Annotated in this window: 39 protein-coding genes; 21 read left to right on the top strand and 18 right to left on the bottom strand. The window is 68.0% G+C overall.

What is annotated here, in order from left to right; translation table 11 throughout:
- Both ubiB and CXY91_RS23630 read left to right on the top strand, forming a co-directional pair.
- On the top strand, positions 1-1,474 hold a 1,474-nt coding region (gene ubiB / locus CXY91_RS23635; protein ID WP_100963895.1), incomplete at its 5' end, for a 2-polyprenylphenol 6-hydroxylase.
- Positions 1,475-1,657: 183 nt separating this feature from the next.
- Positions 1,658-2,296 carry a L,D-transpeptidase gene (locus CXY91_RS23630; RefSeq protein ID WP_091835600.1) on the top strand — a complete coding sequence of 213 codons (639 nt, stop codon included), beginning with the start codon at positions 1,658-1,660 and terminating at the stop codon, positions 2,294-2,296.
- Between the two features lie 9 nt (positions 2,297-2,305).
- On the opposite strand, the gene CXY91_RS23625 is transcribed toward CXY91_RS23630, so the two are convergent.
- Positions 2,306-3,190, bottom strand: a complete 885-nt coding sequence (locus tag CXY91_RS23625) for an aldose epimerase family protein (protein WP_158673563.1) — start codon at positions 3,188-3,190, stop codon at positions 2,306-2,308.
- 190 nt (positions 3,191-3,380) lie between these two features.
- On the opposite strand from CXY91_RS23625, the gene CXY91_RS23620 reads away from it, so the two are divergent.
- The 4 genes from CXY91_RS23620 (at position 3,381) to CXY91_RS23605 (ending at position 7,524) form a co-directional block, all read left to right on the top strand.
- A complete protein-coding gene (locus CXY91_RS23620; RefSeq protein WP_158673562.1) occupies positions 3,381-4,277 on the top strand; it encodes a 2-dehydro-3-deoxygalactonokinase in 897 nt (298 codons plus the stop codon).
- Complete coding sequence (locus CXY91_RS23615; protein ID WP_100963884.1) at positions 4,274-5,182, top strand: ribokinase; 909 nt, start codon at positions 4,274-4,276, stop codon at positions 5,180-5,182. The genes CXY91_RS23620 and CXY91_RS23615 overlap by 4 nt, the downstream gene beginning before the upstream one ends.
- 172 nt (positions 5,183-5,354) lie before the next feature.
- Positions 5,355-5,876, top strand: coding sequence for a retropepsin-like aspartic protease family protein (locus CXY91_RS23610; RefSeq protein ID WP_100963882.1), 522 nt, complete (start codon positions 5,355-5,357; stop codon positions 5,874-5,876).
- 148 nt (positions 5,877-6,024) lie between these two features.
- The gene (locus tag CXY91_RS23605) at positions 6,025-7,524 is read left to right on the top strand and encodes a phosphomannomutase/phosphoglucomutase (RefSeq protein ID WP_100963880.1); all 1,500 of its coding nucleotides are present in this window, start codon (positions 6,025-6,027) and stop codon (positions 7,522-7,524) included.
- 23 nt (positions 7,525-7,547) lie between these two features.
- On the opposite strand, the gene CXY91_RS23600 is transcribed toward CXY91_RS23605, so the two are convergent.
- A complete protein-coding gene (locus CXY91_RS23600; RefSeq protein ID WP_244543860.1) occupies positions 7,548-7,982 on the bottom strand; it encodes a pilus assembly protein N-terminal domain-containing protein in 435 nt (144 codons plus the stop codon).
- 537 nt (positions 7,983-8,519) lie between these two features.
- Here CXY91_RS23600 and CXY91_RS23595 point away from each other — a divergent pair.
- The 9 genes from CXY91_RS23595 (at position 8,520) to CXY91_RS23555 (ending at position 17,187) form a co-directional block, all read left to right on the top strand.
- The gene (locus CXY91_RS23595) at positions 8,520-8,684 is read left to right on the top strand and encodes a Flp family type IVb pilin (RefSeq protein WP_100963876.1); all 165 of its coding nucleotides are present in this window, start codon (positions 8,520-8,522) and stop codon (positions 8,682-8,684) included.
- 131 nt (positions 8,685-8,815) lie between these two features.
- Entirely contained in the window at positions 8,816-9,343 is a 528-nt protein-coding gene (locus tag CXY91_RS23590) for an A24 family peptidase (protein ID WP_248307614.1), read from the top strand.
- Positions 9,344-9,478: 135 nt separating this feature from the next.
- Complete coding sequence (cpaB, locus tag CXY91_RS23585) at positions 9,479-10,255, top strand: Flp pilus assembly protein CpaB (RefSeq protein ID WP_091835573.1); 777 nt, start codon at positions 9,479-9,481, stop codon at positions 10,253-10,255.
- The gene (locus tag CXY91_RS23580) at positions 10,252-11,736 is read left to right on the top strand and encodes a type II and III secretion system protein family protein (protein WP_100963873.1); all 1,485 of its coding nucleotides are present in this window, start codon (positions 10,252-10,254) and stop codon (positions 11,734-11,736) included. The genes cpaB and CXY91_RS23580 overlap by 4 nt, the downstream gene beginning before the upstream one ends.
- 28 nt (positions 11,737-11,764) lie before the next feature.
- Positions 11,765-12,493 carry a CpaD family pilus assembly protein gene (locus CXY91_RS23575; RefSeq protein WP_248307613.1) on the top strand — a complete coding sequence of 243 codons (729 nt, stop codon included), beginning with the start codon at positions 11,765-11,767 and terminating at the stop codon, positions 12,491-12,493.
- A gap of 8 nt (positions 12,494-12,501) precedes the next feature.
- Positions 12,502-13,749, top strand: coding sequence for a CpaE/TadZ family protein (locus CXY91_RS23570; protein ID WP_091836080.1), 1,248 nt, complete (start codon positions 12,502-12,504; stop codon positions 13,747-13,749).
- A 3-nt stretch (positions 13,750-13,752) separates the two neighbouring features.
- A complete protein-coding gene (locus tag CXY91_RS23565) occupies positions 13,753-15,198 on the top strand; it encodes a CpaF family protein (RefSeq protein ID WP_091835564.1) in 1,446 nt (481 codons plus the stop codon).
- A gap of 18 nt (positions 15,199-15,216) precedes the next feature.
- The gene (locus tag CXY91_RS23560) at positions 15,217-16,197 is read left to right on the top strand and encodes a type II secretion system F family protein (RefSeq protein WP_100963869.1); all 981 of its coding nucleotides are present in this window, start codon (positions 15,217-15,219) and stop codon (positions 16,195-16,197) included.
- A 12-nt stretch (positions 16,198-16,209) separates the two neighbouring features.
- The gene (locus tag CXY91_RS23555) at positions 16,210-17,187 is read left to right on the top strand and encodes a type II secretion system F family protein (RefSeq protein ID WP_100963867.1); all 978 of its coding nucleotides are present in this window, start codon (positions 16,210-16,212) and stop codon (positions 17,185-17,187) included.
- Positions 17,188-17,394: 207 nt separating this feature from the next.
- On the opposite strand, the gene CXY91_RS23550 is transcribed toward CXY91_RS23555, so the two are convergent.
- Positions 17,395-18,234: a tetratricopeptide repeat protein gene (locus tag CXY91_RS23550; protein ID WP_100963865.1), complete on the bottom strand. Its 840-nt coding sequence runs from the start codon at positions 18,232-18,234 to the stop codon at positions 17,395-17,397.
- 141 nt (positions 18,235-18,375) lie between these two features.
- Between CXY91_RS23550 and CXY91_RS23545 the strand changes: the two genes are divergently transcribed.
- The 3 genes from CXY91_RS23545 (at position 18,376) to CXY91_RS23535 (ending at position 21,086) form a co-directional block, all read left to right on the top strand.
- Positions 18,376-19,761 carry a leucyl aminopeptidase family protein gene (locus CXY91_RS23545; protein WP_465246888.1) on the top strand — a complete coding sequence of 462 codons (1,386 nt, stop codon included), beginning with the start codon at positions 18,376-18,378 and terminating at the stop codon, positions 19,759-19,761.
- 74 nt (positions 19,762-19,835) lie between these two features.
- A complete protein-coding gene (locus tag CXY91_RS23540; protein ID WP_091835552.1) occupies positions 19,836-20,189 on the top strand; it encodes a MarR family winged helix-turn-helix transcriptional regulator in 354 nt (117 codons plus the stop codon).
- A gap of 39 nt (positions 20,190-20,228) precedes the next feature.
- Positions 20,229-21,086, top strand: coding sequence for a C40 family peptidase (locus CXY91_RS23535; protein WP_100963863.1), 858 nt, complete (start codon positions 20,229-20,231; stop codon positions 21,084-21,086).
- A gap of 45 nt (positions 21,087-21,131) precedes the next feature.
- Here CXY91_RS23535 and CXY91_RS23530 read toward each other — a convergent pair whose 3' ends face one another.
- The 10 genes from CXY91_RS23530 to CXY91_RS23485 all read right to left on the bottom strand — a co-directional run bounded on the left by CXY91_RS23530 (position 21,132) and on the right by CXY91_RS23485 (position 30,969).
- Positions 21,132-22,076, bottom strand: a complete 945-nt coding sequence (locus tag CXY91_RS23530; RefSeq protein WP_100963861.1) for a 2-hydroxyacid dehydrogenase — start codon at positions 22,074-22,076, stop codon at positions 21,132-21,134.
- A gap of 13 nt (positions 22,077-22,089) precedes the next feature.
- Entirely contained in the window at positions 22,090-23,397 is a 1,308-nt protein-coding gene (gene deoA / locus CXY91_RS23525; RefSeq protein ID WP_100963859.1) for a thymidine phosphorylase, read from the bottom strand.
- Entirely contained in the window at positions 23,397-24,158 is a 762-nt protein-coding gene (gene deoC, locus CXY91_RS23520; protein WP_100963857.1) for a deoxyribose-phosphate aldolase, read from the bottom strand. Before deoC ends, deoA begins: the two co-directional genes overlap by 1 nt.
- 2 nt (positions 24,159-24,160) lie before the next feature.
- Positions 24,161-24,973, bottom strand: coding sequence for a purine-nucleoside phosphorylase (locus CXY91_RS23515; RefSeq protein WP_091835537.1), 813 nt, complete (start codon positions 24,971-24,973; stop codon positions 24,161-24,163).
- A gap of 61 nt (positions 24,974-25,034) precedes the next feature.
- Positions 25,035-25,445 (bottom strand): cytidine deaminase, encoded by a 411-nt coding sequence (locus tag CXY91_RS23510; RefSeq protein ID WP_100963855.1) that lies wholly within the window; start codon positions 25,443-25,445, stop codon positions 25,035-25,037.
- Complete coding sequence (locus CXY91_RS23505) at positions 25,446-26,417, bottom strand: ABC transporter permease (protein ID WP_100963852.1); 972 nt, start codon at positions 26,415-26,417, stop codon at positions 25,446-25,448.
- A 4-nt stretch (positions 26,418-26,421) separates the two neighbouring features.
- Positions 26,422-27,522, bottom strand: coding sequence for an ABC transporter permease (locus tag CXY91_RS23500; protein ID WP_100963850.1), 1,101 nt, complete (start codon positions 27,520-27,522; stop codon positions 26,422-26,424).
- Positions 27,519-29,051, bottom strand: a complete 1,533-nt coding sequence (locus tag CXY91_RS23495; protein WP_100963848.1) for an ABC transporter ATP-binding protein — start codon at positions 29,049-29,051, stop codon at positions 27,519-27,521. Before CXY91_RS23495 ends, CXY91_RS23500 begins: the two co-directional genes overlap by 4 nt.
- A 13-nt stretch (positions 29,052-29,064) precedes the next feature.
- Positions 29,065-30,066, bottom strand: a complete 1,002-nt coding sequence (locus tag CXY91_RS23490) for a BMP family lipoprotein (RefSeq protein ID WP_100963846.1) — start codon at positions 30,064-30,066, stop codon at positions 29,065-29,067.
- A 132-nt stretch (positions 30,067-30,198) separates the two neighbouring features.
- Positions 30,199-30,969, bottom strand: a complete 771-nt coding sequence (locus CXY91_RS23485; RefSeq protein WP_100963844.1) for an SDR family oxidoreductase — start codon at positions 30,967-30,969, stop codon at positions 30,199-30,201.
- 128 nt (positions 30,970-31,097) lie between these two features.
- On the opposite strand from CXY91_RS23485, the gene CXY91_RS23480 reads away from it, so the two are divergent.
- Complete coding sequence (locus tag CXY91_RS23480) at positions 31,098-31,883, top strand: HesA/MoeB/ThiF family protein (protein WP_100963842.1); 786 nt, start codon at positions 31,098-31,100, stop codon at positions 31,881-31,883.
- 1 nt (position 31,884) lies between these two features.
- Here the strand turns inward: CXY91_RS23480 and gshB are convergent, their stop codons facing one another.
- The 3 genes from gshB to rsmI all read right to left on the bottom strand — a co-directional run bounded on the left by gshB (position 31,885) and on the right by rsmI (position 34,206).
- Positions 31,885-32,832 (bottom strand): glutathione synthase, encoded by a 948-nt coding sequence (gene gshB, locus CXY91_RS23475; protein ID WP_100963840.1) that lies wholly within the window; start codon positions 32,830-32,832, stop codon positions 31,885-31,887.
- Positions 32,833-32,902: 70 nt separating this feature from the next.
- Complete coding sequence (locus CXY91_RS23470; protein ID WP_100963838.1) at positions 32,903-33,283, bottom strand: YraN family protein; 381 nt, start codon at positions 33,281-33,283, stop codon at positions 32,903-32,905.
- Entirely contained in the window at positions 33,280-34,206 is a 927-nt protein-coding gene (gene rsmI / locus CXY91_RS23465; protein ID WP_100963837.1) for a 16S rRNA (cytidine(1402)-2'-O)-methyltransferase, read from the bottom strand. Before rsmI ends, CXY91_RS23470 begins: the two co-directional genes overlap by 4 nt.
- A gap of 171 nt (positions 34,207-34,377) precedes the next feature.
- On the opposite strand from rsmI, the gene CXY91_RS23460 reads away from it, so the two are divergent.
- A complete protein-coding gene (locus tag CXY91_RS23460) occupies positions 34,378-35,589 on the top strand; it encodes a penicillin-binding protein activator (protein WP_244543843.1) in 1,212 nt (403 codons plus the stop codon).
- A gap of 134 nt (positions 35,590-35,723) precedes the next feature.
- Here CXY91_RS23460 and CXY91_RS23455 read toward each other — a convergent pair whose 3' ends face one another.
- Entirely contained in the window at positions 35,724-38,009 is a 2,286-nt protein-coding gene (locus CXY91_RS23455) for an NADP-dependent malic enzyme (RefSeq protein WP_091835501.1), read from the bottom strand.
- A gap of 134 nt (positions 38,010-38,143) precedes the next feature.
- Positions 38,144-39,979, bottom strand: a complete 1,836-nt coding sequence (locus CXY91_RS23450) for a methyl-accepting chemotaxis protein (protein WP_100963833.1) — start codon at positions 39,977-39,979, stop codon at positions 38,144-38,146.
- Positions 39,980-40,081: 102 nt separating this feature from the next.
- Here CXY91_RS23450 and CXY91_RS23445 point away from each other — a divergent pair.
- Positions 40,082-41,307 (top strand): MutS N-terminal domain-containing protein (locus CXY91_RS23445; RefSeq protein WP_465246887.1); only part of this gene is annotated, 1,226 nt, incomplete at its 3' end.

The following is a 41,307-nucleotide window of genomic DNA, read 5'->3' as shown; positions in this document are numbered from 1 at the left end:
GTCCGTGCTGCCGCCGGCGGCGCGGGGCCTGATCGCGCTCGGCCGCCTGATCGAGCGGCGCGGCGCCGGCTCCTCCGCAACGAGGCTTGCCGCGGCGCTGACCCGCCTCGGCCCGTCCTATGTCAAGTTCGGCCAGTTCCTGGCGACGCGGCCCGATGTCGTCGGCATGAAGATCGCCGAGGATCTTTCGGCCCTGCAGGACCGGATGGCGCCCTTCCCGATGGCGCAGGCCCGCGCCGCGATCGAAGCCGCCCACGGTAAGCCGGCCGAGGCGATCTTCGCCGAATTCGGCGAGCCGGTCGCGGCGGCCTCGATCGCCCAGGTCCACCGCGCCCGCCGCAAGGACGGCAGCGAGGTTGCGGTCAAGATCCTCAGGCCCGGCATCCGCGACCGCTTCCACCGCGACCTCGCGGCGATGCGCTTTGGTGCGCAGCTCGCCGAAAGCCGCTCGCCCGAGGCGCGGCGCCTGCGTTTTGTCGCCATCGTCGAGACGCTGGCGCGCTCGGTCACCATGGAGATGGACCTGCGCCTGGAGGCGGCGGCGCTTTCCGAATTTGCGGAGAACACCAGGGAGGATGCCGATTTCCGCGTGCCGGTGCCGGATTGGCAGCTGACCGCTCGCGAAATCCTGGTCGACGAATGGATCGACGGCATCCGCCTCTCCGATGTCGAAGCGCTGCGTGCGGCGGGGCACGACACGGTCGCCCTCGGCCGCAACGTCATCCAGTCCTTCCTCAGGCACGCGATCCGTGACGGCTTCTTCCATGCCGACATGCATCCGGGGAACCTGTTCGTCGATGCGCAGGGGCGGCTCGTCGCGGTCGATGGCGGCATCATGGGCCGGCTCGGCCACAAGGAGCGGCGCTTCCTCGCCGAGATCCTGTTCGGCTTCATCACGCGCGACTATCGCCGCGTCGCCGAGGTGCATTTCGAGGCCGGCTATGTGCCGCCGCACCATTCGGTCGACGACTTCGCCCAGGCGATCCGGGCCGTCGGCGAGCCGATCCACGACAAGCGCGCCGACGAGATCTCGATGGCGAAGGTGCTGACGCTGCTGTTCGAGATCACCGGCCTGTTCGACATGGCGACGCGCACCGAGCTCGTCATGCTGCAGAAGACCATGGTCGTGGTCGAGGGCGTCGCCCGCACGCTCGATCCGCATCTGGACATGTGGACCACGGCCGAGCCGGTGGTGCGCGACTGGCTGACGCGCAATCTCGGCCCGATCGGGCGCATCGAGGATGCCGGCCGCAGCGTCCGCACCCTGGCGGTGAGCCTCGCCAACCTGCCGGAGACGGTCGGCCGGGCCGAGCGCGTGCTCGGTCAGCTGGAAGAGTCGTCGCGCCACGGCTTCTCGCTCGACGAGGCCAGCATCCAGGCGATCGGCCGGGCGGAAGCAGCGCGCAACCGCTGGGGCAACTGGGCGCTCTGGCTGATCGTAGCGCTGCTCGCCTGGATCGTGTTCTTCGACTAGCGCAGGACAGTCGCTTCAACAGGACGCGACTGGAAACCATTTTAGCGGTTTCAGCTTTACAAGCATCGGCCCCTCGGGATTCCTTTAAGGCAAGGCCGGGGCTGGCTTCGCATGGCGCACGCGCCCGAGCGACAGCGACCAAAGAGCCATTTTCTTCAGGTTGCGTCGTTCAGGAGTCGCGTCATGTCCCGCCTTCTCGGCATTCTCGCTTTCTTATGCGCCTCGCTCGCCGGCCTCGCCGCGGCGCAGGCCAAGGTCGATGTCCGCGTCGATATCGCCAACCAGCGCATGAGCGTCGCCACCAGCGATGGCGAAACTTACAACTGGGCGATCTCGTCCGGCCGCAAGGGCTTCCGCTCGCCCAACGGCGTCTATCGCCCGACCCGGCTCGAGCGCAGCTGGTACTCGCGCAAGTATGGCGGGGCGATGCCCTATGCCGTGTTCTTCCGCGGCGGCTATGCCATCCATGGCACGACAGCCGTCGGCGCGCTCGGCCGCCCGGCCTCGCATGGCTGCATCCGCCTGCATCCGGCCAACGCCGCCAAGCTCTTCGCGCTGGTCAAGAAGCACGGCGCTGGCGACACGCGCATCGCCTTGAACGGCGCCGCGCCCGACAATCTCTCGCGCTTCGCCAAGGCGTCCTCGGGCGGCAAGCACAAGATCGCCAAGGCCAAGATCAAGACGCAGAAGGCCGTGCTGACCGCCAAGCAGCAGCGCCAGGGTCCGGCCTGGGGCGAAGCACGCGAGCAGATGCTGCTCAGACCGGCGATCCCGGCCGGCGCGATCGGCTTCCAGCCGTTGTCGGGGCCTGGCTGGCGCTAGCTTCGAGGTTCAGATCGCCTCGGCGGCGATCCGCACCCAGCCTGCCAGCGTCTCGCCCGGTTGCAGCCGGGCGAGCGGCGAGGCCTCGCGCACGATCTTTTCGCTCGGCGCACCCGCGGCGTGGCTCTGCGGCTCGGCGCAGAGGAAATCGACGCCGGCCGGGGCCCAGACCACGGGATAGCGCAGGTTCTCGCTCGCGCTCAGCTTGATGGCGAGGCCGGTCGAGGGCGTCTCGATCCGGGCGGTACCGTCCCAGCCGAGGAAGCTCCAGGCGGTCTCGGCGCCGGTGGCGAAAATCGGGTTGCCGGCATAGGGTCCGCCATCGCCGAAGGCTTGCGTGCCGGTGGCGCGGAACTGGTCGCCGAAGATCAGCGCGCCGGTGGCCGTCATGCGCAGGCGGGTGTCGGCGGCGCAGGGAAACCAGGGATGCAGGCCCATGCCGAACGGTAGGGCCTGGTCGGCCTCGTTGGTCAACCCAAGCGTCACGGTCATACCGTCCTCGCCCAGCCGGATCTCTTGCCTGGCGAGGTAGCGATAGGGATCCGGGCCGTCCGTCCGGCGGTGCACCAGCACGGCATGACCGGCGGACTGTTCCTCGACCTGCCAGGCGGACTGCCAGCCGAATCCGTGGATCGTCCCGGCGGGATTGTTCGAGGGCACGCTGAAGCGGGTATGGCCGTCGTCGACCACACTGTCGAAGGCGCGGTTGGCGAAAGGCAGCATGGCCCAGGCCCCGAACTTGTTCGGCGTCTCCGTCTGCGGCGCGACACCTGCGGGCGCATGAAGAAGCGGCAGCGTGGTCCCGTCCGGCTTCTGCCAATCGAGCGCGGCGATCGTCCCGCCGGCGTCGGGGGCGATCCGGGCCTCATAGCGGCTTGACGAGAGCGTGAGCATGGCAGTGTCCTTCGGCAATCGGAGTGACGAACGCGGCATTCGCTCCCCTCGCCTCGATTGCGCCGGCACGAGGTATCGTCAAGGGCCGGCCGGGCTTGACCGGGCCGCGCTGGCCGGGGAGATTCCACGTCTCTTCGCTTCGCCTCGGCCGGAACGCCGGACAAGCCATGCAATTCCGCCGGAGCCTGCCATGCCCACACCCCTGATCGCGCTCGACTGGGGCACGACGCGAGCCCGCGCTTTCCTCGTCGGCGAGGATGGCGCGGTGCTGGGCAAGCGCGTCGCCGATCGCGGCATCCAGTCGGTGCCATCTGGCGGCTTTCCGGCCGCCTTCGCGCAGATCGCCGGCGAGTTCCGCCAGGCGCGGCCCGACGCGGCCGTGCTGCTCGCCGGCATGGTCGGCAGCCGCAATGGTTGGGTCGAGGCGCCCTATGTCGCCTGCCCGGCGAGCCCGGACGAGATCGCGGCAGCCGGCCTTGCCGTCACGCTCGACGACGGCACGCGCGCCACCATCCTGCCCGGGCTCTCCTGCGATGAGGGCGCCTTCGACGTGATGCGCGGCGAGGAAACGCTGATCGTCGGCCTTGGGCTCACCGACGGCGTCGCCTGCCTGCCCGGGACCCATTCGAAATGGGCTGAGGTCAAGGGCGGCCGCATCACCCGCTTCGCCAGCTTCATGACCGGCGAGATCTACGGCCTGCTGCGCGAGCATTCGATCCTGTCTCGCCTCGCCACTGAGCCGAGCGGCGACGACACGGCCGAGGGCATCAGGCGCGGGCTCGCCGCAGCGCAGCGGCCGGGCGGCCTGCTCAACGCCGCTTTCCACGCCCGCAGCGATGTCCTCGGCGGGCGCATGCAGGGCGGCGCTGTCGGTCCCTACCTCTCCGCCCTGCTGGTGGCGCAGGAGATCGAGGGTGCCCGCGCTTTGTTCGGCGACCTCGCCAATCTGCATCTGGTGGCGGACGGCGTGCTCGCCGGGAGCTATGGCCGGGCGCTGGCCGCCGCGGGGCTCGACCATGGCCTGACCACGCCCGAGGATGCCTTCGTCGCCGGTGTCACCCGCCTCTCGCGGGGCCTTGCGGCATGATCACCGTCTTCGGTTCGCTCAATGTCGATCTGGTCACGCCCGTCGAGCGCCTCCCCGGCGCCGGCGAGACCGTGCTTGGGCCGGGCTATGCGCTGCATCCCGGCGGCAAGGGCGCCAACCAGGCGCTGGCAGCCCGCCGCGCCGGCGCCGAGGTGACACTGGTCGGTGCCGTCGGGCGCGACGGCTTCGCCGAGATCGCGCTCTGCCTGCTGGCTGAAGATGGCGTCGACCTCGCCCATGTCGCGCGCGTCGAGGCGCCGACCGGCGCGGCCTTCATCGCCGTCGATGCGGCTGGCTCCAACCAGATCGTGGTCGCGGCCGGCGCCAACGCGCTGGCCAAAGCCGATGCAGTCGAGACGCTGCGGCCGGGCGAGGGTGACCTGCTGCTGCTCCAGCGCGAGGTGCGGGAGGGCGAGTGCCTGCGGGCGGCGCGGGCGATGCGCGCCGGCGGCGGCCGGGTCGTCCTCAACCTCGCCCCGGCCGGCGAGCCTGCGCCGGAACTACTGGCGCTGACCGACATCCTGATCGTCAACGAGCACGAGGCTCTGATCCTCGCCGGCTCGCTCGGCTGGAGCGAGACCGAGCCCGACGCGGTCGCCCGGCGTATCGACGGTGAGCGCGGCATCGCCTGCATCGTCACGCTAGGGAGCGCGGGCGCGGTCGGCTGGCATGGCGGGGTTCGGCGCCGGCTCGAGGCGCCGGTCGTCGATGCCGTCGATACGGTCGCGGCGGGGGACAGCTTCGTCGGCGCCTTCGCCGCGGCGCTGCAGGCCGGCTTCGGCTTTTCCGGCGCGCTCCAGCGCGGGCTTGCCGCCGGCTCGCTCGCCTGCACCGTTGCCGGCGCCCAGCCGAGCGTGCCCCGTCGCGAGGCGATCGAGGCCCTGGCCGGCAAGAGCGTCCTGTAGCGAGCGAGCTTTGTCTCGAATGCGACCGACTCCGGTGACGACCGATTAGGACTGAACGCGCTCGGCGAAGCGAGACCGCGCCGGCGACGCTGGTTTCGGCGCGTCGGTTTACTCTTGGTCAGCACCTTTTTCGGCAGCGTCGCCGGGACGAGGCGGGAAAGGGAAATCGATCATGGCCCAGCGGCCGGTCCTCTGGTCTTTGGGTATCGCCGGAATAGCCGGCTTGGCAGCCTTCACTGCTGCAGGAAAGCTCGACCGGATGACGAGCCAGGCGCCCACTCTCGTGAGCGTCGCTTCGAGCGAACCTGCGCCTGCCAAGACCGAGCGCGTGCTGACGGTGAATGCCGATTATCGCGGTCATTATCTCGTCCATCCGTCGATCGACAGCTATCGCGTCAGGATGATGGTGGACACCGGCGCGAGCCTGATCGTGCTGACTGATGCCGATGCCCGCGCGCTCGGGATCAGGCCCGACCGCTCCGCCTATTCGGTCGCCCTCGGCACCGCAAACGGTGTGGTGCGAGGCGCGAAGACGATGCTGCGCGAAGTCCGGCTCGGCGACATCTCGGTCCGCGATGTCGAGGCCGTGGTCATGCCGGCCGGCGCGCTCTCGATCAGCCTGCTCGGCACCTCCTTCCTGCGCCGGCTGCGCAGTTATCAGGTCGAGGGCGGCCGCATGGTCCTGCGCGGCTGAGCATCGGGTGTCGGTTCCCAACCTCGTGACGATCGGCTATGCCGGCCTTGCGTTCCGCCCTGTCATGCTCAGGCTGCATTCATGTAGCCTGTGGCCTGTCCGTTCCGCAGCTGCTCGCTGCATGATGTCCTCGAAACTGGATGGCCCGATGTTTCCGAAGCCCCTGCCCGAGCTCTTCCCCAACACCTTCGAGTACGAATCGCTGCCGATGGTGAAGCCGACCGGCTTCCGCGAATACGATGCACGCTGGTTCTTCGGGAAAGAGCTCAACCTGATGGGCGTGCAGGCCGTTGGCATGGGGCTGGGCACGCTGATCAGGCGCATGGGCGTCAAGCCCGAGATCGTCACCGCCCATGACTTCCGGAGCTATTCCTCCTCGATCAAAATGGCGCTTGTCACAGGCCTGATGGCGGCCGGCTGCAAGGTCCACGACATCGGCCTCGCCATGTCGCCCATGGCCTATTTCGCCCAGTTCGAGCTCGATGTGCCTTGCGTCGCGATGGTCACCGCCTCGCACAACGACAATGGCTGGACCGGCATCAAGATGGGCGCGCAGCGCCCGGTCACATTCGGCCCGGACGAGATGGGGCAGTTGCGCGACATCGTGCTCGCCGGCGATTTCGACCTGCCGGGCGGCGGCTCCTATCAGTTCGTGCCCGATTTCCCGGCGCGCTACATCGCCGACCTGACCAACCGCCCGAAGATCACGCGCAAGCTCAAGGTCATCGCCGCCTGCGGCAACGGCACGGCCGGCGCCTTCGCGCCGCAGATTCTGGAAGCGCTGGGCTGCGAGGTCATCCCGATGGATGCCGAGCTCGACCATACCTTCCCGCGCTACAATCCCAACCCCGAAGACATGAAGATGCTGCACGCCATGGCCGATGCCGTGAAGCAGCACGGCGCCGATGTCGCGCTCGGCTTCGATGGTGACGGCGATCGCTGCGGCGTCGTCGACAACCATGGCGAGGAGATCTTCGCCGACAAGATCGGCGTGATGCTGGCGCGCGACCTCGGCAAGCTCAATCCGGGCGCGCAGTTCGTCGTCGACGTCAAGTCGACCGGCCTGTTCTCGACCGATCCGGAATTGCAGAGGCTCGGCGTCAAGACCGACTACTGGAAGACCGGGCACTCCTACATCAAGCGCCGGGTCCGCGACCTCAATGCACTCGCCGGCTTCGAGAAGTCGGGCCACTTCTTCTTCAACGCCCCGGTCGGGCGCGGCTATGACGACGGTGTCGTCACCGCCATCGCCGTGATCGACATGCTCGATCGCAACCCGAACAAGTCGATGGCCGAGCTCTATGCTGCGGTACCGAAGACCTGGGGCACGCCGACTATGGCGGCCAAATGCGCCGACGAGATCAAGTACGGCGTCAGCGACAAGATCACCCAGCGCATTCAGGCGATGCAGGCGGCGGGCGACACGATCGCCGGCCAGAAGATCGTTGACGTCATCACCGTCAACGGCGTGCGCGTCGTCAACGAGGACGGCACCTGGGGCCTGATTCGGGCGTCCTCGAACAAGCCGGAGCTGGTCGTGGTCTGCGAGAGCCCGGTCTCTGAAGCGCGTATGCGCGAGATGTTCAAGGCGATCGACGGCGTTCTGCGCGAGAACCCTGAGGTCGGCGCCTACAACCAGACGATCTGATTGCTCTCGCGCGGGGCGGGGAGCTATTTCTTCTCCGCCCCGGTCGCCGCGGCGTTGCGAGCCCCACTCTGGCCGCTGGTGCCGTCGAAGAACGCCTTGGAGTCGCCGAGCTGGGCGCTCGGCTGGCAGCTCGGCGTGCAGGAATAGCTCTCGCGCTCGAGGCCGCGCTGCACCGTCAGGATCGAATCGCTGGCGGCGCCGACGCGCACGCTCGATTCCGCCAGCAGGGCGCCGGTCGCGTCGAGCGCGATCAGGTTGGTGACGCCGTAGCTCTTGCCGGTCACGATCATCACGCCGTTGCGCTGGACGGTGACGTCGGCGATCGCCGGATTGCCGACGATCACCGTCTGGGCCTTCTCGGGCAGTCGTAGCACCTTGGCGTGATCGACCGTCACCTGGACCGCTTCGATTCTTGCATCGCCGGTTTCACCCCGCGTTTCCGGGGCCGGCGCTGGAATAAGCCGGGCCTGTGCGCGCACGACATCGGCCGAAAGGCTCGAGCCGGCAACCGCTAAGAGTCCGGCAAGGGCCAGCCTCTGGAAGGATTGGAAGAGCCGCGATCCCGGCATCACAATGGACCTCGCACGCGTCTCAAGGTTTCGAACGCGACGAGGAAAGCCGAAAATGATGAATGGATTGCTAAGATGGCGATTTCCCGAGCCAATCGGGCTCCCGCGTCGGTCCTGGAAGCCTGATCGCCCACAATGAAGAACGCTTTGTGGTGCCGGCGCGCGCACGCTAACGAAGCGTCATGCGGCGTTTGTCTGATTTGCCAGGCGGGTTTTATTTTAAGTATCGAAGGGTTTATACCTCTCGTTAACTGACGCGCTGCGCTAAAAGCGTATTAACCATCGAGTGAAGACCTATAAAATTCGGCGAATTATTGGGTCTCTTTAACTGATCGGCAAGACGGGCGCCGTACTGTCACTCCTGTCGCTGACCGAAGCCATCTAGAGCGAAGGCAGCAGTCAAACGTGGTGAAAAGGAGCTACCCCATGAAGAACCTGTTCGCGCGCTTCGCCAAGGATGAGTCGGGCGCCACCGCTATCGAATACGGCCTGATCGCCGCCCTCATCGCCGTGGTCTGCATCGGCACCTGGACCTCGATCGGTCCGGCGCTGAACGCCAAGTTCCAGGCGGTCCTGGCCGGCCTGCAGTAGGATCGTCGGCGTCACCCGCCGATATGAGCGCCCCGGATCGATCCGGGGCGCTTTTTCTATTCAGAACACCATGCGCTCGTCCGCAGTAAGGCTTTGGTGATGTGCCTGGCCCATATTCGCACGAGCCTGCCATGTGGATCGTCGTCATGTCGTTGCCGTTGATCGTCGTCCTGATCGTCTTTCCCGCTGCGATGGCCTATGCCGCGGCCAGCGATCTCATGACCATGACGATCCCGAACTGGCTTTGCGCGCTCCTGGTCGTCGCGTTCGGAGTGTGTGCGGCGACAATCGGCTTCGGCCTGAATGCTGCGATCTGGCATCTGGCCGCGGGCCTTCTGGTGCTGGTCGTCTGCTTCGCCATGTTTGCCGCCGGCTGGATCGGCGGGGGCGATGCCAAGCTTGCCGCCGCCACGGCTCTCTGGCTCGGTTTCGAGCAGCTGCTGCCATATCTCTTCGTCGCCGCGCTCAGTGGAGGCCTGTTGACCGGCGTGATCATGCTTCTGCGGGCCGTGCCGCTGCCGGCGATGGCCAGCAACTGGGCCTGGGCGCAGCGCCTGCACGACGTCAAGCAGGGCGTGCCTTACGGCGTCGCTCTCGCCGCCGCCGCACTTGTCGCCCTTCCCGATACGGCGATCTGGCGCGCCGCGACAGGCGTCTGACAGTTCCAGCGCCGCTCTGGCGATGGACGAAACGGCGATGTGCGCAAAAAGATACCTCCGGTTAACCATAAGTTGACGATTCGAAGGCCACGATCCGGCTGAGGGTTGGCGCATGCCGACCAAGGATCCTGCGCCATGAGTTCCGCCCGCATCATCATTCTCGCCATAGCGGTCGTCGCCGGCCTCGGCGCTGCGCTCCTGATCGGCCGACCGCCGAAGGTCACGACGCCGTCGGTGACGAAATACGAGCCGGCACCGACCGTCGAGGTGCTGGTGGCCGCCGCAGATGTCCCGCTCGGCAACAAGCTTTCGGCCGGCGATCTGAAATGGCTGGCCTGGCCGCTGGCGAGCCTGCCCACTGAGGTGATCCGCCGCCAGGACCTTCCCGGAGGCGAAGCCGAATTCATCGGCCAGATCGCCCGCGCGCCGCTGTACGGCTCGGAGCCGATCCGCCGCGATAAACTGCTCAAGGCCGATTCCGGTTTCCTTTCGGCGATCCTGCCAGCCGGCAAGCGCGCCGTTGCCATCACCACCGATAATCGCGGCGCCAACACCGCCGGCGGCTTCGTCCTGCCCAATGACCGTGTCGATGTGATCCGCACGAGCCGGGACGACAGCAACTCCAAGGATGGGTCGCCGCCGGTCAGCGAGACCCTGATCGCCAATGTCCGCGTTCTGGCGATCGGCCAGAGCATCCAGGAGAAGAACGGCGAAAAGGTCGTCGTGGGTGAGACCGCGACGCTCGAGCTCGACCCGAAGCAGGTCGAGGCCGTGACGCTGGCACAGAAGACCAGCAGCCTCTCGCTGGCGCTGCGCAGCCTGCAGGATGCCGGCGACAAGAGCACTCCGGTCGATGACGGCGGCCTCACGCTTGTGCGCTACGGCGTCGTCACCAAGGCGGTGAAGCCATGATGTCCATGTCGAACTCCAATCCGCTAGTGCGTCGGCCGCAGCGTGCTCTTGCATTGTCTCTGGCGATCCTGCCGCTGGCCTTGCCGCTTTGCGCCGGTCCGGCGCTTGCGCAGGGCAAGGGGGCGGCGCCGGTTCTGAACGTCGGGGCCAGCGAGCATGCGGTTTCGCGCCGGCTCGATCTTTCGATCGGCCGCTCGCTCATCGTCGAACTGCCGCGCGATGCCAAGGAGGTCTTCGTCGCCAATCCCAAGGTGGCGAATGCCGTGGTCCGCTCGGCCCGCAAGCTCTTCGTCATCGGCATGGCCGACGGCTCGACCTCGATGTTCGTGATGGACGCCGAGGGCAGACAGATCACGGCGCTGGAGATCGAGGTCGGCCGCGATCTCAACGTGCTCCGCACGACGCTGCGCACGGCCATGCCGGGCGCCGACATCCAGGTCAAACCGGCCGGGAATTCAATCCTGCTGGTCGGCAATGTCTCGAGCGCCTCCGAGGCGACGCAGGCCATGGACATCGCCAATGCCTTCGTCGGCATCTCCGGCGAGGGCGCGAACGCGACCAAGGGCGCGGTGATCAACTCGCTGACGATCCGCGGCCGCGACCAGGTCATGGTCAAGGTTACGGTCTCGGAGGTCTCGCGAAAGGCGATCAAGCAGCTCGGCATTAACTCGACCGGCGAATGGAAACTCGGCAAGTTCAGCCTCACCCCGTCGATCGACACGCCATTCTCGCTGCAGCCGCAGCAGCTGGCCGCGACTGCGATCGGTGCTGGCGTCGGCAATTCGACGAATGTCACCATGCGCGCCCTGGAACGCGCCGGCCTGTCACGCGTGCTCGCCGAGCCGACCGTGACGGCGATCTCCGGCGAGAGCGCCAAGTTCACGGCCGGCGGCGAGATTCCCATCCCGAAAGGCTATTCCTGCGACGTCAATCTGCGCTGCAACCTCAACATCGAGTACAAGCCGATCGGAGTCTCCCTGAACTTCACCCCGATCGTCATGTCGGAGGGGAAGATCTCGATGCGCATCGCCACCGAGGTCACCGAGCTCGATTTCGAGAACCAGCTCAGGCTCAACCCGTCGGAGACCGGCGCGATCAACGCCCCGGGCTTCCGCGTGCGCAAATCCGACACCACCGTCGAGCTGCCGTCGGGTGGAACGCTCGCCACGGCCGGCCTGATCCAGCGCGTCTCGCGCCAGGCGATCAACGGGCTGCCGGCTCTGATGAACATCCCGATCATCGGCGCGATGTTCCGCTCGCGCGATTATCAGCGCGAGGAGACCGAGCTGATGATCGCAGTAACCCCCTACATCGTGAAGCCGGTCGGCCCCAATGGGCTACAGCGCCCGGATGACGGCTTCGTCGAGGCGCATGATGCCCAGACGATCCTGATGGGCCGGTTGAACAAGATCTACGGGTCGACGAGCGGCGGGCCGATTCCGCAGGCCTACAAGGGCCGCGTCGGCTTCATCGCCGATTGATGACGGGGCCGCGACAAGGATGGCGATCGTGACCAGCAAGCCCTCTCGGACATACAAGGCAGCGTTGCCCGTCACGTTCGGTGCCGCGCTCCTGCTCGGAGCCTGCGCCAAGGGCGATATCTCGACGTCCGGCATTCCCACCGACATCCGCGAGCGTCATCCGATCGTGTTGCGCGATGCGCCGCGCTCGCTCGATGTCTTCGTCGGCCGGGCTGGCGGCGGGCTGGACCCGCGCCAGGCCGACGACGTCGCCCGCTTCGGCGAGGATTATCGCCGCAGCGGCAAGGGCGGGTTGGTTGCCGAGGTCCCGACTGGGACCGGGCGCGATCTTGCGACTCATGACACGCTCGACGGCATCCGCCGCTCGCTCGGCCGGGCGGGCGTCTCGCCCGGCGCGCTTTCGGTCAGGACCTATCGCATCGCCGATCCCGGGCTCGCATCGCCGATCCGCCTGACCTACGCCTCCTTGCAGGCCGGGCTTCCGCATTCCTGCGGGCAATGGCCGGCCGATCTCGGCGTCGCCAGCTACAAGACGGATGCGATGAACGAGCCATACTGGAATTTCGGCTGCTCCACCCAGGCCAATCTCGCGGCGCAGGTCGCCGATCCGCTGGATCTGGTGCGCGCGCGCAGCGAGGGCCGTCTCGATACGCAAAAGCGCATGGAGGCGGTCAAGAAGCTGCGCGAGGGCAAGGATCCCTCGACGCAGTATCGCCAGGAGCAGACCAAGATCAGCGACGCCGTCGGAGGCAAATGATGGCGAGCATGCCGGGATTCGAGCCGGAGACTGGCGGGGACGAGATCATCGCGCCGCTGCCGCGCGTCACCTTGCAGGCCTTCTGCGAGACGCAGGACGTCGCCGCGGCGATGCAGGCGGTGACCGCCGACCGGCGCATGGACAAGGTCCAGGCGCGCGTCCAGATGGGCGGCCCAGCGGCGGCGGTCGAGGCCTTCCGCGGCGCCCCGACGCCGAATGTGATCGTGCTCGAGACCGTCAGGGAACCGGCAGTGCTGGTCTCCAACCTCGATGCACTCGCGGAGAGCTGCGACCCCGGTACCAAGGTCGTCGTCATCGGCCATGTCAACGACATCCAGCTCTATCGCGAGCTGATCCGGCGCGGCGTCAGCGACTATCTAGTCGCTCCGTTCGGGGTCCTCGACCTGCTGCGCACCCTGTCCGAACTCTATGCGACGTCGGGTTCGGCGACGCTGGGGCGCACCATCGCCATTGTCGGCGCCAAGGGGGGCGTCGGTTCCTCGACCGTCGCGCATAACGTCGCCTGGGCGATCGCCCGCAATCTCGACGCCTCGACGGTGATCGCCGATCTCGACATCGCCTTCGGCACCGCCGGGCTGGATTTCAACCAGGATCCGCCCCAGGGGGTCGCCGACGCCGTGTTCGCGCCGGAGCGACTCGACGCCAACATGCTCGACCGGCTCCTGTCGCGTTGCAGCGAGAATCTCTCCCTGCTCGCAGCTCCGGCGATGCTCGACCGCACCGTCGATCTCGGCGAGGACGCGTTCGAGCTCGTGCTCGACCTGCTTCGGGCCAGCGTCCCCTGCATCGTGCTCGACGTGCCGCATCTGTGGACAGGCTGGGCCAAGCGGGCGCTGGTCGGCGCCGACGAGGTCGCGATCGTCGCCGCCCCCGAGCTCGCCTCGCTGCGCAACGCCAAGAATCTGATGGACTTGTTGCGTGCCGCCCGGCCGAACGATTCCGTGCCCCGCCTGATCCTCAACCAGGTCGGCTTGCCCAAGCGGCCGGAGATCGAGGCGAGCGAATTCGCCAAGGCGGTCGGGATCGAGGTGATGACGTCGATCCCCTTCGACGCCCAGCTCTTCGGTACCGCGGCCAATAACGGCCAGATGATCGCCGAGGTCCAGCCGGGCAGCAAGGTGGCGGACGCCTTCGTGCAGATCGGGACGGTTCTCACCGGTCGCGGCGAGCAGAAGCGCAGCAAGCGCAGCCTGTTCGAGCCTCTGGTGGCCAAGTTGATGCGTCGGAAGGCCTGACCCATGTTCGGCAAGCGACAGCAGACAGCCCCGGCTCTGGCAGGCGCGCCGAGCGCCGCGGCGCCTGCGCCAATGCGCGCGGCCGAGCAGCGACCCGCGGCTGTCGAGGCGCGGCGGGCGCCGCCGCCGCCACCAGCACCGGCGGACATGCCGCGGTCCGACGAATATTATCAGATGAAGAGCATGATCTTCGGTGCTCTGATCGAAGCGATCGACCTTTCGCAGCTGGCCAAGCTCGACGGCGAGTCGGCTCGCGAGGAGATCCGCGACATCATCAACGAGATCATCTCGCTGAAGAATGTCGTGCTCTCGATCGCCGAGCAGGAGGAGCTGCTCGACGACATCTGCAACGACGTGCTCGGCTATGGACCTTTGGAGCCGCTGCTGGCGCGCGACGATATCGCCGACATCATGGTCAATGGCGCCGGCCGGACCTTCATCGAGACCGGCGGCAAGATCCAGCTCACCAGCATCCGTTTTCGTGACAACGCGCAGCTGATGAACATCTGCCAGCGCATCGTCAGCCAGGTCGGCCGCCGTGTCGACGAATCCTCGCCGATCTGCGATGCGCGTCTCGCCGACGGCTCGCGCGTCAACGTGATCGCGCCGCCGCTGGCGATCGACGGGCCTGCCCTCACCATCCGCAAGTTCAAGAAGGACAAGCTGACGCTCGACCAGCTCATGCGCTTCGGCGCGATCTCGCCGCCTGGCGCAGAGATCCTGAAGATCATTGGGCGGGTCCGCTGCAACATCGTGATCTCGGGCGGCACCGGCTCGGGCAAGACGACGCTGCTCAATTGCCTGACCAACTATATCGAGCACGACGAGCGCGTCATCACCTGCGAGGACGCCGCCGAGCTCCAGTTGCAGCAGCCGCACGTGGTGCGCCTGGAGACCCGCCCGCCCAACCTCGAAGGGTCGGGTGCGATCACGATGCGCGATCTCGTCAAGAACTGCCTGCGCATGCGGCCGGAGCGTATCATCGTCGGCGAGGTGCGCGGGCCGGAGGCCTTCGACCTGCTCCAGGCGATGAACACCGGCCATGACGGCTCGATGGGCACGCTGCACGCCAATACGCCGCGCGAGTGCCTGAGTCGTATCGAGTCGATGATCACCATGGGCGGCTTCAGCCTGCCCTCGAAGACCCTGCGCGAGATGATCTGCTCCTCGATCGACGTGATCATCCAGGCGCAGCGCATGCGTGACGGTTCGCGCCGCATCACCCACATCACCGAGGTGATGGGCATGGAAGGCGACGTGATCATCACCCAGGACCTGATGGTCTACGACATCCTCGGCGAGGACCCGAATGGCAGGTTGATCGGCCGGCATCGCTCGACCGGCATCGGTCGGCCACGTCTGTGGGAACGTGCCCGCTATTTCGGCGACGAGCAGCGGCTCGCCGCGGCGCTCGACCAGCTCGAAGCCGACGGCCGGGTCGACGCCTGAGCAGGAAGAAGGCACGCCATGGACTATGGCCAGATCGCCGCCGCCATCCTCGCCGCCGTCTCGGCGGGCGGTATCGCCTATGCCCTCTTCTATCCGAGGCTGAGCGGCCAGGCGCGCGCCGAGCAGCGCCGTCGTGAGTTCGCCGCCCCGGCCGCGATCCGGGCTGCGGCCGATCGCGAAGCGCAGAGCCAGGCCCGGCGCGGTCAGGTCGCGCAGAGCCTGAAGGACATCGAGAATCGCGAGAAGGCGCGCCACAAGGTCACCATCGAAGGCCGGATCGAACAGGCCGGGTTGTTCTGGTCGCGCAAGCAGTACTGGCTGCTTGGCGTCGTCCTGGGCATCGTCATGGCCGTCGTGCTTCTGGTCACCTCGGGCAACTGGGTCGTGATGCTGGTCGGCTTCGTCGTCGGCCTGCTCGGCCTGCCGCGCTGGTACCTGTCCCATCTCGGCAAGAAGCGGATGCTGCGCTTCATCAACGAGTTCCCCAACGCGCTCGACGTCATCGTGCGCGGCATCAAATCGGGCCTGCCACTGAACGACTGCCTGCGCATCATCGCCAACGAGGCCCAGGAGCCGGTCAAGTCCGAGTTCCGGCTGATCGTCGAGGCGCAGACGCTCGGCCTGTCGCTGACCGACGCCGCTACCAAGCTATATGAGCGCATGCCCTGCGCGGAGGCCAATTTCTTCGGCATCGTCCTGGCGATCCAGCAGAAGACCGGCGGCAATCTCGCCGAGACCCTGGCCAACCTGTCGCGGGTGATCCGCGAGCGCCGCAAGATGCGCGACAAGATCAAGGCCGTGTCGATGGAGGCCAAGGCCTCCGCCGCGATCATCGGCTCCTTGCCGCCTGCCGTCGCCGGCCTCGTCTATCTGACGAGCCCGGGCTACATGGACGCCCTCTTCTACACGGATGCGGGGCGCATCGCGCTGGTCGGCTGCGGCGTCTGGATGCTGATCGGCGTGCTGGTCATGCGCAAGATGATCAACTTCCAGATCTGAGGAGCTTTCGCCATGCTCGCGCTCCTGATCGAGAACGTCACCGACTTGAGGGTCCTGCTCGCGCTGGTCGGCGGGGTGGCCGTGGCCGTCACGATCATGACCGTGGCAGCGCCGCTGCTCGAAGGCAACGTCCTCGGCAAGCGCATGAAATCCGTCGCCTCCGAACGCGACAAGATCCGCGCCCGGGAGCGCGACCGGCTGGCGCGCCAGGTGGACAAGGTCTCGCTCCGCCAGCAGCCGAAGGCATTCATGCGAAACATTGTCGAGCGCTTCAAACTCGGCGATTGGCTGGGGACCGAGACCGCCAAGCGGCAGCTCGTCATGGCGGGTTTCCGCGGTCAGCAGGCCGAGGTCGGCTTCCTCTTCTTCAGGCTGGTCACCCCGATCGGCCTTTTCCTGTTCGCGCTGTTCTATCTGTTCGTGCTCAACGATCTCGGCCAGACCGTCATCGTACGGGCAGGGATCGTGATCGGCGCCGCCTATGTCGGCATCAAGGCACCTGAAATCTACCTGTCCAACACGATGGCCAAGCGCCAATTGTCGATGCGGCAAGCCTTTCCGGATGCGCTCGACCTGATGCTGATCTGCGTGGAATCGGGCATGTCGATCGAGCTCGCCTTCCGCAAGGTCTCGACCGAGATCGGCAGCCAATCGGTGGCGCTGGCCGAGGAGTTCGCGCTCTGCACGGCCGAGCTCTCCTATCTCTCCGAACGCCGGCAGGCCTATGAGAACCTCGCGGTGCGCACAGGTCTGGAATCGGTGAAGTCGGTCTGCACCGCGCTGATCCAGGCCGAGCGCTACGGCACGCCGCTTGGCACCGCCTTGCGCACGCTGGCGCAGGAGAGCCGCGATCAGCGGATGAACGAGGCCGAGAAGAAGGCGGCAGCCCTGCCGCCGAAGCTGACTGTGCCGATGATCATGTTCTTCCTGCCGGTGCTCTTCGTGGTGATCATGACCCCGGCGGTGCTGAAGGCCCTCCGGGCCTTCTGACGGTCGGACCTCGCCACGATCGAACCTGAGGCCTCAATCCTGCAAGACGAGGCCGAGATCATTGCGCGTCCAAACGGATGCGATCACGATGGTATATCACATGCTATAGAAGGGTGAGGCCTGCCCGCAAATGGCCGCATGACTGACAGCGGCAACGCAGTCTCACGCATTCGCAAGCCAATCGTAAAGCCAAAGCAGGACCGGCGATCAGCCGGTCGGCTGGGGCGCTTTTTCGGGAGCGGCCGTACGGGCGGCCGGCTTGGCCTTGCCGCGCAGCATCTCCCAGCTATTGGGCTGGCTCACCGAGCGGCGCAGATAGGCGATGGTCGCGGAGGCTTCTGCCGGGCTCATGTCCTGGCGGGCGAGCTGCTCGGCCTCTTGGAAGCGCCCTTGCAGGCCGAGCACCAGGACGAGGTTCTGGCGCACCCTGCCGTCGGCGCCCGGCACCGTCGCCGCCTCACGCAAGATGCGCTCGGCGTCGGGCAGGCGCTTCGACAAGGCGAGCGACAGGCCGAGATTGGACATCACCGTCGGCTCGTTCGGCACGAGCTTCAATGCCGCCGCGTAGAGCTGCTGCGCGCGATCGTGCTCGCCGAGCTGGTCGGCGACGGTGCCTTGTGCCGACAGGATGCGCCAATCCGGCTTCTCCGGCGAATGGGCGCGGCCGAGCACGTCGTCCGCCTGCTTCAGGCGGCCATTGTCGGCGAGCGAGCGGCCATAGGCGCCGAGCAACTCCTGATCGTCGGGATGGATGATCACCGCGCCTTCCAGGATGGCGAGCGCCTGGGCGTTCTTGTCGAGCGCCCGCAGCGCGCGGGCATAGAAGAAGGCGGCGTTGCGGTCCTTCTGGTTCGCATCGTAGCGCTTGCCCCAATCGGCCTCTTCGCTGCGCCATTGCGCTTCCGTGCGGGGCTGCGTCTGCCGGGTGCCGATCGAGCCGGTGACGTCACCGGGGCCGCCGCGCATCTGGCAGGCGCCGAGCGCGAGGCAGAGAGCTGAAGCCGCGGCGAGATGGCCGAAACGGAGGGCGCGAATGCGGATGGACATAGGCCTGGGATGCCTCGCCGATACGGGAAAGCTGTTGCTCCTGGTGATAAAACGTTAACCCTAACGGACTGTTAATCATGCGGATCGGCGCCCGCCTTGCATGCTGGCGCTCGAGATTGCGTCATTCGAGGTTCGTCGACCGTGCATCCGTTGCTGCTGCCTGCCGGAACATCCGCCATTCCAGTCCATTGCGTCGCCAGGACCGATTGGCCGGCTTTGCGGGACGGGTTCGCGCCGCTGCCACGCAGCTTCGCGCAGGCGCAAGGCTTCGAGGCGCGGCCCGGCCAGCATGTCCTGCTGCCGGATGCCGCCGGCGCGCTCGCTGTGGTGCTGCTCGGCGTCGATCCGTCAGGTCCGCGCCGGCGCGACCCCTTCGCGCCAGGCCGCCTCGCCGCCATCCTGCCGCCGGGAGACTATGCCTTGGTCGGCGATATCGGCGATCCCGGCCTCGCCGCGCTCGGCTGGCTGCTGACCACCTACCGTTTCGAGCGCTATCGCAAGCCCAAGGCCGCCGCGGCGCGGCTCGTCCTGCCCGGCGGCGTCGACGGCGAGGAGTTGAGCAATCTCGCACAGGCGAGCGCGCTGGCGCGCGATCTCGTCAACACCTCGGCTGCCGATCTCGGCCCGGCCGAGATCGAGGCAGCGGTGCGCTCGCTCGGCGAGAGCCATGCAGCCGAGGTCGACAGCATCGTCGGCGACGATCTGCTCGCGGCCAATTTCCCGATGATCCACGCGGTCGGACGGGCTTCGCCGCGGGCGCCGCGGCTGGTCGAGCTATGCTGGGGCCAGGAGGGCGATCCGAAGGTTACCCTCATCGGCAAGGGCGTCGCCTTCGACACCGGCGGCCTCAACCTGAAGACCGACGCCGGCATGCTGCTGATGAAGAAGGACATGGGCGGCGCGGCGGCGGCGATCGCGGCGGCCGGCATGATCATGCGGGCGAAGCTCAAGGTGCGCCTGCGCCTGCTGGTGCCGGCGGTCGAGAATGCCGTCTCCGGTTCGTCCTTCCGGCCCGGCGACGTGCTGCGGAGCCGCAAGGGGCTGACCGTCGAGATCGGCAACACCGACGCCGAGGGGCGGCTCATCCTCGCCGACGCGCTGGCGCTCGCCGACGAGGAGGCGCCCGAGCTGCTGCTCGACTATGCCACCTTGACCGGTGCGGCCCGGGTCGCACTCGGGCCCGATCTGCCGCCGTTCTATACCCATGACGACGGACTTGCCGCCGAGATCGCCCGCCTCGGCGCGGCGGTGAACGATCCGGTCTGGCGCATGCCGCTCTGGCCGCCCTATGACGGCATGCTCGATTCCAAGATCGCCGATATGAACAACGTCTCCGGCGGCGCCTTTGCCGGCTCGGTGACGGCGGCGCTCTTCCTCAACCGCTTCGTCGAGAAGAGCCGCTCCTATGCCCATTTCGACATTTACGGCTGGAACCCCTCGACCAGGCCCGGCCGGCCCGAAGGCGGCGAATGCCAGACGGCACGGCTGACCTACGCGCTGGCGAAGCAGCTCTACGGCGTGCGTTAAGCCTGCTGCGTGGCTCTGCTTGCGCGACGATCACGCTGCGATAATGATACGGACCCGTAACGATCGGGGACGCGATGGTGCTGGAGATCAAGCCGACGCAGGCGCTCAGGCTCTGGCGCGAGGTTCATCTCGATCTGGTGCGCGACACGCAAGCCGATCTCTCGGTGCGCCAGACCGCGATCCTTCTGACCATCTATCTCGAATTGCCGCCGCACACCGTGCGCGGCCTCGCGGCGCGGCTCGGCGTCACCAAGCCGGTGATCACCCGTGCCCTCGACAGCATGGGCAAGCTCGGTCTCGTCAGCCGCAAGCGCGACGAGCTCGACAAGCGCAACGTGGTCATTCAGCGGACCGTCGCCGGCGCGCTGGCGGTCGAGCACCTCGCCGATCTCGTCACTGCGCGAGCGCGCGAATTGGGACCAGCCTGAACGCTTCGCGCGTTAACCGGACAGGATTACAGTGCCGGCATGAGCCCGATTCTCGACCGCCGCCTCACCCCCGCCCGCCCGGATCTCGCCGCCCGCCATCTCGATGGCCAGGTCGAGGCCCTGGCTTTCGTCGATCCGATGCCGATGCGGGTGGTGACGCCGTCAGTGCCGCTGCGGCGCGAGCCCCGGCCGGATGCGCCGCTCGACACCGAGGCGCTCGCGGGAGAGGCGGTCAGGGTCTACGAACAGCATGAGGGCTGGGCCTGGGGCCAGCTCGTCGGCGATTCCTATGTCGGCTACCTGCCCGACGATTGCCTCGCCGGCGACGCGCCGGTGCCGACGCATCGCGTCAGCGCGCTCCGGACCTTCGTCTACCCCGGCCCTTCGATCAAACTGCCGCCGCTGGAGGCGCTGTCGCTCGATGCAGGGGTGGCGGTGACCGGCGAGAGCGGCGACTTCTTCACCACCGGCCATGGCGGCCATATCTTCAAGCAGCATCTGTGCCTCCGCGAGCAGCACGAGCCGGATTTCGTCGCCGTCGCCGAGCGCTTCCTCAACGTGCCCTATTTCTGGGGCGGCAAGACCAGCCTCGGCCTCGACTGCTCGGCGCTGGTCCAGCTCTCGCTGGCGGCTGCCGGGGTGGCGGCGCCGCGCGACTCCGACATGCAGGAGCGTGGGCTCGGCGAAGCCGTCGCCTTCGACGAGGGCCTGGAGGGCCTTCGCCGCGGCGACCTCGTCTTCTGGAAGGGCCATGTCGGCATCATGACCGATCCCGACACGCTGCTGCACGCCACCGCCTATACGATGAGCGTGATCAGCGAACCCTTGCGCCCGGCGCGCGATCGCATCCTCGCCCGCAATGGCGGGCCGATCACCGCGATTCGGCGGTTGGGTTAAATTGCGCCGCTGCTGTCCCGACCATCCACGTCTTGACGGCGTGCCTCAATAACCCCGGCTGGGGTCGACGACGTTCTGCAGCTCGCCGCCGGCCTCCAGACGCCTGATCTGCGCCGCGATCTGGTCGGCGACCGCCTCGGGCGCCGACATGGCGGAGTTGTGCGGCGTCACCGTCACGGCCGGATGGGTCCAGAGCCGGGAGTCCTGCGGCAGCGGCTCGGTCTCGAACACGTCGAGCACGGCTTCCCGGAGCTCGCCGGCGTCGAGCGCGGCGAGGATGTCCGTCTCGACCTGCAGTTTCCCACGGCCGGCATTGATCAGTACCGGCCCGCCGAGCCGGCCGTCGCGCGCCAGCCTGGCGAGCAGCGGGCGGTTCAGGATGCCTTCCGTCTCCGGCGTATGCGGCAGCAGCACGACCAGGATGTCGGTGCGGGCGAGAAAGGCCGCCAGGCCGTCCTCGCCGGAGAAGGTGGCGAGCCCCTCGATCACCTTCGGCGAGCGGCTCCAGCCGGCGACGTCGAAGCCGATCACCTGCAGCTTGCGCGCCGCGTCCTGGCCGAGCTCGCCCAGCCCCATGACGCCGACGCGGACCTCGCGCGCCGCCGGCTGGTGGCGGTCGTCGTCCCAGGACTTCTCGCGCTGCTGGCGCTCGTAGCGGCGCTGCTGGCGCAGCTGCATCAGGCAGTGCATGACGACATATTCGCTCATCCGCGTCGTCAGGTCGGGATCGATCACGCGAGCGATCGGCGCCTGCGGCAGGCGGCCGTCGGTGAAAAGGTGGTCGACACCGGCGCCGAGCGAAAAGATCGCTGCGAGATTGGGCAGGCCGGCAAGGCTGCCCTCGGGATGCTTCCAACTCGCGACATAATGCACGGCGCGCCGGTCGAAGGGCTCGCCGAGCGTGACGATCGGCAGGTCCGGCAGCAGCGCCGAAAAGCGCTCGCGCCAGCTCTCGACATGCCAGCCGGTGATCGCCAGAAGCAGGCTCATGGAAAGGACTCTCCTAGGCAGGGATGATCAGCGGCCCACGCGTAACAGCGGCCTCGCCGCGGCGATAGGCGCTCTTCAGGCGGATGCGGGCGGCGTCGAAGCCGGCCTCGCTGCGGGCATGGATGATACCGAGCGGCCTGTCCGGCCCGACCCGCTCGCCGAGCCCGGCGAGCTCGGTGATCCCGACGGCATGGTCGATCTCGTCCTGCGGCCGGGTACGTCCGCCACCGAGTGCGACCACGGCGAGGCCGACGCCGCGGGTGTCGATCGCCTCGACCAGGCCGGGACGATCGGAGAAGACCGGGCGGACGATCGGCGCCCGCGGAAAATGTCGCTCGGGATGCTCCAGCAGGTCGGCCGGGCCGCCGAGCGCCGCGATCATGTGGATGAAGCGCTCCGCCGCCGCGCCGCTGGCGAAGGCGTCCTCGATTTTCGCGATCGCTTCTTCGCGCGTCGCCGCCAGCCGACCGAGCAGCAGCATCTCGGCGGAGAGCGCCACAGTGACCTCATGGAAGCGCGGTTCGCGCCGCCGTCCGGTCAGATGATCGAGCGCATAGGCGACCTCGAGCGCATTGCCGGCGGCTGAGGCCAGCGGCTCGCTCATATCGGTGAGCAGGGCCCGTGTCGGCAGCCCGGCGCCGTTGCCGACATCGCTGAGGCTCTGCGCCAGCGCTTGCGCCTTGTCGAAATCGCGCATGAAGGCGCCGGAGCCGAACTTCACGTCCATGGCGAGGCCGGAGAGCCCGGCGGCGAGCTTCTTCGACAGGATCGAAGCGGTGATCAGCGGGATCGATTCGACCGTGCCGGTCACGTCGCGGATCGCATAGAGCCGCTTGTCGGCCGGGGCGAGATCGGCGGTCTGGCCGATGATGGCGCAGCCGGCCTCGCGCACGACATGGCGGAAGAGGTCGATGCCCGGCTGGGTGACATAGCCCGGCACTGCGTCGAGCTTGTCGAGCGTGCCGCCGGTATGGCCGAGGCCGCGGCCGGAGATCATCGGGACATAGCCGCCGCAGGCCGCCACTGCCGCGGCGAGCGGCAGCGAGACCGTGTCGCCGACACCGCCGGTCGAGTGCTTGTCGAGCGCCGGGCCCGGCAGGTCGCGCCAGTCCAGCACCGTGCCGGAATCGCGCATGGCCAGGGTCAGCGCGACGCGCTCCTCGGCGTCCATGTCGCGAAAGAAGATCGCCATGGCGAAGGCGGCGGCCTGGCCCTCGCTGACCGCGCCGTCGGTCAGCCCGGCGATCATCTGGCGGATGTCGTTTACGCTCAGGCGCTCGCCATCGCGCTTGGCGGCGATGATTTCCTGCGGCAGGCGCATCAATAGGCTCCGTCGGTCCGTTCGGCCGGGGCGATGCCGGCGATGATGTCGGCGAGCACGCCATAGAGCCCGCTGGCGCCGAAGCGGAAGGTCTTCGCCGTCGCCCAGTCAGGGCCCATGATCTCGTCGGCGAGATCGAGATAGGTTTTTGCGTCGGCCAGCGTGCGCAGCCCGCCTGATGGCTTGAGGCCGACTGGTTTGCCCGAGGCCTTGATTGCCTCCAGCATGGTGCGGGCGGCCGCCGGCGTGGCGGAGGTCTTGGTCTTGCCGGTCGAGGTCTTGATGAAATTGGCGCCCGCTGCGATCGCAAGCTCGGAAGCGGCGCGAACCGCGAGCTGATCGGGATACTCGCCGGTTTCGAGGATGACCTTGAGCGTCTTGTCGCCGCAGCTGCCGCGCGCCTCGGCGACCATCTCGCGGGCGATCTCGGCATCGCCGGTGAGGAAGGCGCGCCAGGGCAGCACCAGGTCGATCTCGTCGGCGCCATCCGCGATCGCCTCGGTGATGTCGCTGCCGATCAGGCTGCAATTGCTGTTGCCGGCCGGAAAGTTGATCACGGTTGCGATCCTGACCGGCGAGGCTTTCAGCGTCTGGCGCGCCAGCTTGAGGAATTGCGGCCAGATGCAGATCGCCGCGACCGGGCCGGGCGCTGCGACCGCCCGTGCACAGAGCTGCAGCGTACCGGTCTCGTTCGCCTGATCGGACAGATCCGTCAGATCGAGCAGGCGTAGCGCGCGCAAGGCGAGGTCGGCGTCCGACATGATCAGAGCTCGCTCAGGAAGGCGCGCAGCACCCGCCGCAGCGCCGTGGTCGCGGTCGCCGCGACGTCGCGCGTCTCACCATGGCTGGGCGCGCCGCCCAAAATGCCCGCGCCCATATTGGTAACGATCGAGAGGCCGGCGACGCGCAGGCCATAGCGGCGCGCCAGGATCACCTCCGGTACGGTCGACATGCCGACGAGATCGGCGCCGAGCGTCTTGGCCATCTTGATCTCGGCCGGCGTCTCGAAGCTCGGTCCGGAGAACCACATATAAACGCCTTCGCCCATATTGGCGCCGCTGGCCGCCGCCGCCTTCTTCAGCCGGGCGCGCAGATGCGGGTCATAGGCGTCGACCATCGGCACGAAGCGGCCATCGCCGGTATCGCCGACCAGCGGGTTGGGGCCGTTATAGTTGATGTGGTCGGTGATCAAGGCGAGGCTGCCCGGCCGAAGATCGGGCCGCAGCGAGCCGGCGGCGTTGGTCAGCACCAGCGGCGGCGAGCCGAAGGCGGCGAGCATACCGAGCGGCACGCGCATGATGGCGGGATCGCCGGTCTCGTAGAAATGCGCGCGGCCCTCGAAGACCAGCACCCGCTTGCCGTGCAGCACGCCATAGCTGAGCCGCTTGGCATGGCCGGAGACCGCGCCCTTCGGGAAGCCGGGAATCTCCTCGAACGGAATCGAGATCGGCTCGACCATGTCGTCGATGATGCGGCCGAGCCCGGTGCCGAGCACGATGGCGCAGTCGATGCCGCCATCGATGCCACGATCGATCAATACCGATGCCGCTTGGTCGAAAAGCGCATCCGCTGCCATGTTGTCTGCTCCATCGGCGCGTTGGCCGCGCTCGTCGGGTCACCTGGACGGTGCCCGCAAATCACTTCGGCAAATTGGCCGGTCCGAACGAGGCTGGCAACAGCTCGGCCAGCGAAAATCGGGCGCGGATTCCGTCCGGCCCGGCGATCAGGATCGGCGTCTCCGGCGCGGCGAATTCGCGGATACGCTGCCGGCAGGCGCCGCAGGGCGTCACCAGCTCGGCGCCATCGCCGATGACGACGATCGCGCGGATCGCCCCCGCACCGCCGGCGATCATCGCCGAGATCGCTCCCGCTTCGGCGCAGGCGCCGACCGGGTAGGCGGCGTTCTCGACATTGCAGCCGGGATAGACCTTGCCGTCATCGGCGAGGATGGCGGCCCCGACCTTGAAGCGGGAATAAGGCGCATAGGCCTTCTGCTGTGCTGCTAGCGCCGCGGCAAAGAGCGCGTCGAGATCGGGTTCGGCGGACACTCAGCGTTCCTTGACATAGGGCAGGCCCGAGGCCTTGGGCGGCGTCGCCTTGCCGATGAAGCCGGCGAGCAGCACCACTGTCATCACATAGGGCAGGGCCTGGATCGCCTGCACCGGCACCTGGCCGATGCCGGGTAGCACGACGCCTTGAAGTCTGATCGCGACAGCGTCGAGCAAGCCGAAGAGCAGGCAGGCGAACAGGGCCGGCCAGGGCCGCCAATTGGCGAAGATCACGGCGGCCAGCGCGATGAAGCCCTTGCCGGCGGTCATCTGCGGCAGGAAGCCGGCCGATTGCGAGACGGCGAGATAGGTGCCGCCCAGCCCGCAGAGCGCGCCGCAGATGATCACCGCGGCATAACGCAAGCCGGCGACCGAGACGCCGGCGGTGTCGACTGCAGCCGGATTCTCGCCGACGGCGCGCAGGCGCAGGCCGAAGCGGGTGTGCTTCAGTGTCAGCGCCGTCAGCACGAGGGCGAGCACGGCGAGATAGACCGGCGCCGCGTGGCCGGAGATGGCGATGTCGTAGATCGGTCCGAAGACGGGGATCTCCTTCAGCGCCCCGACGAAAGGCAGATCGAGTTCGGGAAAGCGGGCGGCCCCTTCGAGGTTGGGCGTGCGCCCGCCTTGGCCGTACCAGGCATTGCCGAGGATGGCGGTGAGCCCGACCGCCAGCATGTTGATCGCGACGCCGGAGACGATCTGGTTGCCGCGCCAGGTGATTGCGGCAAAGCCGTGCATCAGCGACAGCGCGATCGCGGCGAGCATGCCGGCCCCTAAGCCGGCCCAGGCCGAGCCGCTGTGATAGGCGACCACCGCCGAGGCGAAGGCGGCGATCAGCATCTTGCCTTCGAGGCCGATGTCGACGACGCCCGAGCGTTCCGACCAGAGCCCGGCCAGCGCCGCGCAGAGCAGCGGGATCGACAGGCGGATCGTCGAATCGAGGATGACGGCGATGGTCTGGACGATCTCCATCGCCTCAGCCCCCGCGCCCGATAGCGAGCACGCTGGCGACGAGGCGCCGGAACAGCCCGTCGAGCGCGCCGGCGAAGAGGATGACGATGCCGCCGATGACCACGACCATGTCGCGGGTGATGGTCGGCTTGTCGAAGGAGAGCTCGGCGCCGCCCTGGTAGAGCACGCCGAAGAGCAGGGCCGCGAGGCCGACGCCAACCGGATGGCCGCGCCCCATCAGCGCGACCGCAATGCCGACGAAGCCGTAGCCGGCGGTGAAATCGAGCACGAGCCGGTGCTGCACGCCCATGGCTTCGTTGACGGCGAGACCGCCCGCCAGCGCGCCCGAGATCGCCATCGCCACCATGATGATCCGCGCCGGCGGGATGCCGGCATAGGCGGCGGCGCGTGGATTGGCGCCGACGGTGCGGATCGCATAGCCGAGCCGCGAGCGGTAGATCAGCGCCCAGACCGCGACAAGCGACGCCAGCGCCAGCAGGAACGAAGTGTTGAGCGGCGTCGAGGGCAGTTTCAGCCCGAAGGCGCCGAGCAGCTCATGGATCGGCGTCAGCACCGCCTGCTTCGGGAAATCCGGGGTTTCCGGCTGCATCGAACCGGTTTTCCCCATCACTTCGACCAGCAGGTAGACGATCAGCGTCGCGGCGATGAAGTTGAACATGATCGTGGTGATCACGACATGGCTGCCGCGCGTCGCCTGGAGATAGCCGGGGATGAAGGCCCAGAGCGCGCCGCCCGCCGCAGCGGCGAGAACGGCGAGCGGCACCAGCAGGATGCCCGGCAGCGGCGCCAGCCAGAGGCAGGCGAGCGCGGCAAAGATGCCGGCGATGGTGGCCTGGCCCTCGCCGCCGATATTGAACAGCCCGGCATGGAAGGCGACGGCGACGGCAAGGCCGGTGAAAATGAAATTGGTGGTGTAGTAGAGCGTGAAGCCGAGGCCTTCGAGACTGCCGAGCGAGCCCTTCAGCAAGAGCGTCGTCGCCTCCAGCGGGCTTTCGCCGATCGAGAGTACGACGAGCCCGGCGACGACGAGCGCCGCCGCGACCGAGACCAGCGGGACAAGGGCGGTGTCGGCCCAGCGGGGAAGGTCGATCGGCGCGGCGCTCATGCCGCCCGCTCGCTGACGCCGGCCATCAGCAGTCCGAGATCGCGCTCATCGGTCGCCACCGCCTCGCGCTCGCCGGTGATCTGGCCGCCGCAGAGTGCCAGGATCCGGTCGGACAGCGCCATCACCTCTTCCAGCTCGACCGAGACGAGCAGGATCGCGACCCCAGCGTCGCGCAGGGCGATCAGGCGGCGATGGATGAACTCGATCGCGCCGATATCGACGCCGCGCGTCGGCTGGCCGACCAGCAGCACCTTCGGCGCCCGCTCGATCTCGCGGGCGAGCACGATCTTCTGCTGGTTGCCCCCGGAGAACTTCGCGGTCTTCAAACCGGGATCGACCGGGCGGACATCATAATCCTGCATCCCGGCGCGGGCATGCTGCTCGATCAGTGTCGGCGACAGGAAGGGTCCGCGCCCGAAGGCCGGGTCGTCATGATAGCCCAAGATCGCGTTCTCGGCCGCGGCGAAGGCGGTGACGAGGCCGGTGCGCAAGCGATCCTCGGGAATGTGCATCAGGCCGAGCCTGCGCAGATTGGCCGGGTTGCGGTCGGCGGCGTTGAGGATTTTTCCGCCGAGTCGGATCACGCCGCGGGCAGGCTGGGTCAACCCGGCGAGCACGTCGAGCAATTCGCTTTGCCCGTTGCCGGCGACACCGGCGATGCCGACGATCTCGCCTTCGTGCAGGGTCAGGCTGGCATCGCGCAGCGTCTCGCAGCCGCGTTCGTCGATCACGGAGAGGCCAGCGGCTTCCAGCACCGGCGCGCCGCGCTTTCGCGGTGTTTTCTCGACGCGCAGCAGCACGCGCCGGCCGACCATCGCCTCGGCGAGCTCGGCCGGCGAGGTCCGTTCCGTCTCGACATGGGCGACCATCTCGCCGCGCCGCATCACCGAGACGCGGTCAGTCACCGCCATGATCTCGCGCAGCTTGTGGGTGATCAGGATCACCGTCTTGCCCTGCGCCTTCAGCGCCCGCAGCAGTTCGAAGAGTTGGTCGGCCTCGGCCGGCGTCAGCACGGCGGTGGGCTCGTCGAGGATCAGCACCTCAGCCCCGCGATAGAGCGCCTTCAGGATCTCGACGCGCTGCTGCAGGCCGACCGAGAGCTCGCCCACGATCGCGTCGGGATCGATGGCGAGGCCGTATTCCTGGCTGAGGCGCGCCAGCTCGGCCCGCGCTTTGCCGATGCCGCGCTTGAGCAGCGCCCCGCCCTCGGCACCGAGCACGATGTTCTCGACGACCGAGAGCGGCTCGACCAGCATGAAGTGCTGGTGGACCATGCCGATCCCGGCGGCAATCGCATCCGAGGAGGAGCGGATGCGCCGCACTTGCCCGCGCACCCGAATCTCGCCGGCATCGGCCTCGTAGAAGCCGTAGAGGATCGACATCAGCGTCGACTTGCCGGCGCCGTTCTCGCCGACGATGCCGTGGATCGAGCCGGCGGCGACCGACAGCGAGACGTCCTTGTTGGCCTTGACCGGGCCGAACGCCTTGCAGATGCCGCTGAGCTCGATCGCAGGGTGCGGGTTGTTCACCGACGCGCCGCGCTCACATCGTGCACTTGGAATCCGACATGTAGTCGTGGACCTTGACGGTGCCGGCGATGATGTCGGCGCGGGCCTTGTCGGCGGCGGCCTTCATCTCCGGCGTGATCAGCGCCTTGTTGTTGTCGTCGAGCGCCCAGCCGACGCCGTCCTCCTTCAGCCCCAGCACCGAGACGCCCGGCTTCCAGGTCCCGTCGCGGGCCTCCTTGAACGAGGTGTAGGCGGCGACGTCGACGCGCTTCAGCATCGAGGTCAGCACCTTGCCGGGATGCAGCATGTTCTGATTGGAATCGACGCCGATGCCGAGCTTGCCGGCGTCGGCCGCAGCGCGCAGCACGCCGATGCCGGTGCCGCCGGCGGCGTGGTAGATCACATCGGCGCCGCGGTCGATCTGCGACTTGGCGAGCTCGCCGCCCTTCACCGGATCATTCCAGGCGGCCGGGGTCGAGCCGGTCATGTTCTGGAAGATCTCGGCGTCCTTCTTGCCGGCCTTGACGCCCTGGACGTAGCCGCAGGCGAATTTGCGGATCAGCGGGATGTCCATGCCGCCGACGAAGCCGACCTTGTTGGTCTTCGAGGCCAGGCTGGCGATGAGGCCGACGAGATAGGAGGCCTCATGCTCCTTGAACACCACCGACTGTACGTTCGGCAGCTCGACCACCATGTCGATGATGGTGAACTTCAGATTCGGGAACTCGGCTGCGACCTTCTGCAATGCGGTCGCCTGCGAGAAGCCGACGGCGATGATCGGCGAATGGCCGTCGCGGGCGAAGCGCCGCAGCGCCTGCTCGATCTGCGCATCGTTGGTCGGCTCGAAATCGCGGAACTCGACGCCGGTCTCGGCCTTGAACTTCTCGGCCCCGACGAAGACGCCCTCGTTGAAGGATTTGTCGAACTTGCCGCCCTTGTCATAGACGATCGCCGGCTTGATCGCCGTCTGGGCGACGGCCGCCATGGCCGAAAGGGCGACGCCCGCCAGAGCGAGGGCGAGAGATTTCAAACGCATCGAGCCGTTCCCCTGTCACATGCGGAATGGTTGCGCCATTCCTGCCTGGGGTCACGATGGCACGGCTTGCGGACGGGGCCAAGCGGGCTTGCAGGCCCGCTCGGCGATATCGGTCACATATGAACAGTCGCCTCAGCCGCGCTGGATCGAGACGCCGCCATCGGCGAGGAAGGCCGTGCCGGTGACGAAGCTCGATGCGTCCGAGGCGAGGAAGAGCGCGGCGCGGGCGATCTCCTCCGGCTGCGCCATGCGCTTCAAGGCGTGGATGCCTTCGACGAAGGCGAGTACGTCCGGGCCGGCGCCCGGCGCATTGGTCGTCGCGGCCGGCGTGTCGGTACCGCCCGGCAGCAGGGCGTTGACGCGGATGCGCTTGCCGCCGAGCTCGGCTGCGAGCGCTTTCACCAGGCCGATCTGCCCGGCCTTGCTGGCGGCATAGGCCGACATGCCGGCAAGCCCGGCGGTATGGCCGACGAAGCTCGAGGTGAAGATCAGCGAGCCGCCGCCGCGCGCCTCCAGCGCCGGAACCTGATGCTTTGCGCCGAGGAAGGCACTGGTCAGGTTGATCGCGATCACCTCGTGCCAGTTCTCGCTCGCCATCTGCCCGATCGAGCCGAGTTCGCCGATGATGCCGGCATTGTTGAAGCCGATGTCGAGCCCGCCGAAGCGCTGGGTCGCGGTCTCGACCAAGAGCTGCGCCAGCGCCTCCTCGCGGATGTCGCCGGCGACGGCGATCGCTTCGCCGCCGTCCGCCTTGATCTCGCCGACGAGCGCATCGAGCTCAGCTGGCCGCCGCGCGGTAACGACGAGGCAGGCACCCTCCGCTGCGAAGAGTTTTGCCGCTGCCCGGCCGATCCCTGAGCTCGCGCCGGTGACGATCGCGACCTTGTCCTTCAGTGCCGTCATGTCCCGTTCCTTCGTTCAGACGATGAGGCGCGGGTGATCGCAGGCGCGTGGACGGTGCAGACACCCGCTTCCTGTCACCGCAGGGCACCCGATTGCTGAGGCGGACGGATCGGCCTAGCTTGCCGGCCATGACGCTGAACGAAGCCGAGATCGAGCGCTATGCCCGCCATCTGGTGCTGCCGGAAATCGGCGGGCCCGGCCAGGCGAAGCTCAAGCGCGCCCGCGTTCTGGTGATCGGCGCCGGCGGCCTGGGCGCACCATTAATCCCCTATCTCGCGGCGGCCGGCGTCGGCACGATCGGCATCGTCGACGACGACCATGTCTCGCTCTCGAATCTGCAGCGGCAGATCATCTTCGGCGCGGAGGATATCGGGGCACGCAAGGTGGTCGCCGCGGCCAATTTCGTCACGCGGCTCAACCCGCGGGTCGAGATTGAGGAATACGTCACGCGGATCGACCCGCACAACGCGCGCGCCCTCGTCGCCTTCTATGACGTGGTCGCCGATGGCTCCGACAATTTCGCGACGCGTTATGCCGTCTCCGACGCCTGCTTCCACGAGAAGAAGCCGCTGGTGACGGCGGCGCTCGGCCGCTTCGACGGCTCGCTCACCACGATCCGCGCGCATGAGACGGCTCCAGACGGGAAGCCCAACCCGACCTATCGCTGCCTGTTCCCGGACGAACCGCCCCCCGGCACGGTCGCGCCCTGCGCCGAGGCCGGCGTGCTCGGTGCGCTCGCCGGCGTGATGGGCTCGCTGATGGCGCTGGAAGTGATCCGCGCGATCACCGGCTTCGGCGAGCCGCTGGTCGGCAAGCTCCTGCTCGTCGATGCGATGGCGATGCGCTTTGAGACGATGAAATACGGCTGGGATCCGGACAATCCGCTGAACGGGACGTCTGGCGTCGCCGCCTGAACTAGTTCGCCGCGCGCTTGGCCTCGATCACCTCGAAGAGCTGGGCCGCCAGATCGGGACCGCCGAGCTTCTTGATGGCGCGCACCCCGGTCGGCGCGGTGACGTTGATCTCGGTCAGCTTGCCGCCGATCACGTCGATGCCGACCAGCAGCAGGCCCCGCTCCCTGAGCGCCGGGCCGATGCGCTCGCAGATCTCGAGCTCGCGCTTCGACAGGTCGGTCGGCCTCGCCGCGCCGCCGCGCACCATGTTGGCGCGCAGGTCGCCGGCCGCCGGCACGCGGTTGACCGCGCCCGCCGCCTTGCCGTCGATCAGGATGATGCGCTTGTCGCCCTCCGTGACCTCCTTGAGGAAGGCCTGCACCACCCAGGGCTCGCGGAAGAGATTGGCGAACAGGTCGTAGAGCGAGCCGAAATTCGGGTCGCCCTTGCCGGTCTTGAACACGGTCGCGCCGCCATGGCCGTAGAGCGGCTTCATCACAATGTCGCCGAACTCCTCGCGGAAGGCTTCGATCTCGGCGCGGTCGCGCGTGATCAGCGTCGGCGGCATCAGCTCGGGGAAATGCGTGACGAAGAGTTTTTCCGGCGCATTGCGGACCTCGGTGGGGTCGTTGACGACCAGCGTCTTCGGATGGATGCGCTCGAGCATATGCGTCGAGGAGACATAGGCCATGTCGAAGGGCGGATCCTGGCGCAGCAGCACCACGTCGAGCGTCGAGAGATCGGTCCGCTCGGGCTGGCCGAGGGTGTAATGGTCGCCCTCGACGTCGCGCACCTCGACCGGGCTTATCACGGCGGTGACCTTGCCATCGCGCAAGGTGAGCTTGTCGGGGGTGTAGGTGAAGAGCCTGTGCCCGCGCGCCTGCGCTTCCAGCATCAGCGCGAAGCCGGTGTCGCCGGCGATGCGGACCTTCTCGATCGGGTCCATCTGGATGGCGACGTTCAGCGGCATGGCGGCAGCTCCGGTTGCGGCCGTTATATCGGCTGCGACAGCCCGCTCGTGCAAGTGGCTCAGCCTTGCGTCAGAGCACCAGCTCGAACACGCGCGAGACATGGCGGGGCAGCCGCCAGGGCGCGAGGAAGACCGCGTCGGCCCTGAGGTTACGTTGCATCGCCCAGGGATTGCGCGCCAGCCATTGCCGGATGCGGGCTTCGATCAGTCGGCGCTTGTCCGCCGTGATCGCGCTCGCAGCGTCGTCGAGCGATGCGCGCGCCTTGACCTCGACGAAGACGATGTCGTCGCCGCGGGCCATGATCAGGTCGATCTCGCCGCCCTTGCCGCCGAAGCGGTGCTGCAGCAGGCGGTAGCCCTTGAGGCTGAGGAAGGCGACGGCGAGCCATTCGCCGCGGCGGCCGGACAGGCCGGAACGGCGCGCACGCCGGCTGCGGAGCGCCTCGCTCATGGCGTGCGCGTCAGTTCGAGGGCGCGGGCATAGACGACGCGGCGCGGCTGGCCGCTGGCGGCGGCGACCTGCGCCACCGCCTCCTTCAGCGAGACTTTCGCGAGCGCGGCGCGCAGGGCTTCGTCGAGCGTGTCGCCCTGCGCGGCCGTGGCCACGGCGGAGGCGTCGGGCGGGCCGATCACCACGACGATCTCGCCGCGCGCCTCCTCGGCTTCGGCATAGTGGGCGGCAAGCTCGGCAAGGGCGCCGCGGCGGACGTTCTCGTAATATTTGGTCAGTTCGCGCGCGACCGCGCCGGAGCGTGCGCCGAGAACCGCAGCGGCGTCGGCCAGCATCTCGGCGAGCCGGCGCGGCGATTCGAAGAAGACGAGCGTGCCGGGAATGGCGGCAAGCTCGGTGAGGCGTGCCTTTCGTGCCGCGCTCTTCGGCGGCAGGAAGCCCTCGAAGAAGAAGCGATCGGTCGGCAATCCCGCCAGCACCAAAGCCGCCAGCACGGCGGAGGGGCCGGGAATGCCGGTGACCGGCAAACCCTCCGCCACGACTTCGGCGACGAGCTTGTAGCCGGGATCGGAGACCAGAGGCGTGCCGGCATCCGAGATCAGCGCCAGCTTGCCGCCCTGGCGCAGCTTGTCCATGATCTTCGGGCGCATCTGCGCGGCGTTGTGCTCGTGATAGGGCAGCAGCGGCGTCGCGATGCCGTAATGCGCCAGCAGCGTCTTCGAGGTCCTGGTGTCCTCGGCCAGCACCGCGTCGGCGGCAGCCAGCGTCGACAGCGCCCGGAACGAGATGTCCTTGAGATTGCCGATCGGCGTTGCGACGATATGCAGGCCCGGTGCGAGCGGCTCGGCCTCGGCCCGGAGCCCGAAGGCCGCATAGCTCGGGGCGCGACCTGGGGCGGGCGGGGCGGATATGGGGCCGGACATGGCGGCGAAACTGCCACAGCGGCCCGGAAGATGCCACTGCCGGTACGGCAACCTAGAGTTAACAACTTGAAAATAGCCTTGCTCACTGGCAGGAATGGTCCACGGTTCGGGACAAGATTCAGCTGGTGTGGGCTTGGTCTCGCGCCTCGCCGAGGAGTGGAGACGAAAGCCGTGTCGCGTCAGAGCAAGCTCCTCACTCCGCCGAGCCGCCGCCTCATCCTGTTGTCCGGTGTCGGTGCGGCGCTCGCCGCCTGCAGCGGCGGAACCGGCGGCCTGCCCGGCTTCGACAGCTCCACTGCGCCGCAGGCGGGCGGCGCTGCCCAGCCGAGCGGCCCGACCATCGGCACCGGCTCGGTCAAGGTCGGCCTGATTCTGCCGCTCACCGCCGAGGGCTCGGGCGCGACCGTCGGCAACTCGCTGAAGAACGCCGCCGAGATGGCGCTTGCCGAATTCCCCGGCGCTGACCTCACGCTGCTGGTCAAGGATGATCGCGGCACGCCCGATGGCGCCCAGGCCGCGGCGCAGGAAGCTCTCCGCGAAGGCGCCGAATTGATCATCGGCCCGCTCTTCGCGCCCTCCGTCCAGGCTGTCGGCCAGGTCGCCCGTGGCGCCGGCAAGCCGGTGATCGCCTTCTCCAGCGACAGCAACGTCGCCTCGCGCGGCATCTACCTGCTGTCGTTTCCGCCGGAGAATGACGTCAACCGCGTCATCGCCTATGCCTCGGCACAGGGGCGCAAATCCTTCGCCGCGCTCGTGCCTGAGACCGCCTATGGCAAGGTCGTCGAGGGCGCCTTCCAGCAGGCGGTCGCCAATCGTGGCGCCCGCGTCGCTGTGATCGAGCGCTTCGGCGCCGACCAGAACAGCATGCGTGCCGCCGCCACGCGGCTGGCGCCGGCGCTGCAGCAGGCGGACGCGCTGTTCGTGCCGGCAGACGCCGCGACGATGCCGACGCTGGGCCTCATCCTGCAGCAGGCCGGCTACGACCCGGCCAAGGTCAAGCCGCTCGGCACCGGCGTCTGGAACGACGCCAATGTCGCGCGCGTTCCGGCGATCCAGGGCGGCTGGTTCGCCTCGCCCGACACCGCCGGCTTCAATGCCTTCGCCGGCCGCTACCAGAAGCGCTTCAACAGCGCCCCGACCCGCACCGCGACATTGTCCTATGACGCGGTCTCGCTGGCGGCGGCGCTCGCCCGCACCCAGGGCAGCCAGCGCTTCTCGGAAAGCGTACTCACCAATGCGTCCGGCTTTGCCGGTGCCGACGGCGTTTTCCGTTTCCGTCCCGACGGGCTGAACGAGCGCGGCCTTGCCGTGCTGGAACTACGCAACGGCCAGATCGTCACGGTCAACGCCGCCCCGCGCGATCTCGGCCCGCGCACGAACTGACGGGCCGCACGCGCGTCATTCTCGGGCGGTGCGCAGCGCCGACCCGAGAATCTCCAGCAGGAAGAGGCGCCCCTTCAAGGGCGCCTTTTTTGTCATGAGATGCTCGGGTCTTCGCCCGAGCATGACGGCAGGTGTCACCCGCCGATGTTGAACGCCGCCAGCGCCGCCATGTTGACGATGTCGGAATCCTTGGCGCCGAGCGGCACGATCTGCACCGGCTTGTCGAGGCCGACCAGCAGCGGGCCGATCACGGTGGCGCCGCCGAGCTCCTGCAGCATCTTGGTCGAGATCGAGGCCGAGTGGAACGCCGGCATCACCAGCACGTTCGCCGGTCCGGTCAGGCGGCAGAACGGATATTGCGCCATCAGGTCGCGATTGAGTGCGACATCGGCGGCCATCTCGCCATCGTACTCGAAGTCGACGCGCTGGCCGTCGAGGATCGTCACGGCATCGCGCACTTTCTCCGAGCGCTCGCCGGCCGGATGGCCGAAGGTCGAGAAGGCGAGCATGGCGACCTTCGGCTCATAACCGAGCCGGCGGGCGACGCCGGCGGCCTCGATCGCGATCTCCGACAGTTCCTGCGCCGTCGGCATCTCGGTGATCGCGGTGTCGGCGATGAGCACGGTCCGCCCGCGCGTGATCGCGATCGAGACGCCGATCAGGCGGTGGCCCGGCCGATCGTCGATGACGCGGCGAACCTCCTCCAGCGCGATCGAGTAGTTGCGGGTGACGCCGGTGACCATCGAATCGGCATCGCCGAGCGCGACCATCGCGGCAGCGAAATGATTGCGATCCTGGTTGATCAGGCGCTGGCAGTCGCGGAACAGATAGCCGTGCCGCTGCAGCCGCTCGTAGAGATACTGCGCATAGGCGGAGTTACGGTGCGAGAGCCTGGCGTTCTGGATCTCGATGCCCTTGGCGGCGAGGTCGACGCCGAGATGCTCGGCGGTCTCGTTGATGCGCTCCTCGCGGCCGACCAGGATCGCCCTGCCGAGCTCCTGGTTGACGAAGGAGACGGCGGCGCGGATGACCTGCTCCTCCTCGCCCTCGGCGAAGACGACGCGCTTGGGATAGCGTCGCACGCGCTCGAAGATGCGGTTGAGCGTGCCGGCGACCGGATCGCGCCGGGCCGAGAGCTGCGCCTTGTAGGCGTTCATGTCGACGATCGGCTTGCCGGCCACGCCGGACTCCATCGCCGCCCTGGCGACCGCCGCCGGCACGACATGGATCAGGCGCGGGTCGAACGGCACCGGGATGATGTAATCCTTGCCGTAGCGTGGGCGTGAGCCCTGATAGGCGGCGGCGACCTCGTCCGGCACGTCCTCGCGGGCGAGCTGCGCCAGCGCCTCGGCCGCGGCGATCTTCATTTCCATGTTGATCGTGGTGGCGCGCACGTCGAGCGCGCCGCGGAAGATGTAGGGGAAGCCGAGCACGTTGTTGACTTGGTTCGGATAGTCCGACCGCCCGGTCGCCATGATCGCGTCCTCGCGAATGGCGTGGACCTCCTCCGGCGTGATCTCCGGATCGGGATTGGCCATGGCGAAGATGATCGGATTCTCCGCCATCGACGCGACCATCTCCGGCGTCACCGCGCCCTTCTGCGACAATCCAAAGAAGGCGTCCGCCCCTTCCAGTGCCTGCGCCAGCGTGCGCCGGTCGGTGACCGCGGCATGGGCCGACTTCCACTGGTTCATGCCTTCGGTGCGGCCCTGGTAAATTACGCCCTTAGTGTCGCAGAGGATGACGTTGTCGGGCTTGAAGCCCATCGCCTTGAGCAGCTCCGTGCAGGCGATCGCGGCGGCGCCGGCGCCGTTGACGACGAGCCTTGTCGTCTGGATGTCGCGCCCGGTCAGGTCGAGCGCATTGATCAGGCCGGCGGCGGCGATGATCGCGGTGCCATGCTGGTCGTCATGGAAGACCGGGATATCCATCAGCTCGCGCAGGCGCTGCTCGATGATGAAGCATTCCGGCGCCTTGATGTCCTCGAGGTTGATGCCGCCGAAGGACGGGCCGAGATAGCGCACTGCGTCGATGAACTTGTCGGCATCCTCGGTGTCGACTTCGAGGTCGATCGAATCGACGTCGGCGAAGCGCTTGAACAGCACCGACTTGCCTTCCATCACCGGCTTGGAGGCGAGCGCGCCGAGATTGCCGAGGCCGAGGATGGCGGTGCCGTTCGAGATCACCGCGACCAGGTTCGAGCGGGTGGTGTAGTCATAGGCGCGGCTCGGGTCCTCTGCGATCGCCAGCACCGGCACGGCCACGCCCGGCGAATAGGCCAGCGACAGGTCGCGCTGGGTCGCCATCGGCTTGGTCGGCACGATCTCGAGCTTCCCCGGCCTCCCCTGCGAGTGGAAGAGCAGCGCCTCCTGGTCGGTGAAGGTCGGACGGGTGCGCTTGGGCGGGGAGCGATCGTTCATGCGCTTATTCTTTTTCACAGGCGTTTCCTCGGGGGGAACGACCATAGGGCAGCGTCGCTTTCCTCGACAAGGCGCGATTGCGCGACAGCAGTTTTCTCGCTGCGGCAGGGGTCGGCCTGCGCTCAGATCCGGTTCTAGAGGCCGGCGCGCATGCGCGCGACGCTGTCGCCGACATAGCGGTCGAGCTCGACCGCCTGCTCAGAGACCAGGCGCGCCGCGGCGACGACGCGCACGGCGGCTTCGCCGGTGGCGCGGGCTTCGCCGCCGGCACTGGCGACGTTCTGCGTGACGGTGGCGGCTGAGCCGGCGACGGCCTGGGCGTCGAGGGCGATGCCCGAAGCAATCGCGCCCTGACCGGTGACGACCTGTGCGATCGCGTCCGAGGTCGTCTCGATCGTCCCCATCGTGCCTTCGATCTGTCCGACGGCGTCGGCGACTGCCGCTGCGGCGCCGCGGATCTCCTGCAGCGTCGCGGCGATATCCTGCGTCGCCTGCTGGGTCTGCTCGGCGAGATTCTTGACCTCGCCGGCGACCACCGAGAAGCCGCGCCCGGCGACGCCGGCGCGCGCCGCCTCGATCGTCGCGTTGAGCGCGAGCAGATTGGTGCGCACCGCGATGTCCTCGATGAAGGCGAGCACGGCGCCGACCTTGTCGGCGGCGACCGCGAGCCCGTCGACATCGGTCCTGGTCGAGCGGACATGCCTGGCCGCCTGCCGGGCGGTCTCGGCTGCGAGATCGGTCTGGCGGGTGAGCTCGCGGATCGAGGCGTCGATCCGCTCGGCCGCATCGGCGACGCTGCCGACCCGCTGCGAGGCGAGCTCGGCCTGCTCCGTCGCTTCGCCGGCGCGAGCAGTGGTGCGGTCCGCATTGGCGGCCATGCCTTGCGCGGCTTCGAGCATGCTGCGCGCGGACTCGCCGACCCGGCGCAGCGCCTTGCCCACGGTCACTTCGAGATTGACGGCGAGCTCCTCCAGCGCGGCCTTGCGCAGCGTCTCGATCTCCTGCCGGCCGTTCGCCAGCGTCTTTTCCGTGGTCACGTCGATCAGGATGCCGTCCCAGACGGTCGTGCCGTCGGGCAAGTGCCGCCGGGTCGCCTCGCTGCGCAGCCAGACGACGGCGCCGCTGGCGGCTTGGTAGCGCAGTTCGGTTCGGCGGTGCCCGAGCTCGTTGATCTGGTCTTCCTCGTTGGTCGACGAGCAGCGCTGACGATCCTCCGGCAGGATTCTCGACAGGAGAACCTCGGGATCGCGCTCGATCGCCTCGCGGCCGATGCCGAGCAATTCGTCCAGGCGGTAGCTGACGAAGCGGTAGCGGCGCTCGCCGTCCGGCCGATCGATCCGCTGATAGAGCGTACCGGGCACATGATCGAGCAGCGTCTTGTAGCGATAGGCGGTCTCGCGCCGCTCGCGGTCATTGCTGAGGACGAGCCCGACCAGCACGGTGCCGAGCGTGCCGACGACGATCATGATCGGCACCGCCTCGGTAAGGAAGCGCTCGGCCGCGGCCCAGTTCGGCATGAAGATGTTCGAGGCGATCAGGCAGCCGGCGCTGATCAGGCTGAGCCAGGCGAGATCGCGCAGCGTCAGCGAACGCTTCTGGCGGCCGAGCCAGGCGGCATAGATCGCGCCCGCGACGGCATGCAGGACGATGCCCGCGATCCCGGTCGGCATGCCGACGCCGCCGAGATTGTAGCGCGCCACCGCCAGCGGAACGGCAGTCAGCAGCGCCGCAATCGGCCCGCCGATCGGCCCTGCCAGGATCGCGAAGGTGTTGCGGGAATCGACCACCATCCCGGGCTGGATGACGAACGGATTGGCCATGCTGCACAGCGCACCGACCGCGAACAGGACGCCGACCGCAAACTGGCGCAGCAGCGGGCGCTGGTCGATCCAGCTGGCCGCTGCGGTCAGGATCAGAGCCGCCAACAGCAGGAAGGACAGGCTCTGGATCAGGTTTATGAACAGCGACATGGCGGGCCTTGGCCGGAGATAGCTCACGGACCCTGCTTAAATATGTTGAAAGCAGTCCTAACGGATGGCCTTGCCGGCGCGATTTGCTAGCGTGCGCGCCCCATGCGCCACACAAAACCAGACGACATCGCGGACGCCAGGACCGCAGCTGCGGCCGACGCCGGCCGCGTCACGCCGATGATGGCGCAGTACGTCGAGATCAAGGCAAACAATCCGGACTGCCTGCTGTTCTACCGGATGGGCGATTTCTACGAATTGTTCTTCCAGGACGCCGAGATCGCCTCGCGCACCCTCGGCATCGTGCTGACCAAGCGCGGCAAGCATCTCGGCGAAGACATCGCCATGTGCGGCGTGCCCGTAGAGCGTGCCGACGATTATCTGCAGAAGCTGATCGCCGCCGGCCATCGCGTCGCCGTGTGCGAGCAGATCGAGGACCCGGCCGAGGCCAAGAAGCGCGGCGCCAAATCGGTGGTGAAGCGCGACGTCGTGCGCCTCGTCACCCCCGGCACCATCACCGAGGAGCGCTTGCTCGATCCCGGCCGGGCGAGCCTGCTCGTCGCCGTCGCCCGGCGCCGGCTCTCGGACGAGATCTATGCCTATGGCATCGCCGCGCTCGACATCTCGACCGGCCGCTTCGCGGTGCTGGAGACAGATCAACGCGGTCTTGCCGTCGAACTCGCTCGTCTGGAGCCGCGCGAGATCGTCTGCCCCGATGCGATCCATGACGATCCCGAGCTCAGGGAATTCTGGCGCGATGTCGCCGCTCCCGTGACGCCGCTGGCGCGCGAGGGGCTCGATCCGGCCTCCGGCGAGCGGCGGCTCAAGGAGTTCTTCGGCGTCGCCACGCTCGACGCCTTCGGTGCCTTCAGCCGCGCCGAGATCGCCGCCGCCGCGGCCGCGCTCGCCTATGTCGAGCGCACCCAGCTCGGCGCCCGCCCGCCTTTGTCGCCGCCCGTCCGCGAGGGCATGAGCGCGACCATGCTGATCGACGCGGCGACCCGCGCCAATCTCGAACTCACCCGGACCCTCGCGGGAGAGCGCAACGGCAGCCTGCTCGCCACCATCGACCGGACCGAGACGCCGGGTGGCAGCCGCCTGCTCGCCGAGCGTTTGGCCGGGCCATTGACCGATTCAGCAGCCATCGGCAGGCGGCACGACGCCGTCACGCTGCTGGTCGAGACGCCCTCGCTGCGCGAGGCGCTTCGGCGCGATCTGTCGCGCGTGCCCGACATCGCTCGTGCGCTGGCGCGGCTCTCGCTCGACCGCGGCGGCCCGCGCGATCTCGCCGCGCTCGGCGCCGGACTGGAGGCGGCGCGCGGAGTCGCCGC

This window comes from Allobosea sp. FBZP-16, assembly GCF_002831785.1.
In the GTDB taxonomy this organism is placed as follows: domain Bacteria; phylum Pseudomonadota; class Alphaproteobacteria; order Rhizobiales; family Beijerinckiaceae; genus Allobosea; species Allobosea lupini.
This window is presented reverse-complemented; position numbering and strand designations above follow the sequence as displayed.

Bases quoted from the DNA above. Each gene is read 5' to 3' on its own strand.
- CXY91_RS23630 (WP_091835600.1), top strand. From the start codon at position 1,658: ATGTCCCGCCTTCTCGGCATTCTCGCTTTCTTATGCGCCTCGCTCGCC.
- CXY91_RS23625 (WP_158673563.1), bottom strand. From the start codon at position 3,190: ATGCTCACGCTCTCGTCAAGCCGCTATGAGGCCCGGATCGCCCCCGAC.
- CXY91_RS23620 (WP_158673562.1), top strand. From the start codon at position 3,381: ATGCCCACACCCCTGATCGCGCTCGACTGGGGCACGACGCGAGCCCGC.
- CXY91_RS23615 (WP_100963884.1), top strand. From the start codon at position 4,274: ATGATCACCGTCTTCGGTTCGCTCAATGTCGATCTGGTCACGCCCGTC.
- CXY91_RS23610 (WP_100963882.1), top strand. From the start codon at position 5,355: ATGGCCCAGCGGCCGGTCCTCTGGTCTTTGGGTATCGCCGGAATAGCC.
- CXY91_RS23605 (WP_100963880.1), top strand. From the start codon at position 6,025: ATGTTTCCGAAGCCCCTGCCCGAGCTCTTCCCCAACACCTTCGAGTAC.
- CXY91_RS23595 (WP_100963876.1), top strand. From the start codon at position 8,520: ATGAAGAACCTGTTCGCGCGCTTCGCCAAGGATGAGTCGGGCGCCACC.
- CXY91_RS23590 (WP_248307614.1), top strand. From the start codon at position 8,816: ATGTGGATCGTCGTCATGTCGTTGCCGTTGATCGTCGTCCTGATCGTC.
- cpaB (WP_091835573.1), top strand. From the start codon at position 9,479: ATGAGTTCCGCCCGCATCATCATTCTCGCCATAGCGGTCGTCGCCGGC.
- CXY91_RS23580 (WP_100963873.1), top strand. From the start codon at position 10,252: ATGATGTCCATGTCGAACTCCAATCCGCTAGTGCGTCGGCCGCAGCGT.
- CXY91_RS23570 (WP_091836080.1), top strand. From the start codon at position 12,502: ATGCCGGGATTCGAGCCGGAGACTGGCGGGGACGAGATCATCGCGCCG.
- CXY91_RS23565 (WP_091835564.1), top strand. From the start codon at position 13,753: ATGTTCGGCAAGCGACAGCAGACAGCCCCGGCTCTGGCAGGCGCGCCG.
- CXY91_RS23560 (WP_100963869.1), top strand. From the start codon at position 15,217: ATGGACTATGGCCAGATCGCCGCCGCCATCCTCGCCGCCGTCTCGGCG.
- CXY91_RS23555 (WP_100963867.1), top strand. From the start codon at position 16,210: ATGCTCGCGCTCCTGATCGAGAACGTCACCGACTTGAGGGTCCTGCTC.
- CXY91_RS23550 (WP_100963865.1), bottom strand. From the start codon at position 18,234: ATGTCCATCCGCATTCGCGCCCTCCGTTTCGGCCATCTCGCCGCGGCT.
- CXY91_RS23540 (WP_091835552.1), top strand. From the start codon at position 19,836: ATGGTGCTGGAGATCAAGCCGACGCAGGCGCTCAGGCTCTGGCGCGAG.
- CXY91_RS23535 (WP_100963863.1), top strand. From the start codon at position 20,229: ATGAGCCCGATTCTCGACCGCCGCCTCACCCCCGCCCGCCCGGATCTC.
- CXY91_RS23530 (WP_100963861.1), bottom strand. From the start codon at position 22,076: ATGAGCCTGCTTCTGGCGATCACCGGCTGGCATGTCGAGAGCTGGCGC.
- deoA (WP_100963859.1), bottom strand. From the start codon at position 23,397: ATGCGCCTGCCGCAGGAAATCATCGCCGCCAAGCGCGATGGCGAGCGC.
- deoC (WP_100963857.1), bottom strand. From the start codon at position 24,158: ATGTCGGACGCCGACCTCGCCTTGCGCGCGCTACGCCTGCTCGATCTG.
- CXY91_RS23515 (WP_091835537.1), bottom strand. From the start codon at position 24,973: ATGGCAGCGGATGCGCTTTTCGACCAAGCGGCATCGGTATTGATCGAT.
- CXY91_RS23505 (WP_100963852.1), bottom strand. From the start codon at position 26,417: ATGGAGATCGTCCAGACCATCGCCGTCATCCTCGATTCGACGATCCGC.
- CXY91_RS23500 (WP_100963850.1), bottom strand. From the start codon at position 27,522: ATGAGCGCCGCGCCGATCGACCTTCCCCGCTGGGCCGACACCGCCCTT.
- CXY91_RS23490 (WP_100963846.1), bottom strand. From the start codon at position 30,066: ATGCGTTTGAAATCTCTCGCCCTCGCTCTGGCGGGCGTCGCCCTTTCG.
- CXY91_RS23485 (WP_100963844.1), bottom strand. From the start codon at position 30,969: ATGACGGCACTGAAGGACAAGGTCGCGATCGTCACCGGCGCGAGCTCA.
- CXY91_RS23480 (WP_100963842.1), top strand. From the start codon at position 31,098: ATGACGCTGAACGAAGCCGAGATCGAGCGCTATGCCCGCCATCTGGTG.
- gshB (WP_100963840.1), bottom strand. From the start codon at position 32,832: ATGCCGCTGAACGTCGCCATCCAGATGGACCCGATCGAGAAGGTCCGC.
- CXY91_RS23470 (WP_100963838.1), bottom strand. From the start codon at position 33,283: ATGAGCGAGGCGCTCCGCAGCCGGCGTGCGCGCCGTTCCGGCCTGTCC.
- rsmI (WP_100963837.1), bottom strand. From the start codon at position 34,206: ATGTCCGGCCCCATATCCGCCCCGCCCGCCCCAGGTCGCGCCCCGAGC.
- CXY91_RS23455 (WP_091835501.1), bottom strand. From the start codon at position 38,009: ATGAACGATCGCTCCCCGCCCAAGCGCACCCGTCCGACCTTCACCGAC.
- CXY91_RS23450 (WP_100963833.1), bottom strand. From the start codon at position 39,979: ATGTCGCTGTTCATAAACCTGATCCAGAGCCTGTCCTTCCTGCTGTTG.